This is a genomic window from Arthrobacter sp. PL16, assembly GCF_035985055.1.
GTDB classification, from domain to species: domain Bacteria; phylum Actinomycetota; class Actinomycetes; order Actinomycetales; family Micrococcaceae; genus Arthrobacter_D; species Arthrobacter_D cheniae.
Genome location: NZ_JAXCIC010000001.1, coordinates 689,111 through 746,781, shown reverse-complemented (window position 1 = coordinate 746,781; position 57,671 = coordinate 689,111). Strand labels below are relative to the sequence as shown.

The window sequence follows — 57,671 nt, the reverse complement described above, 5'->3', positions numbered from 1 at the left end:
TTCTTTTCCACTTCTCCGTATTCCGCCCTGCGCGGCGCCGGACCGCTGTAAGGAATTCCCCTTGAATGAATCCGTAATTCCCCCTGCCCGGAATTCCAGGCAATTCCGGTATTTCCGGAATCTCACCGCGGTATCCGCGGTTGCCCTGGCCGCGCTCCTCAGTTCATGTGCGGGGCCGGCGAGCTCCACCTCCGAAGCAACCGGTGAACCCGTGAGCGGCGGCATCCTGGACGTATCGATCTCGGCGGAACCGGGCTGCCTCGACGGCCACGGCATCTCGGCTACCCAGCAGCAGTTCCTGGGGCGCCTGGTCTACGACAACGTGGTGACGCTGGACGAGAACGGGGACATCGCGCCGTACCTCGCGGAATCCTGGGACATCTCGGAAGACGGCAAGACCTACACCTTCCACCTCAAGCAGGGCGTGACCTTCAGCGACGGATCTCCCTGGAATGCCGAGGTCCTGGGTCAGAACCTCGAGCACATGCGGGATCCGGCGACGAAATCGCCGCTCGCCGCCGCATACATAGCCCCCTACGTGGACGGCAAGGTCATCGACGAATTCACCTTCGAGGCCTACCTCGACTACCCGTACACCCCCTTCCTCTACGCCCTCGCGCAGTCGTGGCTCGGCATGAACTCGGGCAAGGCCATCGCGGAGTCTCCCGAGACGCTGTGCCAGAAGCCGATCGGGACGGGCCCGTTCACCGTCGCGGACTACCAGCCGGGCCAGAGCATCAGCTACTCGAAGCGTGAAGGGTACGACTGGGCGCCGGAGTGGCTCGAGGGCGACGGCGAGGCGTACCTCGACGGCGTCGAGGTCACACTCGTCAGCGAGCCGGTCATCCGGCACCAGTCCCTGGTGTCAGGGCAGTACGACCTCACGGAGAACCTCGCGCCGCAGAACGCCGCAGCGGTGCAGGCCGACCCGGACTTCACCTATGAGAACCTCCCACGGACCGGCAGCCCCTACGTCCTGAGCTTCAACCTCAACCGCGCCCCCTTCGACGACCTGGCGGTCCGGCAGGCGTTCGCAGCCGCCGTCGACACCGAGGCCGTCACCGAAAGCCTCGGCTTCGGAACCTATACGCCGATCGACAGTTTCCTCTCCAGGGAGAGCAAATACTACGACCCGACCGTCGAGGGCGTGCTGACCCACGATCCGGAGCGGGCGAACAAGCTCCTCGACGACGCCGGCTGGTCGGCCAGGGACGACGAGGGCTTCCGCACCAAGGACGGCAAGCGACTCACCATCGAAGTGCCGACGGTCGAGAGTTCGACGCCGAGTCCCCTGCTGGTCCAACTCCAGGGCGAGGCCCGGAAGGTCGGCTTCGATCTCCAGATCATCCAACTCCCCCAGGCGCAACTCACCGAGCTGCGGTATGCCGGTGACTTCGACGCGCTCGCCGGCGTCTGGCACACCAACACCACCGACGTCCTGTTCATCAGGTACCACTCCTCGGAGATCACCGGTGAGCGGATCGGCCAGAACTCGTCCTACGTCAACGACCCGGCCCTGGACGACCTGCTGCTGACAGCCCGCGAGTCCGACGACGGGCCCGAGGCGGAAGAGGCGTACTCGAAGGCCCAGCACCGGCTGCTCGAGATCGTGCCCGGCCTGCCGCTCTACGAAAACCCGAGCCAGTTCGCCTACGCGAACACCGTGCAGGACGTCGACGTCGACACGTCCCACCCGGTGCCCGTCCTGACCTACGCGTGGAAGGCGGAGTAGGTGGCCGTCCTCCGACGCATCCTCACGCGCCTGCTGGTCGGTCTCGGCGTCCTCTGGGGCGCGGCCTCGCTGACCTTCCTCGCGGTCTACCTGATCCCAGGGGACACGGCCCTCCTGATCCTCGGCGGACCCGACGCGAGGCCTACCGCCGAGACCCTGGCGCAGGTCCGAGCCGACTACCTCCTCGACCAGCCGTTCATCGTGCAGTACGGCAGCTATCTCGGGAACCTGCTGCAAGGGGACCTCGGACAGTCGTACCGCCTACGCCTGCCCGTGACGGAAGCCATCGGTCAGCAGATCGGCGCCACGGCGGCGCTCTCGGCCGCCGCCGTCGCACTCGCCCTGCCCCTGACCTTCGCGGTGGCGATCCTCTCAGCACAGCGGGCCTCCTGGATCAGGTCCATCGTCTCCGGGATCGAGGTGGTCTTCGCCGCTACGCCGACCTTCATCATCGGCTTCGCACTGCTGATCGTGTTCTCCTTCACGCTGCACTGGTTCCCCATCGGCGGCAACCAGGGGCCGGTGGCACTCGTCCTGCCTGCTCTCACCCTTGCCCTGGCCATCTTCGGAACGCTTTCCCAGGTCCTGCGGAACGAGCTCGAGGACGTCCTCGAGCAGCCTTTCATCCTGACGGCGCGCTCCCGAGGCATGCGGAACCTCCCGGTCCGGATTCGGCACGCCCTCCGGCACGCCGCGATCCCTGTGATGACCATGTCCGGCTTCGTCGTCGCCGCGCTGCTGGGGGGCTCCGTCATCGTGGAGACCCTCTTCAGCAGGCAGGGCATCGGAGCCCTCACGCTCGCGTCGGTCTACAACAAGGACCTGCCCGTCATCATCGGGATCGTGCTCCTCTCGGCGGCCGTCTACGTCGTCGTCAACCTCGTGATCGACCTCCTCTACACGCTCATCGACCCGAAAGTGGTGACAGCATGAGCCTCACCGCGCGTACCCTGCCGCCCGCGGCAGCACCCCCTGCTCCGACCGCGCCTCCGGCTCCGGCCACACCTGACCCGAACCCGGCGCACCGCGGCCGCACACGACGATGGCGTGTCCGCCCCGGCATCCTCCTGGCCTCCGCCTTCCTCCTCTGGCTCGCAACCGCGGTCCTCGCCCCGGGTCTCCTCGCCTCCGGTGATCCCTACGCCGTCGACCCGGCGGGAAGCTTCCAGGCACCGGGCTCGGGGGCGTGGTTCGGTACTGACGATTCCGGCGCCGACAACTACACGCGCATCGTCCATGGCGCCGCGACCTCGCTGTACATCGGCATCGGGGCGACGGCGATCGGCGTCGTCGGGGGAACCGCCATCGGGCTCCTGGCCGGGCTGAACGGCCGCCTCGTGGAGGCCTCGGTGATGCGCTTCCTCGACGTCACCCTCGCCATCCCGGAGATCCTCCTGGCGCTCGTGGTCATCGGCATCATCGGCGGAGGCACAGAGAACGCGATCCTCGCGATCGGTGCCGGCAGCATCGCCTACTACGCCCGGATCACGCGAGCGCAGACACATCTGGTGCGCAGGTCCGGTTATGTCGAGGCAGCGCGGACGCTGGGGCTGCCCGCGTGGCGTGTGCTCCTGACCCATACCGTGCCGAACGTGATCAAGCCCGTCCTGGTGCTGGCCACCATCGGCGTCGGCTCGGCCATCGGAGCAGGCGCATCTCTCAGCTTCCTCGGACTCGGCACTCCTCCCCCGGCCCCCGAATGGGGCGCGATGCTCTCATCAGGTCGCAACTTCATCTCGAACGCACCCTGGATGATTACCTTCCCCGCGGCGTTCCTCGTCGCCACAGTCCTGTCCATCACCGTCATCGGCCGCGAACTCCGTCGCCGCGCCGAAGGAAGGCTCCCATGAGCTCCACCCTCAGCCCCGTCGCACCGCCGCCCCTCGTCGAGCTACGGAACCTCACCGTCGAGTTCGGACGTGGCATCAACCGCCGGGAGGTCGTCCGGGGTGTCAGCCTGACCGTCCGGCAGGGCGAGTGCCTCGCGCTCGTCGGCGAATCAGGTTCCGGCAAGTCGGTGACTGCCCGGACCCTGGTCGGGTTGACGGGGTCCGGCGCCACGGTCCATGCCGACACCCAGCGCTTCAACGGCGTGAATGCCCTCAACTGGACGGAACGCCAGTGGTCACGCGTTCGGGGCAGGGATGCAGGCTTCATCCTGCAGGATGCCCTTTCGTCCCTCGATTCACTGCGGACCGTCGGAAACGAGGTCGGCGAAGTGCTTCGCCTCCACGGGGACCTCGACCGCGCCGGCCGCCACGCGCGCGTCGTCGAACTCCTCGCGTCCGTCGGCGTCCCGGAGCCCGAGGTACGTGCCCGCCAGTATCCGCACCAGCTGTCCGGCGGCCTGCGCCAGCGGGCACTGATCGCCTCGGCCATCGCGGCGGACCCCGGCCTCCTCATCGCCGACGAGCCGACCACGGCGCTGGACGCCACCATTGCGGCACAGGTCCTCCGCCTGCTCGGCGGACTCAAGGGGACGCGCACCGGAATGCTCGTGGTCAGCCATGACCTCGCCGTCGTCGCCGACCTCGCGGACCGTGTCGCCGTGATGCGCGACGGCGAGATCGTCGAGGAGGGCAGCGTCCAGGCCATCCTGCAGGACCCGCGCCACCCCTACACGCAGGGACTGCTGGCGGCCATCCCCTCGAGGTCCTCGCGAGGGCACCGCCTGACGGACCGCTCGCGCCCTGTGGCGCCCGGCGGTCCCTCCCTCCCCCGGCTTACTCCAGCCCCGTCGCCGTCGGAGGGCATCCGCAGCCCGGCCCCGGTCAGTCTCCCCGCGGCCCAGGGAACGCCGATCCTCGCAGTACAGGGGATCAAGCGCAGCTACCCGGGACCGGGCGGCGGAACCCGCACAGCGGTGGACGATGTGTCCTTTACGCTCGGGACCGGCACCACGCTCGGGATCGTGGGCGAATCCGGCTCGGGCAAGACCACCGTGGCGAGGATCGTCCTCGGCGTCGAGCAGGCGGATAACGGATCCGTCCGGCTCCACGGCCGCACCTGGGAGGAACACCGGGCCGCGAGGGACGCCTCCGCGCGCCGCTCGGTGCAGATGATCTACCAGGACCCCCTCCACTCCTTCGACCCCCGCAGGACCGTTCGCCAGGTCATCGGTCAGGCGGTCGCCGCGGCCGGAACGCCCCGCCGAGCGAGGGCCGATCGCGTCCTCGAGCTGCTCGACCTCGTTGGACTCGCATCGGACAAGGCACGCAGCCGGCCGCTCGACCTCTCGGGCGGGCAGCGACAGCGGGTGGCCATCGCCCGCGCGTTGGCGGCCGAGCCGGAGGTCATCATCTGCGATGAGCCGGTTTCCGCCCTCGACGTCACCGTCCAGGCACGCATCCTCGACCTCCTCACCGAACTGCAGGAGCGCTTCGGCCTCAGCTATCTCTTCATCTCCCATGATCTCGGCGTGATCCAGCATGTGAGCAAGGACGTCCTGGTCCTCAGGGACGGAGTGGTCCTGGAACACGGCCCGGTCGACGACGTCTTCGACAACCCGCGCCACGACTACACGCGCCGGCTCATCAACGCCATTCCCGCGCTTCCCGCCCTCCGAAAGGACACGATCCCCTCATGACACGCCAGGTTGCCTTCAACCTCTTCGAAATGAACTGCGTGGGCCACATCTCCCATGGTCTCTGGGTGCATCCGGAGAACAACCGCCACCGCTTCAACGACCTCGACTTCTGGGTCGAGACCGCGAAGCTGCTCGAGGCCGGACTTTTCGACAGCGTGTTCCTCGCCGACGTGATCGGCACCTATGACGGCTACCGGGGTGGCCCGGACACAGCACTCAGGGAGGCCGTGCAGATCCCGAGCAATGATCCGCTGCTGATCATCCCGGCGATGGCCGCGGTGACCAAGCATCTCGGTTTCGCGGCGACCTTCTCCACCACGTACGAGCCGCCGTTCGCCTTCGCCCGCCGGGCCTCGACCCTCGACCATCTGACCAAGGGCCGCTTCGGCTGGAACATCGTCACGTCCTACCTGCCCAACGCCGCCCGCAACTTCGGCCTGCCCGACGAGGTGGAGCACGATCAGCGCTACGCCATCGCTGACGAGTACCTCGAGGTCCTGTACAAGCTGTGGGAGGGCTCCTGGGACGACGACGCCGTCATCGAGGACCGCGACCGGCGCATCTACACGGACCCGTCCAAGGTCCGCTACATCAATCATCGCGGGCCGCACTTCTCCGTCGCCGGTCCGCACCTCAGCGCGCCCTCCCTCCAGCGCACCCCTGTCCTGTTCCAGGCCGGCAGTTCGACGGCGGGGAAGGCGTTCGCTGCCCGACACGCCGAGGGAGTTTTCGTCGGCGGACGCGATGCCGCCGCCTACCGTGAGAACGTGCAGGACCTCCGTCGGCTCGCCGTCGCCAACGGACGGGGCGCCGACCACATCAAGGCGTTCGCGAGCGCCGTCGTGATCGTCGGCAGGACATACAAGGAGGCGCAGCGGAAGGCGGACGAGTACCGCCGGCTGTCCAGTGCCGAGGGCTACCTGGCCCACGCGGGAGGAGGCGGCATCGACCTCGCGGCCTACCGCCCCGACGAGGTGATCGATGACATCCTCGCCCGCGAGGACCGTCCCGGCCGGGACAGGCAGCCGAGCACCAGGCGCCACCCGGCGGGCACCACCGTGGGTGAGGCCCTCGAGCGGATCACCCGCTTCGACCGCGGGCCCTTCGTGGCCATCGGCACTGCCACCGAGGTAGCGGACGAGATCGAGCGGTGGGTCGAGGGGACGGACCTCGACGGCTTCAACCTGCGGCAGTTCCTCACGCCCGGCACTGCGGAGGACTTCATCGAACTCGTCGTACCCGAGCTGCAGAAACGAGGACTGTACCGAAGGTCCTACGAGGAATCGACCCTTCGGGAGCGCCTCTTCGGCCCGGGGAACACCAGGCTGTTCGACCAGCACCCCGGGGCCCGCTACCGGAACGGTGCCAACCTCGGCAGCGGTGCCGCACTGCTGAGCGAGCCCGCAGGTGACGGCACGCACTCCACCGCAACCGCTGCCCCGTCCTACGCCTAGGAGCCCCCTTGTCCCTCACGACCACCCAGCAGCCACGGAGCGGCGACCCCGAGACCTCGGCGCGCCCCGTCCCGACGGCAACCCTCCTGCAGCGATTCCGCCCGCTCTTCGCCCTGATCGCAGAAGGGGCAGCACGGCGGGAGCAAGACCGCACGCTACCGTTCGACGAGGTCGCCGCACTCAAGGAGGCGGGCTTCGGAGCGCTGCGCGTCCCGGTCGAGTACGGCGGAGCGGGTGCAACGCTCCGTCAGCTCTTCACGGTCCTCACCGAGCTCGGAGCTGCCGACTCGAATCTCACGCAACTCTGGCGCGGCCACTTCGCCTACGTCGAGGGAACGCTGCTCCAGCCACAGTCGGCGCACCGGGACCGGTGGCTCTTCGACATCGCGGCGGGTGCCATGATCGGCAACGCCTCCAGCGAGCTCGCGGGCGCCTCCCTGCACGATATCCGCACCGTCCTGACAGCCTCCGATCGTCCGGACGGACCGTTGACGCTCTCGGGAACGAAGTACTACAGCACCGGCAGTCTCTACGCGGACTGGATAGCCGGCAGCGCCCTGTACGACGGCGAGCGCGTCGGGTACGCGGTGCGCGCGACAGCCCCCGGGGTCGAGCGGATCGATGACTGGGACGGCTTCGGGCAACGTCTCACGGGCAGCGGCACCACCCATTTCGAGGGCGTTCGGGTGGACCCACGCAATGTGCGGCCCTACTCCCCTGATGCACCGAGCCATGTGCACGCCTTCTTCCAGCTGGTGCTCGTCGCAGCGCTCGCAGGGATAACGCGGGCCGCCGCGGAGGACGCAGCGGCGTTCGTCCGGCCGCGCACCCGGTCCTACGTCAACGCGACGACGCCCCTCCCGCGTGAGGACCCGCAGGTGCTCGAGGTCCTGGGTGAGCTGACGGGACGGGCGTTCGCGGTAGGAGCAGCCGTGCTCGCCGCGGCAGATGCCCTCGACCATGCCTTCACCCGGCTGCGGCCGGAGGTACTCGCCCACGGGGAGCACCAAGGCCAGGAAGCCGTCCTCGGAGCGGACGGTGGACCCGAGGACCGTGAAGATGCTGGTGAGGATGGTGGCCGTGCCGCGGTGGATGCCGCCGACATCGCCGTGAGCCAGGCGCAGCTGGTCGCCGTCGAGCAGTCCCTGCGTGCCACCGCGGACCTGTTCGAGGTGGGCGGCGCGTCGGCGACGTCTACCGGCAGGGCCCTGGACCGGCACTGGCGTAACGCGCGGACCATCTCCTCGCACAATCCCGCCATGTACAAGGCACGCTCGCTCGGTTACTGGGCGGTGCATGGTGTGCGGGAGCCCCTACCCTGAGTTCGGCGGGCCCGTCCTCCGCTGATCCCGGTAGCGTGAGGGAATGGTCCGTGAATACCGGTACGACGTCGAGATCCTCCACCTGCTCGTCTCGGGTGGCCATGCCTACTTCGGGCGGGCGCGTGACGGCGCAGCAGACGTGCCGACCTCAGATGCCGACAGCGCCGAGATCGTTGCCGGGAAGGGAATCGTCGGCGACCGCTTCTTCGGCAAGGCAGCGCACATGGACGCGGCCGTGACCCTCATGACCGTCGAGTCCCTCGAGGCCATCGCCGTCGAACTGGACGTGGCTCCCTTCGATCCGCTCCTGCCCCGCCGCAACATCATCCTGCGGGGCGCCGAGCTCACGCCTCTCATCGGGGAGGATTTCGTCCTCGAGACCGCGGGCGGAAGCGTCACGTTCCATGGAGGCCGGCACGCCCACCCCTGCGCGTGGATGGACCGCGTCCTGGCATCCGGTGCGCACAGGGCGATGCGGGGCCGGGGCGGGCTACGGTGCCGCCCGCTCACAACGGGAACCGTGCATCGTGGGCCGGCAGTCCTCGTCAGTCCAGTAGAGCTTGATCCGGGCAGGGCGCACCTCGCCTCGGTGCTACGCCCCTCCCGGCTCCCCTGAGGTAACGCGTGGTGCGGACGCGGACGGTCAGCCGATGAAGGTGACGTCCGTCGTGGCGCAGACGGCAGCAGTCCGCCCTGGCGCCGACTGGTACTGCCAGTACATGTTGGTGTGCCCGATGACCTTGTCCGGGGTCGGTGCGCCCCATGCGCTCAGGTCCTCGGTGGTGTGGGCGTCGCCGACCAGGGTGACGTCATAACCCCTGACGAAGGCTCCGTGGATGGTGGATCGGATGCAGGCGTCCGACTGCGCTCCGGACACCACGAGCCTGCCGACGCCCGCCGCGGCCAGCACGTCCTCGAGATCCGTCTCCTCGAACGAGTCGCCATAGCTCTTGTGCACGAGCGCTTCGTCGTCGAGCCGCTGCAGTTCGGGCACGACCTGCCACGGCTCCGTTCCCCGTGCCAGCCCAGCATCCGAATGCTGCACCCACACGACGGGCACGTCCTCGGCCCGGGCCTTGTCGAGGAGCGCGTTGATGTTGGTGACCACGGTGTCCCGGTCGTAGGCATCGGCGACGACGCCGTTCTGTACGTCGATGACCATCAGCGCAGTGTTGGGGCGACGGCTGAGCGTTGTCATGGCTGCTCCTCGGAAGGTACGGACAGGCCGCCGTCGTACGTCCGGACTGGGGGCTGAGGATTCGGTGGCGACCGGCACAACAGTACGACGCCGCCCGGCCGGGGACCAGGATCATGCGGACAGGTCGGGTCCGCAACAGCAGGGTGCCGTTGCGGACCCGATCCGCGCTTTCCGGGCTAGCGTGGTCCGCCGCCCCTGAGGATCCCCAGTTCGACCGCCTTGGCGGCACCATCGGCTTCCGCCTGGGTCAGGGAGCTGTCGGAGACTGCAGCGTCGAGGCGTTCCTGCAGGGCGGCCGATCGCTCCTCCTGCTGCTCCGTCCGCAGTTCGTCGAGGGCGGTCCGCACCGTCGCCTCGTCGAGGCCGAGAGCCTGCGCGAGGGACGCAGCAATATCGGACCGCATACCCTCCCGGTCCGGCTTCGTACCCGCATCCGCATTCTCGTCCGCACCGGAACGCGCATCGTCCCGCAGCGACTGCAGGGCGTCCGTCACCTCGGACTCCCCCACACCGAGCTTCTCCGCGAGGCCCGCCGGGTCGAAGCCACCGCCATGCCGGCCGGAGCCTCCGCCGCGCCCTTCCTCGCGCGGCTCGGCAGAGGCGCTGGTCGACGGCTCAGGTGTCACCGTCGTCGCGTTGGCCATACCCGTGACGCCGAGGCTCGCTCCGGCCACGAGGGCAGCCGCGCCGGCACCGAGTGCGATCTTCCTGCGTTGGATCATTGTTTCTCCTCGATTCGCCGCTTCCTGCGGCCTGTGGGTGAAGAACCGCTTCGGCTCCTTCACCCACTGTCACCGCAGCCCTTGTGGAGGAGCTTTCCCGTAGCTGTGCGGCACCTGTGCCATCCGGCGACGGTTCGACCACCATCCCGTCACCTCCTGCCCACGCAGGGTCAGTCTCCGCGGTATGCGGCCTCCAGGGCCGCAATGTCCAGCTTCTGCATACCGAGCATCACCGCGACCGCCCGTTGGGCACCTTCGGCGTCGGGTCCTCCGATGAGGGACGCGAGGACCGCCGGGATGATCTGCCACGACACCCCGTACCTGTCCTTCAGCCACCCGCACCTGCTCTCCTCGCCCCCGTCGGTCAGTGCTGACCAGTACTGGTCCACCTCCGCCTGATCGCTGCAGGAGATCTGGAAGGACACGGCCTCGGTGAAGGAGAACTGGGGACCCCCGTTGAGGCCCACGAAGGGCTGGCCATCCAGTTCGAACGACACGGTGAGGGCGGGGTCGCTGTCCGAGGGACCCGTGCGGGAGACATTGACGATCCGCGAGTTCCTCACCACGGAGGTGTACAGCTCGGCAGCTTCCTCGGCCTTGCCGTCGAACCAGAGGCATGGAGTGATCGATCCCATTGCAGGTGTCCTTCGTTCGAGCCGCGCCTCACTGCGCGGACGGTGGCTCGAACCTAGTTCAAGGACACGGCGGCGACAACACGTAGGCTTGCCGTATGTCCAGGAGTGCCCCTTCCCGCTCTGCGGCGCCGCACCCTGCGCCGCGAGTGCCAGGCCGGGCGGTCGCCTGGTCGGCCGTCGACGTCGTCCTGCTCCTCGCGTTCGCCGCCTCCGGTAGGAGGACGCACGAACACGGCGTCACCGTCGTCGGCGTCCTCGAGACGGCCTGGCCCTTCCTCCTTTCATATGTCCTCGCGGTGATCGCGATACGCGCCTGGCGCTCACCTTCGAGGATCTGGCCGACCGCCGTCGTGCTGTGGCTCGGGACCGTCGCAGGAGGCCTGGCTGTTCGGGCGTTGTCGGGAGCAGGGGTCGCCCTCAGCTTCCAGATCGTCACGCTGCTGGTCCTCGGGATCTTCCTCCTGGTGCCGCGGGCCGTCCTCGGCGCCCTGAGGGGTCGGCGTCGGCCGGTAGCGTAGAGCCAGGTCCAGTCCTATCCGAAAGGCACACCATGATCACAGCTTTCGTCCTCATCCAGACCGACGCCGCGCGCATCCCCGAGAGCGCACAGGCCATCTCCGAGATCGAGGGCATCAGCGAGGTCTATTCGGTGACGGGTGAATGGGATCTCATCGCCATCGCCCGCGTCAGCCGGCACGAGGACCTCGCGGATGTCATCGCCGATCGCCTGTCGAAGATCGAGGGCATCCGCTCCACGACGACGCAGATCGCCTTCCGCTCCTACTCCCAGCACGACCTCGATGCCGCGTTCTCGCTGGGCTTCGACAGCTGAGCACCGGGTCGCAGGAGCCCTCGGCGACTGACCGGTCAGCGTGACCGGCTGACGTCGATCCAACGGGCGAGTACGTCCGCCCCGGCCCCTGAATCGATCGACGTCCGTGCCCGCTCCATCGCTGTGCGGATACGATCCACCAACGAACCGTCCGACGCCTCGTCGAGCGCCACCAGCCCTGCAGCCGCGTTCAGGACGACGGCGTCCCGCACCGGCCCGGCATGGCCTCCGAGCACGGCCCGCACCACCTTCGCGTTCCCCGCAGCGTCGGTGCCGCGCAACGCGTCGACCGGCACGACGTCGAGCCCGAAGTCGCCAGGATGCACCTCACAGGACTGCACCTCGCCGTCCCGCACCTCCCATACCGTCGACGAGCCACTGGTCGTGAGTTTGTCCCGGCCGTCATCGCCCCTGAAAACGAGGGCGCGGATACCCCGGGCGGCGAGGACTCCCGCCATCAGGGGCGCCATCCTGGCATCAGCGCAACCGAGGGCCTGCGCGCTGACGCCGGCCGGGTTGCTGAGCGGTCCGAGGAAGTTGAAGGTGGTGGGAATACCCAGCTCGCGACGGGGCACTGCCACATGTTTCATGGACGGGTGGAAGACCTGGGCGAAGCAGAACGTGATGCCGACCTGTTCGGCGGTAGCTGCGACGTCGGCCGGCGGGAGGTCGAGGCGGACACCGAGTTCCTCGATGACATCCGCGGCTCCGGACGCCGACGACGCCCCCCGATTCCCATGCTTGACAACCTTTGCACCGGCCCCTACTGCAACGAGGGAGGACATCGTCGAGATGTTCAGGGTATTGAGGCCATCACCACCTGTTCCGACGATGTCCAGTGTCGTGCCGGAGACCTCGATGCGATGGGCCCTGCCCAGCATCGCCTGCACCAGTCCGACGAGCTCGGCGACCGATTCGCCCTTCGCCCGGAGAGCGACGAGGAACCCTGCGATCTGGGCGTGGCTGGCCTCGCCGGCCATGATCGTATCCATGGCCCAACGGCTCTGCGCAGTGCTCAGATCGGTCCGTGCCAGGAGGGACGAGAAGATCGACGGCCAGGTCGGTTGCGCGGCTTCAGGGCTGGTTGTCAGGCTCACCGTCCCAGATTATCTACGAATTGTAGAAAGTCATCATGGGGAAGTTCCGCGTATTGACGGGCGTCCTGCCTCGCTTCGGCTCAATACAGGGCTCCGGGGCACTGTTTCGCGTTGGTGATCACGCTGATCTTGGGGACATAATGAGTCTGTGACATCTGCGACCCAAGCCCCCAGCGCCGCCCCGCATCCCGCGCTCAACCGTCCCAACATGGTCTCCGTAGGAACTGTGGTGTGGCTGTCCAGCGAGCTGATGTTCTTCGCCGGCCTCTTTGCCATGTACTTCACCCTGCGGTCCACCTCCAGCGAGCTCTGGGCCATGGAGACGGAGAAGCTCAACGTCCCGTTCGCGCTGGTGAACACCGTGATCCTGGTGTCCAGCTCCTTCAGCTGCCAGTTCGGCGTGTTCGCCGCCGAGCGCCTGCAGCCCCGCAGGACGGGCGGAGTCTTCGCGCTGGCCCGCTGGGGAATGGTCGAGTGGTTCCTGCTGACGTTCTTCATGGGAGCGATCTTCGTTTCGGTGCAGGCCTACGAGTACGCAGAGTTGGTGTCCGAGGGCGTGGCGCTCTCCTCCAACCCCTTCGGGTCGGCCTTCTACATCACCACCGGCTTCCATGGCATCCACGTGATCGGCGGGCTGATCGCCTTCCTGTTCATCATCGGCCGCGCCTTCATCGCGCGGCAGTTCGGCCACTTCGAAGCCACGTCGGCGATCGTGACTTCCTACTACTGGCACTTCGTCGACGTCGTCTGGATCGGCCTCTTCCTCATCATCTACTTCCTTCAGTAATTCCCTCCTGTAAACTCTTCTACTAGAGGTAGAATTCAATGAAGAACTCCAGCAGCTCTGGCACCACAACAGGTAGGAACCACTCAGTGAAGGCACTTTCCCAGAGGCGGCGTCATCCACTAGCAGCACTCGCGCTGCTCCTGATGGCACTCCTCGTCACCGGCGGGATCTACGCCGCAGCCAGCACCGCGAACGAGGCGCAGGCACAGACCACCACATTCACCGCGAACGACGTCGAAGAGGGCAGCAAGCTGTTCTCCGCGAACTGCGCGTCCTGCCATGGAATGGGTGCCACCGGCTCCGACGCTGCTCCATCCCTCGTCGGCGTCGGCGCCGCGTCGGTCGACTTCCAGGTAGGCAGCGGACGCATGCCCCTGCAGATGGACGGACCCCAGGCACAGGCCAAGCCGGTCCAGTTCACGGACGAGCAGATCAGGCAGATGGCCGCCTACGTCGCCTCACTCGGAGCCGGCCCTGCCATTCCCGACGAGGAAATCCTCGACGCTTCCGAAGGTGACTCCTCCAACGGCGGCGAGCTGTTCCGGGTGAACTGCGCGATGTGCCACAACGCGGCAGCAGCCGGAGGCGCGCTGACCCGAGGCAAGTTCGCACCGTCGATCGACGGCACCAGCGAAAAGCACATCTACGAGGCCATGGTCACCGGCCCGCAGAACATGCCCGTCTTCAGCGATGCGAACATCTCACCCGAGGACAAGCAGGACATCATCGCTTTCCTCAAGACCATCGAGGAGCAGGGCTCCCCCGGTGGCGCAGACCTCGGATCCCTGGGGCCGGTGTCCGAGGGTCTCTTCATCTGGGTAGCCGGACTGGGCGTCATCATCGCCTTCACCGTGTGGCTCACATCAAGGTCCTCGTGACCATCCAGCGGCACCACGAGAACGAATCACCTATGGACTTGCGCACGCAGCACCTAAAGAAGGATGAGACAGATCATGGCCGACTCTAGTCACGGCGCTCCGGGAACCTCGGTCACCGTCGCTACGCCGGGCAGGGAACTCGATGAGTTCGAGAACCCCGGCCTACCGCCGCACCGTCCGCGCCTCGCGGACCGCGACCGGCGTGCGGAGAAGCGCGCTGAACGCCAGGTGGCCCTGCTGTTCGCGATCTCCGCGATCGGCACCCTGCTCTTCTTCGTGGGGTACTTCTTCATCCCGCTCGATCAGACCATCGAGCGGCTGAGGCTCCAGAACCTGATGCTCGGTCTGGGCACCGCCTTCGCGATGCTCGGCATCGGCGTCGGTATCGTCCACTGGGCGAAGACACTCATGCCGGACCACGAGGTCACGGAGAGCCGCCACGAGATCCGCCCCGAGAACGACCGCCAGGACGCCGAGAAGATCGTCAACGACATCCTCGAGGAGTCCGGGATCAAGCGCCGCCCGCTCATCCGGAACACACTTCTCGGAGCGGCCCTCCTGGCTCCCCTGCCGGCTATCGCCATCTTCCGTGACCTCGGTCCGCTGCCAGGGGATTCGTTGAAGCACACCATGTGGGACGCCGGCGTCCGCCTGACCCGCGATCCCAGTGGCACCCCCATTCGGGCGTCGGACGTGACCGTCGGATCGGCGTTCCACGTCATCCCTGAAGGCCTCAACGAGATCGAGAACAAGCTCGAGGAAAAGGCCAAGGCAGTCGTCCTGCTGATGCGCCTGGACCCCGAGGAGCTCAATCCCTCCCCCGGCCGGGAGAATTGGGGCTACGACGGAATTGTTGCGTATTCCAAGATCTGCACGCACGTCGGCTGCCCGGTAGCGCTGTACGAACAGCAGACACACCACCTGCTGTGCCCTTGCCACCAGTCCACCTTCGACCTCGAGCAAGAGTGCGAAGTGATCTTCGGACCGGCCGCACGGCCGCTGCCACAGCTTCCCATCGAAGTCGACGACGAAGGCTATCTCGTCGCTTCAAGTGATTTCCAAGAACCCGTAGGACCTAGTTTCTGGGAGCGAGGCTGACATGAGCAGCTCAACTGCGACGACCACCTATACGCCGAAGACGCGCGTCGGGAAGGTCACCGATTATGTGGACTCCCGGGTCGGCGGCTCGGGAATTGTCAAGGAGTTCGGCCGGAAGATCTTCCCCGACCACTGGACCTTCATGTTCGGTGAGGTGGCGTTGTACACCTTCGTCATCCTCCTGATCTCCGGTACCTGGCTCACCTTCTTCTACGACCCGTCGATGGCCGAGACGCACTACGAAGGCAGTTACCTTCCGCTGCGCGGTGTCGAGATGTCGGTCGCTTACGCATCCTCCCTCGATATTTCGTTCGACATCCGTGGTGGCCTGTTCATGCGGCAGATCCACCACTGGGCGGCCCTGCTCTTCGCGGCCTCGGTCGCCGTGCATATGCTCCGCGTCTTCTTCACCGGCGCATTCCGTAGGCCCCGTGAGTTCAACTGGGTAGTCGGTTGTGTCCTGCTCATCCTGAGCCTGGCCGCCGGATTCACCGGATACTCGCTCCCTGATGACCTGCTCTCCGGTAATGGCCTGCGCATCATCGACGGCGTCATGAAGGCCATCCCCGTGGTCGGCACCTACCTGAGCTTCTTCCTCTTCGGCGGAGAGTTCCCCGGCACGATGATCATCGGTCGACTGTATGTGCTGCACATCCTGTTGATCCCCGCTGTCATCCTGCTACTCATCGGCATCCACCTGTTCATGGTCGTGCTGCACAAGCACTCGCAATTCGCAGGCCCCGGTCGCACGAATACGAACGTCGTCGGATACCCCGTCGGTCCTGTCTATGCTGCGAAGGCCGGTGGATTCTTCTTCATCGTCTTCGGTGTCCTCGCTGCCATCGCCGCAGCCTTCACCATCAACCCGATCTGGAACTACGGGCCGTACGATCCTTCTCCCGTCTCGGCGGGCACCCAGCCCGACTGGTACATCGGATGGGTCGATGGCGCACTCCGCCTCATGCCGGGAACCCTTGGTAACAACTTCGACTTCGAGTTCATGATCCCGTTCCCCTGGGGCGTGAATGCGCTCTCGCTGAACGTGCTGATTCCCGCCCTGGTACCGGCCGCCATCGTCTTCACCCTGATGTTCGCCTGGCCTTGGATCGAGGCGTGGGTCACGAAGGACAAGCGCGAGCACCACCTCCTCGACCGGCCGCGCAATGCTCCCAGCCGCACGGCCATCGGCGTCGCAGGTATCACGTTCTACTGCGTTCTGTGGGCGGCCGCCAGCTCGGACCTCATTGCGACCCACTTCCTCGTGTCCCTGAACGATGTCACCTACTGGCTGCGCGCACTGGTGTTCCTTGGTCCTGTCCTCGCCTTCATGGTCACCCGTCGAATTGCACTCGCGCTGCAGCGCAAGGACCGCGAGATCGCCCTTCACGGGCGAGAGACCGGCCGTATCGTGCGCCTGCCGCACGGTGAGTTCATCGAGGTCCACGAGCAGGTCGATGATTACAAGCGCTACAAGCTGACCAGCTTCGATTCGCCCGAGGTCATGGTTCCGAAGCCGGACGAGAATGGTCGCATCAGCCGCCTCGACAAGGTCCACGGCCGTGTGTCGCGTTTCTTCTTCGAAGATCGGGTAGCACCGGTCACGCCGAAGGAACTGGCTGCGTCACATGGAGACCACCACGACGAGATCGCCGGGGCGAAGGACCGCGAGTCCATCGCGAGCCACTAGGGATTGCTCCCTGAACGCCTGAACGAAGGGTCCGGACTCCACGAGTCCGGACCCTTCGTCATGTCCGGGACCTGGCCCGGACGGCAGCCTGCAACGACAGGATCTCGAGCGTGACGAACGGTATTCCCGACCGGCGGACAGCAGAGAGTCGGCCCGAGCCACAGCCGTCGCCTACACGAGCGTTCGCTGCCGCGGTGAGTGAAGTGTGCGCCCCCGCTGTGCTGGTGTCGCTGTTCCTGGTCCTTGCCGCTTCGAGGTCCGCCGAGTGGCCCGAGGGCATCGTCTATTCCTTGGTATCGGTAGGTTTCACCACTGCCCTCCCCCTCGCCGGGGTACTGCTGCTGGTCCGTCGCGGCCATGTGTCCGACCATCACATCAGCGATCGCAGGCAGAGAGCCCCCATCCTTGCCGGGAGCCTCGTCTCGATTGCCGCCGGGCTTGCGCTCCTGGTGCTTCTGGATGCGCCCGGAATAGTGATCGCAGCAGTCCTGTGCACGGTCGGCGGTGTCGTGGCTGTCCTTGTCGCCAATCTCTGGTGGAAGCTGTCGGCGCACTCCGCAGTGGCCGTGTTCGTCGTCTTCGGGGCCGTTTCGCTCCTCGGACCCTGGGGCCTCGTGCTGATCGTGGTGCCTGCCGCCGTCGGATGGGCACGGGTGGCACTCCACGCCCACACGGCTGCGCAGGTGATCGCCGGCTACGCCGTCGGAGCCGTCATCGGTGCCGCGTTCGTCCTCTCCGTCGCGCGCCCGTAGGGGCTACGAGGGCCTCCGGAAGCTATCCCAGTCGCTTCGAGCTGTAGGCACGCGGAGTGCGGACGCCGGGGCGCTGCAGGGGCACCCAGAGCTTGTACCGATCGGCGCGGTAGTACGAGACGGAGTAGTCCACCATCGCGCGAGCCACATAGGCGTGCCGCTGGATCTTGAGCAGCGGAGCGTTCATCTCGACATTGAGCAGGCGGGCAATGGACGGTGACGCTGCCGTTGCCTCGATAGTGTCCTCACCCCATTCCATGACCAGCCCGTACTTCTCGCTGAGCACGTTGTAGAGCGATGTCGGCGGTGGATCATCCAGAATCCCGGCCACGCGATGAGCGGGGATGAAATTCTCGTCGACGCTCATCGGTTCCCCGTCGGCCAGCAGCTGGCGACGGAACCGCACAACGGGCTGACCGATCTCGATCTGCAGTTCCCGTGCCACCAGCGGAGTGGCTCCCTGCTGTTCGAAGCTCAGCACACGTGCGTCGGGCACCATCCCACGCCGGATCATCTCCTCCGTGTACGAGGTCATCTTCATATGGAGGTCGACCTTGCTGCGCGCCACGAACGTTCCGAGCCCCACGATGCGCTCGAGGACTTCCTCCGCGACGAGGGCGTCGATAGCCTGTCGCACGGTCATCCGCGCGACTCCGAAGTAGTCGCTCAGTTGTCTTTCGGACGGGATACCTGTTCCGGGTCCGCAGTAGGTGCCGATGTAGCGCCGGAGGCTCTCGCGGAGTTGCACGTGTTTCGCCTCGGGCGAGGTCCGATCGAGCGGTTCGGCGTCGAAGGGTCTCGGCAACACGGCCATGGTGTCACTCCTCCCCTTGGTTGACGCCCATCTCGGGCCGACACTACCGACTGTACTAAAAAAGAGGGAGTCCGCACGTGGCGAACTCCCTCTTTGTCGTCCTCTTGGGGCTAGTGGGCGTGATACCCACGGCTGTACTCGAAAACCCAACCGACCAGGGCGACCGCGGCCAGCCCGAGCCCGATATACGTGATCCAGAATCCGATGGCGATCCCCAGGAAACCTGTGGCCGCTGCGAGGCCGAGGACCAGGGGCCACCAGCTCCAGGGGCTGAAGTGTCCCTGCTCTCCGGAACCCTCGTGGATCTCGGCGTCGAGACGGTCTTCAGGCCGGTCGCCTACACGCTTGCCCGTGAAGGCCAGGTAGAAGCCGATCATGCCGGCCAGGCCGCCCGTGAGGTACAGCGCAAGGAACCCTACCGGCTCGGACCATTCGACGAGGAATCCGTAGACCGTTCCGACGAGGAGGAAGAAGGGCATCAGGTACGTGAAGAGCTTGGTCTCGATCTTCATGCGTTGGCGTCCTTCCGGTCGGCCGAGCCCATGAAGCCGGCAGGGCTTTCGTCGGGAGTGTGGGTCTGCTGCAGCTCGGGGTGGTGCAGGTCGAGTGCAGGACGCTCCGAGCGGATACGGGGCAGCGAGGTGAAGTTGTGGCGGGGAGGAGGGCAGGATGTTGCCCACTCCAGCGACGCGCCGAAGCCCCACGGGTCGTCGACCTCGACCTTCTTGCCGGTCCGCCAGGTGATGTAGACGTTCCAGAAGAACGGGATCATCGAAGCACCGAGGACGAAGGATCCGACCGTCGAGAACTGGTTCATCGCAGTGAAACCGTCCTCGGGAAGGTAATCCGCGTACCGCCGGGGCATACCCTCGACGCCGAGCCAGTGCTGGATGAGGAAGGTCGCGTGGAAGCCGAGGAAGAGCATCCAGAAGTGGATCTTGCCCAGACGCTCGTTCAGCATCTTGCCGGTGAACTTGGGCCACCAGAAGTAGAAACCGGCAAACATCGCGAAGACCACGGTCCCGAAGACCACGTAGTGGAAGTGCGCCACGACGAAGTAGGTGTCCGATACATGGAAGTCGAGCGGAGGCGAAGCCAGGATGATGCCGGTCAAGCCACCGAAGAGGAAGGTCACCAGGAAGCCGAGGCTCCACAGCATCGGGGTCTCGAAGGTGAGCGAACCCCTCCAGAGAGTGCCGATCCAGTTGAAGAACTTCACGCCCGTCGGAACCGCGATGAGCATCGTCATGAAGGCGAAGAACGGCAGGAGCACGGCACCGGTGACATACATGTGGTGGGCCCACACCGTGACCGACAACGCTGCGATGGCGATCGTCGCGTAGACCAGGCCCTTGTAGCCGAAGATCGGCTTGCGGCTGAAGACCGGGAAGATCTCCGAGACGATGCCGAAGAACGGTAGCGCGATGATGTATACCTCGGGGTGCCCGAAGAACCAGAAGAGGTGCTGCCAGAGAATGGCGCCGCCTGCTTCGGGGTCGAAGATATGGGCTCCGAAGCGTCGATCGGCGCCCAGGGCGAAGAGTGCCGCAGCGAACGGCGGGAAGGCCATCAGGACCAGGATCGCGGTGATCAGCGTGTTCCAGGTGAAGATCGGCATGCGCCACATCGTCATGCCGGGCGCACGCATGCAGATGATCGTCGTGATGAAGTTGACCGCGCCCAGGATCGTTCCGAAGCCGGACAGCGCAAGACCGAACACCCAGAGGTCTCCACCCACGCCCGGTGAGAACGTCGTACTAGACAGCGGTGCATAGGCGAACCAGCCGAACGAGGCGGCGCCCTGCGGTGTGATGAACCCCGAGACCGCGATGGAGCTGCCGAAGAGGAAGAACCAGAAAGCGAGTGCGTTCAACCGAGGGAAGGCGACGTCGGGTGCACCGATCTGCAGCGGCATGATGACGTTCGCGAAGCCCGCGAACAGCGGTGTCGCGAACATCAGGAGCATGATGGTGCCGTGCATCGTGAAGAGCTGGTTGTACTGCTCCTTGGTCTGCAGGACCTGCATCCCGGGTTCGAAGAGCTCCGCCCGGATGACCAGGGCCATCACGCCTGCGAAGCAGAAGAAGACGAAGGAGGAAATCAGGTACATGTACCCGATCGTCTTGTGGTCCGTCGAGGTGAGCCAGTTGACGACGATGCGCCCCTTGGAGCGTGGAACGACGCGTGGAGCGGCAACGGTGCCGGCTTCCTCAAGGGTGTATTCGAAGGTGGACATCAGCTGCTGCTCCTAGCTGGGTCGGTATCAGGATCGTCCTCGGGGTAGGAGTCGCGGTCGTACTCGTCACCGAGTTGTCCGTCTTCCAATTGCGCCATCTGAGCGTCGAATTCCTCTTGCGAGACGACCTCCACGTTGAACAGCATCTCCGAGTGGTATTGACCGCACAGCTCGGCGCACTTGCCCGCGAAGGTACCTTCCTTCGTGGGCGTCAGGTTGATGTAGTTCGTGCGTCCCGGGTAGAGGTCGCGCTTCTGCAGGAACGCCGGCACGAAGAACGAGTGCTGGACGTCGCGGGCGTTGAGCTGGAGCTCGACCGACCTGTTCACGGGAAGGTACAGGGTCGGCAGGTTCTCTGGTACGCCCTCTTCACCGTTCAAGCTGCCCTGCACGCCGGTGGAGTACTTGTCCTCGTTGACATAGTTGAAGTCCCATGACCACTGCTTGCCTCGAACGTCCACGATGACGTCGGGGTCCTCGACACGGGCGTCGATGGTGGCGATGTCCCGCTCCGTGAAATAGAAGAACACGAGAACCATGAACAGTGGGATCGTCAAGTAGAAGATCTCGAGTGGCAGGTTGTAGCTGATCTGGCGCGGGTAACCGGTGTCGTTCTTCCGCCGGCGGTAGGCCACCATGCACCAGATGATGAGGCCCCACGTGATGAGGCCGACCACCATTGCCGCAATCCACGAGTTGACCCATAGATCGGTGATGATCCCGGTGTGATTGGTGTTGTCCCGGTCTGCCGGAAGCCAACCCTTCTGGGCTTCTGCCGAACAGCCGGTCAGTAGGAGGGCGCCGACCAGCGAGATGCTGGAGATCTTTGCGATCCTGACGCGCTTGCTACCGGTTCGGTCCTGCGAACTCACAGACGGACCTTCCTTTTCTACGTGCGTTGCCACCCGCCCATGAAGCTGCACGGGGTGCACATCCAGTTTTACTACTCACTGTAGAGCTTACCCGTAACCCCGTCGATCCTGTGACAAGCAAAAGGCCCGGAACACACGTCATCCGTGATGTTCCGGGCCTCTGCAGCGTGTTAGTGGAAGGAATCTCCACAGGCGCAGGAGCCGCCTGCGTTCGGGTTGTCGATGGTGAATCCCTGCTTCGAGATGGTGTCCTCGAAATCGATGGACGCCCCGGAGAGGTATGGAACGCTCATCTTGTCCACGATGACCTCGACACCCTCGAAGTCCCGGACGGCGTCGCCGTCGAGAACCCTCTCGTCGAAGTAGAGCTGGTAGATCAGGCCCGAGCAGCCACCCGGCTGAACGGCGACGCGCAGTCGCAGGTCGGTCCGTCCTTCCTGTTCGAGGAGGCTGCGAACCTTGCCGGCAGCGACGTCGGACAGGTCGACCTCGTGCACGGGGAGCTCGGTGGACTCCTGGAGGGACCCGGTCTCGGTGGTCGATGTGCTCATAGTGTTTCTCCTAGCTCGGGCCACACCGTGGTGTGTCCGCTCTCAGTGCTGTCCGCGGTGTCGCGCGCACGGCTTCGTTCCATGGTACGCCGGACGTGCTTCTGTCATAACGGGCGGAGGGCCGGAAACATTTCCACCCGCCGGGCCCCGTGCATCTCAGGTGCGCGACAGCCCGCCGGCGTTGATCCGCGCCAGGAGGATCGCCTCGGCAAGGACCGCTTTCCGGAACTCATCGAGGTGGAGCGACTCGTTCGCGCTGTGCGCCCTGGAATCCGGGTCCTCGACGCCGGTGATGAGGATCTGGGCCGAGGGGAAGAGCTCGGTGAGGTCGGCGATGAAGGGGATGGAACCACCCATCCCCGCCTCGACGGCCTGAACGCCCCATGCCTCCTCGAGCGCCTCGAGCGCGAGGCGCGATGCCGGCTCGGTGGTGTCCGTCCGGAAAGGGCTGCCGGTCTCCCCCGGCGTGAAGGTGACCTTGGCCCCGAACGGGGCGTGGGACTCGACGTGCGCGCGGACGGCATCCATGGCGGCTGCAGGCTCCTGCCCCGGAGCGAGCCGGAGGCTGAACTTGGCGCGGGCGCGTGGAAGGAGAGTGTTCGAGGACAGCGCAACGCTGGGGATGTCCATGCCGATGATGGACAGCGCCGGCTTGTGCCAGAGCCGCGACGCGATGGACCCTGTTCCCGCCAGTTGCACGCCGTCGAGCACGGAGGCATCCGAACGGTAGTCCTGCTCGGCGTAGTCGACCGTCGCGTGGTCACCGCTCGTGAGGCCCGCGATCGCCACGTCCCCGGCGTCGTCATGCAGTGTCGCGATGAGCCGTGCAAGGAGGGTCGGGGCGTCGAGCACTGGACCGCCGAACATGCCGGAGTGCACGGCGTGGTCGAGCACCTGCACCTCGATGGTGCCGTCGACCAGGCCCCGAAGACTCGTGGTGAGGGCAGGCACGCCGACCTTCCAGTTGCTCGAGTCGGCAACAACGATGACGTCGGCCTCGAGATCGTCCCGATACGTCTCGAGGAAGGATCGGAACGTCGGGGATCCGGCTTCCTCCTCACCCTCGATGAAGAGTGTCACGCCGACCCCGAAGGAGTTCCCCAGGACCTCGGTGAGGGCCCCGAACGCTCCGATGTGCGCCATGATGCCGGCCTTGTCATCGGCGGCGCCACGACCGTAGAGCCTGCCGTTTCGTTCGGTCGCCACGAAAGGCTCCGACTCCCAGAGGTCAGGGTCTCCAGGCGGCTGGACGTCATGGTGTGCGTAGAGGAGCACGGTCGGCTTGCCGTCGGCGGCCACACGGCGGGCGACTACGGCAGGTCCTCCGGGGACGCCGTCGTTGTCGACGCGCAGGATGCGCACGTCCTCGATCCCGATGCTGCGGATCAGCTCCGCGACGGCCTCGGCGCTGTGATCGAGTTCATGCGCGTCGAAGGCTTCCCACGCGATGCCCTGGATGGCCACGAGGCCGGACAGCTGCTCGACGATCCGCGGGAAGGCCGCGTCGACGCTGGCTCGCAACTGCTCACCGACGTCGGCCGGATCGGGCTGGTGCTCGGAAGAGGGGTTCTTGGAGGTCATGCCAGAACCCTACACATGGCCAACGGAGGGCTGGGCAGATGGACTCAGCCCGGTGGAGCGGGCCGCGCCGCGTCGCTCCGACGTATCCGACCGCTCGGGATGGCACTGCCACTCGAGCCGGTATCCTGAGGGTGTGTTCGGACGAAAAGAAAAGACCCCCGCTGCCCAGGAAGTCGTCGACAGCGCTTCACACACCCAGGAAGCCCTGCGCGCACAGGGCAAGCGCGCACCAACGCCCAAGCGCAGCGTGCAGGAGGCCGCCCGCAAGCGACCCCTTGTACCCAATGATCGCAAGGCTGCCCGCGAGCAGAGCCGCTCGTCGGTGCGGGACGAGCGGGCGAAGATGCGCCAGGCACTCGATACCGACGACGAGAAGTACCTGCCCCTCAGGGACAAGGGCCCCAGCCGGCGCTACATCCGCCAGTTCGTCGACGCCCGCGTGAACGTGGGTGAGTTCCTGATGATCGCGGCCCTCGTCTTCGTGATCCTGAGCTTCTTCCAGTCGCTCGCCGTGCAGAGCGCGGTGCTGATGGCGTTCTGGGTCCTCATCGTCGCGGTGATCGTAGACTGCATCCTGCTGCGCCGCTCACTGAAGAAGAAGCTCACCGGGAAGTTCGGTGCGCCCAATCAGGGCGATCTCTGGTACGGCGTGACCAGGGCGCTCCAATTGCGACGCCTGCGACTGCCGAAGCCCCAGGTGCGGCGAGGCCAGTACCCCGTCTGACGCTCCTGCGTCGGCAGCTCCACCAGGTCGGCAGCTCTATTAGCTCGGCAGCTCCATCAGGGTGACAGCCGGCGTGAGCGCTCCAGCCCCCGATTGATGCGGCGCGCCCAGAAGGGACCTTCGTAGAGGAAGGCGGTGTAGCCCTGGACGAGCGTGGCCCCCGCATCCAGCCGCTCCGACACGTCCTCGGGCGTCTCGACTCCTCCCACGGCGACGATCGCCAAGCCGTCACCGACTGCGGATCGGAGCCGTTTCAGGACCTCGAGTGAGCGCGCCTTCAGTGGAGCGCCACTGAGCCCGCCGACACCCTTGGCTATTACCGTCTCAGCATCCGTGGTCAGGTTTTCCCGGGTGATGGTGGTATTCGTCGCGACGATGCCGTCGAGACCCAGATCGAGGGCGAGCGCTCCGACGTCGTCGATGTCCTGGTCGGTGATGTCGGGAGCGATCTTGACGAGGAGCGGTACGTGGCGTCCCGCCGCCGTGTCGGCGGTGCTCCGTACGGCCTCGAGCAGTGGCCTCAGCGACTCCACGCTCTGTAGCAGCCGGAGTCCGGGCGTGTTCGGCGAGGAGACATTGACGACGAGGTAATCGGCCACCGGTGCCAGCTGCTCGGTGCTGACGAGGTAGTCGGCGATCGCGTCGACGAGCTCCACCTTCTTCGTCTTCCCGATGTTCACTCCCACCACTGGGCGCATCCGCACTCCGTAGCGTCGAGCCAGCCTCTGCCGGGCGGCACGCAGGCGGGGGGCGACGGCGGCGGCACCGTCGTTGTTGAACCCCATGCGGTTGATGACGGCACGATCCTCGACGAGCCGGAAGAGACGCGGAGCCGGGTTGCCCGGCTGCGCCTGGCCGGTGATCGTCCCGATCTCCACGTGTCCGAAGCCGAGTGCCGTGAGCGAAAGCACTCCCTTTCCTGCTTTGTCGAACCCTGCGGCGAGCCCGAACGGCGACGGGAAGTCCATTCCGAAGGCGGTGGTCGCCAGACTTCGGTGGGGCGCGCAGAAGCGGCGAAGTCCCCAGCCGGCAGGGGTGAGATCCACGGCCCGGATGAGCGCGAACCCGATCCTGTGGGCCCTTTCGGCGTCCATTCCGGAGAAGACGAGCCGGAAGAAGGTCGGGTAGAAGCGCATGCACCCAGAATTCCATGTGGGAGGGGCGGGCACCAAGTCGCAGCCCATGCCCCGCTGGGTCGCGCCTGTGGCCCGAAGGTAGGGTCGCATCATGGACGAGCTCTGGTCGGAGGACATTCTCGGCGCAGACTTTCGCGCCCTGACGCTACCGCTGGAGCCGGACGACGAGGGACAGCGCGTCGCGACGCTCGTGGCGTACGAGCCGGAGGGATCCAGGCTCCCCGGGTCGGAATCCGGCCGGCTCGGGCCCGAACCCCTGCTGCCTGAGCCGGAAGCCCGCCTGCGCGACGACCAGCCTCCCGTCCGCGCCGTCCTGTACCTCCACGGCTTCAGCGATTACTTCTTCCAGGTCGAGTTGGCCGGGACATTGCACGAGCGCGGGTGGGCGTTCTTCGCGCTCGATCTGCACAAGTACGGCCGGAGCCTGAGGCCGGGCCAGACACCGGGCTTTGCTACGTCCCTCGACGACTACGACGCCGACCTGGAGGCAGCCATCGCAGCCCTCCGACGGCGCCTGGCGAAACGGGCTGCGGAACGCTCGGTCCAGCTCCAGGATCCGCATTTGGATCTGCACCAGGAGTGGAAGCGGTCGCCGGATCCTGCCCCGTCGCCGGTCGTCGAACTGGTGCTCATGGCCCACTCCACAGGCGGTTTGACCGCTGCCCTCTGGGCTTCGAGGAACCCCGGTAGGATCGCGGGCCTGGTGCTCAACAGTCCCTGGCTCGACACGCAGGGCAGCGCCCTGCTGCGCAGCGCCGCCCAGGGAATCCTCGACACGGTCTCACGCCTCCGGCCGAAAGCCCGACTACGGCTTCCCGAACTGGGTCTCTACTTCAGGAGCATCAGTGACACGCGGGACGGCGAGTGGACCATAGATCCCGCGTGGCGCCCCGAAACGGGTTTCCCCATCCGGGCAGGCTGGCTCGCTGCCGTCCTCGCCGGGCAGGCGACCCTCGCCCGCGGTATCTCCATCGAGGCGCCGGTGCTCGTCCTCTGCTCGACAGCATCGACCATCAGCGCCACCTGGAACGATGCGATGCTCGAGACCGACACCGTTCTCGATGTGACCCCGATGGTGCGCCGGGCCGCGGAGCTCGGCCGGTGCGTGACGATCCGTCGGCTACCGGGCGCCATGCACGACGTCTTCCTCTCGCGGCGCGACGTGCGCAGGGCCGCCATCGACGCTGCTGCCTGGTGGCTGGACGCCTACGTTCCCACCCAAAGCTCACACTCTCCGATGGCGGTGACCGCTTCAGATGACGACCGCGGCTGACCACAGCACGTGATCGCCACGATCGGCGCTAGGACCTCGAGGGCTGCAGGCGAATCAGCAGAAGGATGGCCTCGTGCCGAATTACCACGGGGCTCCCATTCGCGTTCTGCGCGACGGCGTCCTACAGGACCTCAAGGTCGCTCCGGCACACTGTGGAGTCAATCAACTGAGCCTCACCGACCACACCTCGGACGTAGGCACAGGGTAAGCGCGCGTGTGTGCTTCGTAGCGGTGAGTCGAACCCAGCGGATGGTGCCACCTGCATCCTCAGTGGCTTGCGAGCGTTGCTCGGCATGGAGAGGTGCTGTCGCTCACTATGGCCGGGATGGGCTGACGGTTTCCAGGGCGAGCCGGGTAGGGATTTGATCTGCAGGTATTACATCGTCGGGGAGTGGCTTGATTCTTGGCCGTGCAAGGTAGACCACCTTGGTGTGGAACAGATATCTCAGCCCGAAGGCAGCTGCGAGGGTTCCTGCCTGCGCTAGCACGCTGTTGATGAGGAGCATTTCTACGAGAAGCACCAGGACGGGTAAGCGGAGTAGTGCTTCGGCGTTGTTGAATCCTACGGATTGCAGGAATCGTTTGTGGGTGCTGGCAGCCCTGTGAAGTGCCCCGTTGAAGACCAGCTTCTCCTGCATGAGGAAGTTCGACAGGATGGTGATTTCGGCTGCTGCGATAGCCGCTACGACGTAGTGGACATCGAGGAACAGCAGCGCGGTCATGATCAACAGATTCAGGAGGGTACCGATGGCTCCGACGACGGCGAAGAGACCGATGCGTCCCATTCGGAGTTCTCCTACTTGTCGGATGAAGTGCAGGCCCTGACCTATGGAGGCTTTCGATGTTCCCGCAGAGCGGCGCCCGAAAATGAAGGGCACCTCAACAATCTTCAAGCGTTGCCTGGAAAGAATTTCCAACAGGACCTTGAAGCCGCTGGGTTGAAGTGCTGCCATGTCGATGCTGCTTTTTCGTATTGCGAAGAACCCGGTCATTGGATCGGAGCAATCTTTGAGCCGGACCGGGAATAGGGAACGGGTTACCAGGGTTGCTGACGCCGACACCATGCGGCGGTAGGTTCCGGAGAGTCCTGCGTTGCTGCCTCCTTCCCCGCAGTATCGGGAGGCAAGTGCGACGTCGCTGGCCGTATTCTCCAGCTGGGACAGCAGTACCGGAATCATTTCAGGTGGGTGTTGAAGATCACCGTCCATAACCAGGCAGTATTCTGCGTCACTGGCGGTGATACCGTCGATAACCGCTCCACTCAGGCCACCGGAGGGATGGTCGCGGTGGATCATACGAACCGGGAGGGTCGAGTTCACTGCCGCGTCCTGGATAGTTGAGGGGGTTGAGTCGGTGGAATCGTCGACGAAAATAAGTTCAGCTTCAATGCCTAGGCAGGCTGTCGTGGTTCGCTGAACAAGTTCATGGATATTCGGGGCTTCATTAAACGTCGGCACGATCACTGATAGCTTCATGGCGTTCCCCTGACGGCCAGTTCTTCAAGCGGCACTGTCATTTTGTTGATGCTCCACTCTCCGAAGGTTTTCACGGGTACTGAGTTCTCCAGCACTTTGCCCGTACGGGTAAGACCCAGGTTTTCGATATTGGCCCGGACCGTGGGGCCCACCACGATGTAATCCACGTCCCGCCAGCTTCCGGGATGTACTTGATCGAATTGAGCATCGAGGTCTGGTTTCTCGACGGCAATCATGCTCCAGGGGTCATCCCAACCGCTTGAGTTCAGGTCATGCCACATCGAGTAAGGAGCGAGCACGACATCCTCGCGGGACACATTGTCCTGAACCCACATCATGGTGTTCTTCCAGTCGGTGTTGGTTTCGGCCGTCAGGAGTTCGCGGTCCTGTTCAAACCACTGCGGCATGGACATCAGTACCAGGGATCCACCGAGCGCTACCACGAACAATCCGCGAAGGGGATTCTTGAGCCCAACATGGTGCCGCCATAGCTTCTCAGTACCGCTCCAGGCGATGTCGACGCCGACGCCGACGGCGAGGGCGAGGAACGGGATGACGGCGATGATGTACATGGCGGGCAGATACCCCTGCCCGAGAACGATCGGTAACGCGAAGAGTGCGACAGCCAGGGTGATGGCTCGAGAGTTGCGACGAAACAGGCAGACAAGTGCTGCGATAAGGCCCGCCGTGATGAGGTACTTGTCGAAGTAGAGCCAACCGGTCAATAGTTCCGCCCGGCTCGAGCCGGTCTCGAAGATGGTCCCCGATCCCGATCGCTCAAGGAATTGGAAGGTCAGCGCTTCCTGAAGAGACACGTGGTCGGGCCCGGCAAGGAGTTCGTTGCGTAGCAGTGCAGCCAGTGGATAGAACGCAAGGACCAGCGCACCGACGGCGAGGAATCCCACGACCGAGAACGCCCTGTTACTCCAACGGGGGCGGTTGATGAGGGTCAGCAACAGGGCGGGCCCGAAGATGGCCAGTGTTTCCTTGGACAGAACGGCGATGGCGAAGCATGTGCCCGCGAAGACGTGGTGTCCCAGCGCGTGGCGTGAACTCAGCGCTAGGTAGAACGCGAGCAGGACCCAAGGGACAGCGACATTATCGAGATAAACCTGCCGGCCCAGAACCAGGGACAGCGGGGAGAGGATGAAAACAACTGTTGTCAGCGCGGCAAAGGGAATACGGACGGTGAGGCGGCGCGCCAGCATGTAGAGGAGGATCGCGCTGGAAACGAAGAACGCGGCGATGACGTACCGGGTGGCGCCGATCGCGGTGCCATCTCCAAGGTCGAACAGCATTGGGATCCAGTTCAGGGCCGCGATCTGAATCCATCCAAGCGGCGGATGGTCGTACCAGTAGGTGTAGGGGGCCAGTGTGCCCTTGTGGACGGAAAATGCCTGCGCCGTGTAGGTTCCCTCGTCGTCCTGGTAGCTGGGGGCGCCGGTGAGATTCCACAGGCTGAAGACCACGGCCATGATGAACAGCGCTGCCATGACAAGGCGGTCCTGGCGGGTCAGGCGTCTGAGCGTGAATGAGTGGCGGGCGTCTAACGGAGCTTTGTGTGCGGGTCTGATTCCCTGATCGGGAGGCCGAACAGGGGGTCGAAGTTCCAGCAGTGCCATGGGTTATCTCCTGTGGGTGCGCCCAACTGACCGTGGTCCGAGAAGGGCGGAAGAGTGCATTGGATGGTGAGGTCAGGACTGCGCGACGGCGGCCTGTTCGATATAGACGAGGTGCGAGCCTGCGTGGCTGGTTTTTTCCCATCTGAAATCTCCGCGCTGAAACTTCACCAATGCGCGCAGTGCAGAGTAGGCCAGGATCACTTGGTAGAACGGCGTGCCGACGATGAGTCGGAAATAGTCATAGGAAGACAACTCGAAGCGGTGGTCCCGGCCGAATTCGCGAAGCATGCACAGGTCGAAGGCGATGGTGGCGAATGTGGGAATGAGGGGCAGGAACGCTATCAAGGTGACAATGAGCGGAAAATTTCCCCAGACGGCGGCGATGATCGCGACAGGGATGCATACACCGGCGAAGGCCATGAAGTGCTGTTGCATCAGAGTCCACCAGGCGATCAGACGCATACGCCGGGTCGGCAAGGCTTTCCAATCGCCTTTGGCGAAGACCTGCATGAATCCCAGGGACCACCGTGTGCGTTGCCGGATGAGGGTGCCCACCGAATCGGGGGTCTCTTCGCGGGTCACCAGTTCTGGTGAGTAGGCGACGACAATGCGTCTACCGAGGGTGGACAGCCTGACCCCTAGGTCGCAGTCCTCAGCCAAGCAGGAACCATCCCACCCACCGACCGCGTTGAGGAGTTCACGTTTGATGAAGACAGTGTTACCGCCCAGCGGGATGAAGCCCTGCCGGGAGTGGGCATGCAGCCTGGACCGGAACCAGGTGAAGTATTCAAGACAGTTGCGCAGCGAGTACCACGTGTCGCGGTAGTTGATTAGTTGCACTGCGCCCTGCACGACGTCGGCATTCCGGGCCATGAAGACACTGTCGATATGGGACAGCAGGGCTTTCGCGGCAATCGACTCGGCGTCGAAGACGCCCACGACGTCATTGCGACAGGTCTCCAGGGCACGGTTGAGCTGGAGCGGCTTGTTCTTGGTCTCGTTGCTATCCACACTGACTCGGACGAGTTCGGGGAACTCGTTGGCCAGACGGTACGCCGTCGCTACTGTTTCGGGATCGTCGTGGCCTACTGAGATAATGACTTCTTTTTTTGAGTGGGTTTGGGTCAGGAGCGCTGCCAAGGTGGCCCTCATGACGTCCTCGCGCTCGTTTCTGCAGGGCATGATGAGTGAAAATGAGACGCTTTCGGTCTCCAGCAGCCCGCTGTAGGAGGTCCGGACCTGAGTTTTCGGATCCCACCACGCGTAGGTGTTGAGGTAGAGCGTGGACGAGGCGATGGCGAACAAAGCAAGGGCTACAACGACGACGACTGTGCTTGCCAGGACGACAGAAACCATTTGTGTACTCCGATGAGAAGATTGGGACGCGCAGTGGGCAGGAGTAGCGGTTAGTCGTTGATGCCGCAGGCTGTTCCGTCGCCGTTGGTATCCAGGCGTTGCGGGTCGACCCCTGCTTGGCGGAGCGGAAGGCCCTCGGCGAAGTAGGTGCGAGCCTCCCTGCAGGACCAGGAGTGCGGCATCGTTGCCGGATCCTGGCCGGCTTCCTTCATGTGCTTGAGGTGTGCGCTCATGCTGGGTGGAACCCCGGGGAGGCATTGGCCATCAGCGCCGTACTCGATCAGGCAGCCACCCAAACCGTCGGACACGTCCGTCAGCACCTGCTGCGGGTCGACCGGCCCGCGCTCGGTGAGCCCTGACGCACGATCGGGCCGGTTCCCTGTTTCCTTACCGTTGCTGGCTCTACCATCAGTCGCCTCTGCTCCTGCGTCAGCGAGGGACTTTTCAGGCTGACCCCCGAGGATGACCGCCGGGTTTCGCTTGTCCTTAGCCAGCGCCTGACCGGAAGGGGTCTTGCCAGGATTTCCTGCCTGCGGTGCCATGGCGGCGCTGCCTGCCGCTGCGGGAGCATCGATGGTCTGTACCGCGGAGATCCCTGCCCCAGGGATCGCTACCGCTGTGGCTGCCCCTGCAAGAGAGAGCAACGGGATCCACCGTTTCTTCTCGCGGTCCCCTGTTAGATCTGGTGATGTCTTAGCGGTGCGTGTTCGTTTCATGAGATCCATACCCACTTTGCGATGCTCGGGACGCCATTGGTGTCAAGGACCGAGAGCATGTACGGCCCCGGTGGAAGAAGGTTCGGGTTGACGGGTATTCGCGCCGTGCGCGCGTTTCCACTTCCCGTCAGAGGAAGATCGACCAGGCGTGCGTTGGTGTCGGTCTGGTGAGTGGCTGACATTGGCGCGATGAGTGAGGCCGAGGTGACAGTGCCGGTGACACCGAGCGCGATGTTTTGCCCGTACGTCCCCTGGGCGGGGGCACTGGTCACAGTGGGCCGTGTCCCCTTGAAGAGGTACGGCGGGCTGTAGACGGAGATTCGCAGGTCAAAAAAGTTATCGGCCGGGTTGGACCCCAGAACCGCGACCTTGCCGTTGGGTAGGAGGATCGACGAGGAGTGATAGTTCCGCCCCACCGGATCGGCAGCGACGGACTGCCAGCTGTTGGTGCCCGGTTTGTAGATGGCCGCTGACTGCACGTTCTCCGCACGGTTTTGTTTCGCACCGTTCGCCGCCAGGACTGTCCGGTCGGGGAGGTTGACTAGATTTACATAGGCTTTGCCGGCGCCGGGTAGGTCAGGTCCTGGGACGTAGGCGGGAACGGGCTGGTTGAGGTCGATGATGTCGACGAGGTTGATCGCCGGCGTATTCCCATCGGTATTGCCGCCGCCGACGATCATCAGTTTCTGGTCCTGGGCGGGGCCGACGAAAACCGAGCCGGCCTGGTCGCGCATGTCCTTCTGCCGCAAGCCCGGTATGTCCCAGATTTTGGCGGTCTCCCAGTCATAAAGGCTTGCACCGGTTCCGGGTAGACCGTTTCCGAAGGTGTGAGCTCCGGTGTAGAACATCTTTCCGTCATCCAGGAGGAACATGTGCGGATAGGTGCCCCAGAAGCTATAGGTTTGCGGCACTTGATTCTGCGGCAACCAGCTCTTGGTCTTGCTCGAGAACATTTCGGTAAGGACGGTTCCCTCGGCGTTCTCGTTAAGTCCGCCGGCTAACCAGATATCACCGTTTCCGAGCTTGGTCAGTGAGGGGTACCAGTGTGCTCCGGTCATGTCTGCCAGTTGGTGGAAGGTGTCATCGGCCGGGTCGAAGTAGTAGCTTCTATCTGAACCTTTGAAAGTATTCGGGCCCTGATCCTCGGCGGGGAATGCTTCGGTACCGCCGGCCAGGAGAACCTTGCCGTCTGGCAAAGTGACATGCCCGGCGCAGAACATGTCGTAGGGAACCGGGATCTTCTTGAATGCGTTGCCTTCCGGCGTCCAGATGACCGCACGGAACTGGCCGGCAGCGAATTTTGCTCCGTCGTTACCCGAACCGGCGATGAGCAGCAGCCGCCCATCGGTCAGCAGCGTTGAGTGGATCGCACGGATCGGCAGCTGCGTTGTGAGGACATCCCAGGAGCCCTCCAGCTCCGCTCCTCCCGCCGGCGGGACGACTTCAGCCCGAGGTTTCTTCATCGAGTAATTCGTGGTGTTCAGGGTTCCGTTGCCGCCGATCGATAGACCGAAGGATATTCGGTCCACACCGGCTGGAATCAGGGGTGTGCGGGCCGTAGCGGTGGTCCAGTTGGCGACAGCGGGCAGCGCCTTGAGGTCGGTCCAGTACTGCCACCCGTTGATGGTGTGGGTGAAGACGCTGAAACCCGTCAGCCCCGTCGCGGTGGTTCTGTAGTCCACTGAAAGGTCGTACTGTTGGCCCGCTGCCACCGTTGGGGCACAACCAGCGCCTTCGGACTGCAGCAATTTCGCGTCTCCCGACACGTGTCCGCTTATCGTGAACTGGAAAGACCTGGCACCAGCCGGAGAATTCGCCGGAACATCGGTAGAAACGAGGGAGCTTGCCTGACGCTGTCCCCATCCAGCTACCTGATGACATGCTGGGATGTTGGCACCTCCGGCCAGACTTCCATTCACGATGAGCTCGTCAGTAACTGGTGGCGGATCGATTACCTGCCGGAAAGAATAATCGTCCGTGGTCAGTGATCCATTGGCGCTTAGTGAAAGCCCGAAGATGACCTGGTCCGTTCCCTCCGGGATAACCGGAGTAGGGGCCTGGGCTAGAGTCCACCCGGTCGCGGCAGGGACTTGCTCAACGTTGCCCCAGTAGCTCCAGCCCTGCGCGGTGTGCCGGAACATCGTGAGCGACACTGGCGCTGACGACTTGTACCAAACCTGCATGTCGTAAGTGAGGCCGGCGGTTACCTTCGGGGCGCATTGGGCGTTCTCGGCCTGGAGGAGCTTCCGGTCCCCTGCCTGATAACCCTGGATGCTCAACGAAACGGAGCGGCCACCGGCGCGTCCGGGCTGGAACGCCCAAGCAGCTTCTGTTCCCCAACCTGATCGTGAGAAGCAGGAAGGATCGTTGGTGCCTTGCTCCAGAGAAGGATTGACGATCAGGTTGTCGCCCGCTGCAGCGCGAGCCGGTGAATCCGCAGCAGGGATGACCACGAAGAAACTGGCGATAAGGGCGCAGATGAGAGCAACGAAAGCGGATGGACGCCGACCTGCCAGCGGCTTCACGTCCAGCCACCGCCCAAGGAAGCTCGTGGCCTACCGTAAGGCGGCCATGACAGCAAGAAGCGCCTTACTGGCATCATCGATAACAGTCTTCGAACCACCAGCATGAGACCTCCGTTAGGGGACGCACTACCCGTGAGAGTGCGGGCGAAAGAAACTTGATCGGTTTGTACGGCTTCCAGGAAAGCCATCCAGGCGCATATAAGCCGCTAGGAAGTTGTAACCTCGAGCACTTAGCGACGAGGGGATTGCGGGAATTCGATCCGGACGTCACCGGGAGATTCACTTCAGAACTCCGGACAAATGAGGATCCCTGTCGGTGCAGCAAACAGAAGCCTCAAGTTCGAGCGGATCGCACCTCGATCGATGTGCAGTTGACAGCATCCGATCGAGATCCCAAATCAGAGAATATGAGCAACGAAAGACACCGGCCCGAGTAACGCTTACCTGAATTCACAGCTGAAATACGCGGCTGCGGTACTTGACCAGGGAAGGCCGAATACTCGTAAACATCACAATGTGGAATTGTGGGTTAACAATGAGTGAACTAATTACTCCTTGGATTAACACCAGTGAAATAGCTACTGTGGAATGCTGGCGTCCGTAAATGAGACGAAGTGGCGTCTCAGGTCTGCGCGCCGGGACATTCTCGTCGTGACGATGCTCGACCGGTTGGGCCGCTCGGCTCGGAACCTCGAGGAATTCGTCGACGGACTTCCGAAGTAGAGAGTCGGCCCGAGGCGCTCACCAGGGCATCGCCACGACAGCCCCGGCGGGCGCTAGTTCTTCCACATGCTCTCCGCGATCGCGGACTCCGACCGCGATCTCATAGTTGACTGCGCAAAGGACGGTCTTTCTGCAGCCAAGGTTCGCGGCGCAAGGGTGAAGGCCGGCTCGGGATGACTCGGACGAGATCATTGCAAACAGGCCGATGTACGACGAAAGGAGGCACCCGGCTGCTGCTCTTCCAGTGATACGGCGTCGACTCATGAAGCGTGATCCGTGAGGCGTGTACTCGAGTCCGCGGTGGGCGTCCTGCGGGCAGTAGTGACGACCGACATTGGCGGTGCGGGCCCGGTACCAACAGCCCTCGGGCAAGGCCTGCCTTCGGCACGTTTCGTGGCGGCCCGGCAGATACAGCACTGCGCCAGGGCCGGATCATCCAAGGTCTTGCCCTGGTTGATCAAAGCGGGTGAGCCCGTCGTACTGAGCGTGCAGGTGAGCGTCGGTGTTGTTCATGAAGGGTCGGACATGACGCTGCCCCGTTGAAGAGGGCAGAGACCGTCTCGTTGCAAGGTAGAACCCCGGGCAAAAATCTTTTCCCACTGAACTATCGAGGGACCATATAATTTTTTTGGTCCTGCAGGGCGGCCGCCAGAAAACTCTAGCCGCGGGGCACGCTTATGAATTACAAACTTCGAGCTCTCATCAAGATCGACCTCGAGGACAGATCTGCTGGCATTCATGTCACGGGATGCTTCACATCAACCAACTACCGGGCTCTTGTACCGGTGATCAGGCGTGCATACGCCCTACCAGGTCACCCCGAGGTAACGGTCGATATCTCTCGGGCCAAGCACGTGGACCCGAGCGCCGCCGCCCTGCTTGAAGCCGCCTGCGCAGCACTATCCTTGCCCAGCCCGACCAGGGTCATACGCATCATCAAGTCCGAGCACATGAATCAAATTGCAAGCGTTGCCGGACTGGTCCCAGGCAATTCGGCCTCGGTCATGTCACAGGTGTCCTAGCCCCACCGCCATTGTTGTTCTTGCCGAGGGACCGCGCACCTGCGAACCAGCGTCACAGTATCAGCTGCAGCCCAACGGGGTAATGATGATTCACGTATGGGCGAACTAACCAGTGGAAACACTCCGTCTTGTTCGTATGCGGATACGGGACACATCAATTTATTCGAAGAACGGATTCCCGCCCGGCACTGTTCACCACTCCCCCGCAGGCCAATAGATGACCACTATTCGGCGACCAGCCGCTGACCGACATAAGCTGCTGCTGCGTATGGGCGTGGCGGCATCGACCCGATAGCAGGCTATTGCACTCAAGGGCCGGCAAGCAGATCCTCCACCGGCACACCGCTTACCGCAGGCGCGTGAGAGTGTCCCTCTCGATGCAATCAGGTGCCCGAGGGCTGACCGAAGGTGGTCGGGTCTACGGGCTGTTGGTTCTTGGGCAATTTTTCGAGGACGAGGAGGTATGACTCGGTCACGAGGTCTTCGACGAGCGTGGCTTCTATCCGGCCGTTGGGATGGAGGGTGATCCAGTGCTTCTTGTTCATGTGGTAGCCGGGTGTGATGTCGTCGTAGGCCTCGCGGAGTAGGTGCGCGTCGCCTGGGGTCGCTTTGAGGATGACGATGGGTTCACCGGTGACCTCGGTGTGGAGCATGAATACTTTTCCACGCACCTTGTAGACGTCCCAGTCGGCACCGAAGGGGTGCGTAAGTTCGGCACCCGGGAGCTCACGCACCCGTTCGGAGGCCCTCTGTTGCAGTTCTTTTCCTTGCATGATGAGCACGGGGTTCCTCTGACTGATCAGGGTGTGACGACCACTTTACCGAGGCTGTGATCCTTTTCGGCGTCGTTGCCCCGCCGTCAACCGTAACGACCCATCGACGACAGCACTGCGGTCCCGCATGGAAGTGCAGGCGACAGGGTCGACAAGCGTAGTTGTGGAGGGTGGCCAAACTCCCTCGGTTACACATACGCGTCCGGGTCGAGCCAGGATGCCCTTTGATCGGTGAGGGTGTATCGCACTGGTGTGCCGCCCCGGCTCAGCACCCCGGCAGTACCGCACTGCGGGAATCATCGGCCATGGCGCGGTGCCGTCCGGGCACGCCTCCGACCCTCATAAACCTCATACCCGAAGAATCTGATGCACCTTTTAGAACATGAATGGGCTGCTCAGGGTTCAGGCAGAGTGGTTGGTCTTCCTACGTGGTTGAACGCCGTTGGCAGTCATCAGCACCTGGGGGCGTCCTTCTCGGCCGACGGCAGAAATTCGTAGGTGTACGTCGAGACGGCCATGGGCGAGTCCGCACGTCCCAGCGCGTCCCGATCGGTGTGCTCGTTCTTGCTGCCACGGAAGGATGCCCACTGTTTCTTTGAACTGGAAGTTTGAGCTTGTCATCGAGCAGAAGGACGTCGAAGTGCACCTGCCGGACAAGCCGCTCAGGAGGACGATTCCCTGCCGGCCGCAGCCTGGTCCACCGCTCCCCCGAATCGGCGATCGCGTGCGGCATACTCCTCGATGGCCCGCCACAGAGTCCGCCGATCGACATCGGGCCACAGCGTGTTCATGAACACCATCTCGGCGTAGGCGGACTGCCACAGCATGAAGTTGGACAGCCGCTGCTCGCCCGATGTCCGGAGGAACAGGTCGACGTCGGGGAGGTCTGGTTCGTCGAGGTATCGCTGGATGGTCTTCTCGCTGACCGAGGAAGCCTTCAGCGTCCCTGCAGCTACATCCTCGGCGATCGCCCTCGCTGCGTCGGCGATCTCCGCGCGTCCACCGTAATTCACGCACATGGTCAGGGTGCACGTCGTGTTGTGCACGGTGTGCCGCTCAGCTTCCTCCAGCTCGCGGATGACCGATTGCCACAGCTTCGGACGGCGCCCGGACCACCGGATACGGACACCCCACTGGTCGAGCTGGTCCCGCTGTCGTCGCAACACGTCCTTGTTGAAGCCCATCAGGAAGCGCACCTCATCGGGTGAGCGCTTCCAGTTCTCGGTGCTGAACGCGTAGACCGATACATGCTTGACGCCGATCTCGATCGCGCCGGCCATGACGTCGAGCAAGGCCGCTTCACCGGCCTTATGGCCTTCGGTGCGGGGCAATCCGCGCTCGTTGGCCCATCGGCCGTTGCCGTCCATGACAATTGCCACGTGCTCCGGCACGAACTGACGCGGGATGGACGGAACCTGCTCCCCGCTGGGGTGCGGCCAGGGCGCCACGGGACGCGAGGAGTTCCTCATACACGCTCCACATATTTGAGGGAGGGGACCCCGCGTTCGAGGTGCCACTGAACGTAGGCGCCGACGAGTCCGGCGGCTTCGCGGCGGGCTCCGGCATCCGAGGCATCGGCGATGGTCCAGTCACCGGTGAGGAGCGCCCCGAGCAATTCCATGGCGGCGGTCGATGGCGAAGCGGATCCCGGCGGCCGGCACGTCGGGCATACTGCTCCTCCGAGCGGCGCCGAGAAGGCTGAGTGGGGGCCGGGTGCTTCGCACCGTGCGCAGTTGGTAAAGCTGGGTGCCCATCCCGCCGTCGCCAGCGCCCTCAGCAGGTAGGAGTCGAGGATCAGTTCGGAGGGATGCAGATTGCGGCTGAGGGCCGAGAAGGCCCCCGCAACGAGGGCGTACTGCGCTCCTCCGGCCTCGCCGATGTCGGTCAGCCGTTCGGCCGTCTCGGCGATCGCCGTGGCGGCCGTGTAGCAGCCGTAATCGGAGGCGATACCGTGCCCGTAGGCGCCCTTGGTCTCGGCCTGCGTGATGACATCGAGGCTGCGGCCGTGGGCGAGTTGCAGGTCCACCGACATGAAGGGCTCGAGCCGTGAGCCGAACTTGCTGCTGGTTCGGCGAACACCCTTGGCCACCGCGCGCACCTGGCCCTGGTCCCGTGTCAGCAGGACGATGATGCGGTCCGCCTCACCGAGCTTGTACGTACGCAGCACCACACCGATGGTGCGGTAGGTACGGGATGCTATCGAGGAGGGCACTCCAATATTCTCCCACCTGCCACCCCCGCGGCAGCCGATCGGCGCGGGGACGGCAGGAGGACGGGTGACGCCCGGGCTACCGCCGAGGACCGCCAGGTGAGAACCGATCCGATCAGGCGGCGTCGCGGATGGCCCGGTTGACAGCCGAGACAACGGCTTTGAGGGCCGCCATGGTCGTATTCGCGTCGATGCCGACACCCCACAGCACGCGCTCCCCCACCGCACATTCCACATATGCCGCGGCGCGCGCGTTGCCACCCGAGGACAGGGCGTGCTCGGTGTAGTCGAGGACACGGACGTCCACGCCGTCCTCGCTGAGGATGGTCAACAGGGCGTCGATGGGACCATTGCCCTGGGAACTTTTCCGCTGCTGCACGCCGTCGACGAGGAGCGTCGCGACGAGCTTGAACGAGCCGTCCTCGGCCGTGTCCGTGTTGACCGAGGTCAGCTCGTAGTGGCCCCAGGCCTCCGATCCGCCGTCGGCGCGCGTCGGCAGGTACTCGTCCTGGAAGACGGACCACAACTGGGCGCCGCTGACCTCGCCGCCCTGCGTCTCGGTGCGGCGCTGTATGACGCCGGAGAATTCGATCTGCGCCCGGCGCGGCAGGTCGAGGCTGTGCTCGTGCTTGAGCAGGTAGGCCACGCCTCCCTTGCCGGACTGGGAGTTCACGCGGATGACGGCCTCGTAGGAACGTCCGATGTCCTTGGGGTCGATCGGCAGGTACGGGACGGCCCAGGGCAGATCGTCGACGCCGACGCCCGCCTCGGCGGCGTCGCGCTCCATGCTCTCGAACCCCTTCTTGATGGCGTCCTGGTGCGACCCGGAGAATGCCGTGAACACGAGGTCCCCGCCGTAGGGCGAACGCTCGGGGACGCTGAGCTGGTTGCAGTACTCCGCCGTGCGCCGGATGGAGTCCATGTCGGAGAAGTCGATCTGCGGATCGATTCCCTGACTGAAGAGGTTCATGCCGAGCGTCACCAGGTCGACGTTTCCGGTCCGCTCGCCGTTGCCGAAGAGGCACCCCTCGATGCGGTCTGCGCCCGCCAGGTACCCCAGCTCCGCTGCGGCCACGCCCGTACCCCGGTCATTGTGCGGGTGCAGCGACAGGATGATGCTGTCCCGATCCGCGAGGTTTCGGCTCATCCACTCGATCGAGTCGGCGTAGATGTTCGGTGTCGCCATCTCGACCGTGGCGGGCAGGTTCAGGATCATCTGCCGGTCCGCGGAAGCCTCGAAGACGGCGGACACCTCGTTGCTGATCCGTGCCGCGAAATCGAGTTCCGTACCCGTGAAGGATTCCGGTGAGTACTCGTAGGTGATCAGCGTGTCGCCCATGTTCTCCTCGAACTTGCGGCACATGCGGGCACCCTGCACGGCGATGTCGATGATGCCGTCGCGGTCCTGGTTGAAGACCACCCGGCGCTGCAGGACGGACGTCGAATTGTAGAGGTGCACGATCGCCCGGTCCGCCCCCTCGAGGGACGCGTAGGTCCGCTCGATGAGGTGCTCCCGTGACTGGGTCAGCACCTGGATGGTGACGTCGTCGGGGATGCGATCACCCTCGATGAGCTGGCGGACGAAATCGAAATCGGTCTGCGAGGCCGACGGGAATCCGACCTCGATCTCCTTGTAGCCCATGCGCACGAGGAGATCGAACATCTTGTGCTTGCGTTCGGGGTTCATCGGGTCGATCAGGGCCTGGTTCCCGTCGCGGAGGTCGACCGCGCACCAGCGCGGTGCCTTCGTGATCACGCGGTCCGGCCAGGTGCGATCAGGGAGCTCGACCGTGATCTGGTCCTGGAAGGGAACGTACTTGCCGAACGGCATACCCGAGGTCTTCTGAGCGTTGTCCATGGAAATCGGCCTTGTCTGTGGGAACTGAGTGTGCTGGCGGCCGGGCATCGCGGACTCCGCGGCGAGGGGTGGCCAGTAGCTCTGAAAGTCCTAGATGGCCTCGCCGCGGCACCGAAGAAGAGTCTTGTGTGCGCGCACCTTTTCACCATAGCACGGCACATAGGATGGGTTTCGGGGCGCCCGGACGGGTGCCGTCCTGCGCCGCACCATGGAGAATCAGGAAGCGATTATGACGATCAGCACTCTCGATCCAGCCAATCTCGACGGAACGGTCCGTCCCCAGGACGATCTTTTCCGGCACGCCAACGGCGTCTGGCTGAAGGACGCCGTCATTCCCGATGACCGCCCGCTGGCAGGTTCCTTCACCGCTCTGCGTGACGCCTCCGAACTCGCTGTCCGCGCCATCATCGAGGACGCTGCATCGCGGTCCGGTGACGATACGGCGGACGCGATCGACGCAAAACTGGGCACGCTCTACGCGGACTTCATGGACACCGACCGCATCGCGTCCGAGGGAATCTCCCCGATCATGCCGCTGCTCGAGCGCATCGCCGCAGTCGCGTCGGTCGGGGACCTGGTGGACCTCAGCGCCGGGCTGTCGCGCTCGGGGATCCAGGGCTTCCTTGCCCCCTACGTCAGCAACGACGCCGGCAACCCGGCACGCTACCTCCTGCACCTCTACCAGTCGGGCCTCGGCCTGCCGGACGAGTCCTACTACCGGGAGGACGGGTTCGCGGAGACCCGCGAGAAGTATCAGGACCTGCTCGAGCAGCTCTTCCAGCTAGCCGGTACCGATGACGCGCCAGGGGCGGCCGCGCGCGTCATGGCCCTCGAGACGCGCCTCGCCGCATCCTCGATGGGCTCGGTGGAGCGCAGGGATCCCCAGAAGACCTACAACCTGGTGAGGCACGACGACGTGGCCGGGCTCTCGACCCACCTCGTTCCGTGGCTCGCGATCGTGACCGACGCTCCGGACCAGGCCGGAGAACTCGTGGTCAACCAGCCGGACTTCGTCCGCGGACTCGATGCCGCGCTTCGCGAAGAGGAACTGGGCAGCTGGCGGGAGTGGCTCGTCAGCCGCGTACTGCTTCATGCCTCGGATTACCTCGACGACCGCTTCGTCCAGGCCACCTTCGCGTTCTACGGCACCCATCTCGCCGGAACTCCCCAGCTGAAGGACCGCTGGAAGCGCGGGGTGGCGCTGGTCGAGGGAGCGATGGGCGAGGCGATCGGCCAGCGGTACGTCGAACGGCACTTTCCGGCGACGCACAAGGCCGCGATGCTGACCCTCGTCGGAAACCTCATCTCGGCCTACGAGGCGAGCATCAGGGCTCTCACCTGGATGACCGACGAGACCCGGGTCAGGGCACTGCAGAAGTTGTCGCAGTTCACCACGAAGATCGGGTACCCGGAGGAGTGGATCGACTACGGTCTGCTCGACGTGCAGCCCTCGGATCTGTACGGCAACGTCCTCCGCGCTTCCGAGTTCGAACACAGCCGGCAGCTCGGCAAGCTGGGAGGCCCCGTCGATCGTGGTGCCTGGCTGATGACTCCGCAGACCGTCAACGCCTACTACATGCCGACGATGAACGAGATCGTGTTCCCCGCCGCGATCCTGCAACCGCCCTTCTTCGATATCGACGCCGATGACGCCGTCAATTACGGCGCCATCGGAGCCGTCATCGGCCATGAGATAGGCCACGGCTTCGATGACAAGGGCTCGCAGTTCGATGGCACCGGGATGCTTGCGAACTGGTGGAGCGAGGCCGACAGGGAGGAGTTCGACGAGCTCACGGGCCGCCTCGTCGCCCAGTACGCCGCTCTCGAACCGTCGGAAGTGCCGGGGCAGCCGGTGAACGGCGAACTGACCCTCGGCGAGAACATCGGCGACCTCGGGGGGCTCGGCATCAGCTACCGGGCGTACCTTCTCAGCCTCGGGGGCGAGGAGGCTCCCGTGATCGGTGGACTGACGGGCACCCAGCGGTTCTTCCTGTCCTGGGCCACGTGCTGGCAGCAGAAGATCCGCCCGGAGGAGGCAAAGCGACGCCTGACCGTCGATCCGCACTCCCCCAACGAGTTCCGGTGCAACCAGGTGATCCGGAACCTCGACGAGTTCCACGAGGCCTTCGGCGTCAGCGACCAGGATCGTCTGTGGCTCGACCCCGAAGAGCGCGTCAGGATCTGGTAGCTCCACCCCCGTCGGCACCCGTGCCGCGCTTCATCAGGCGGCACGGGTGGCAGGGCTTGCGGTCGACCGGCTGGTCGACCGCGATCGGTAGGGTGTCCGCCTAGAGTCCGGACGACGCCTGGCAGGTGATCTGGTCGGCGGTCTGTCCCTCGAGCTCGTCCCCAAGCGGCGGCACGACCACCGCGCTGCCGGTGGCCAGGTCGGCGCCGACCTGCAGCTGCACCCCGACGACCGTCTCGTCGAACACGACCCGGGTGTCGGGGACACCGAAACGTGCCGCGAGATCTGCCGCGGCCCCGTCATAGCCCGCACCGAAGACGACCAGCGTCGCTTCCGCGGGTGCAGACGCGAAGGTGTCCGTCTGGGTGTAGCCGGCGTCGAGCAGGAGCTGCCGCACCTCCGTGGACCGCTCGGTGTTCGTCGTCGCGTTGACGACGAGCACCGGCACCGTTGCGGGATCGACGGCGGGAGCGTCCGTCGTTTCCGGTGCGGACGGTGATACTTCCGGTGCCGGGGTCGCGGCATCGGGAGACTGTTCGGTGATCCCGCGGTCCTCCCGAAGAGCATCGAACAGGGGGGCGGCGGCTTCCTCGTCGAGCACCAGGCGGTTGGGGTCCTCGACCCACGGCTCGGTCGGTACGGTCACGAAGGCCATGTTGCCGAGGTCGACGTTCTTCAGCCGGTCGGCGATCTTGAGGATCTCCGTGGGCTGCGACAGGGCATCATCGACCGTCAGGTTGCGCGTGATCACGTCGGCGATCGAGTAGAGCTTCGGCAGGTTCGTCAGGGTCCCCTCCGCACGCACTTTGCGGGCCAGGGATGCCATGAAGGACTGCTGCGCCGCGATACGCCCGATATCGCCGCCGTCGCCGAAACTGTGGCGGGTCCGCAGGAACGCCAGGGCCTGGTCCCCCTCGACCTCACTGGTTCCGGCCGGCAGCTTGAGACCGGAAAACTCATCATCGACGGGTTCCTCGACGCAGACGTCGACCCCGCCGACAGCCGAGGACAACTCGCTGACGGCATTGAACCCGGCCATCATGAAGTGGTCGATGGACAGGCCCGTGAGGTTGTTGATGGCGGCCACGGTGCAGCCCGGCCCGCCCTCGTTCAGTGCTTCGTTCAACTGTCCGAGGTCCACGGCGGCCGAGACGTTTCCGGACTCGGGGTTCACGCAGCCCGGCACGGGTACGAGCAGGTCGCGCGGGAAGGAGACGACCGTGACGTTCTGCCGGTCGGCCGAGAGCGTTGCGAGCATCATGACGTCCGAGTTGCCCTCACCGGACGAATCCTCCTCACTACCGAAGAACTCGCCGGAATTGCCCGTACGGGTATCGGATCCGAGGATGAGGATCTGGAGCGGATCGGTGCTTGAATCCACCGGAAGTGCTGTGCCCTGGTTCTCGCCGAGGTTGAGCGGCATGGTATCGACATTGGACTGGAGCCGGAGCACCTGCACGCCCACGAAGGCGACGACGGCCACGATCGCCGAAGCCATCAGGATGGCTGTCAGCTTGAGTCCGCGGAAGCGCCGTGCCCGACCCAGGTGCCTGCTGCCCGGCGCGACGCCGATGACCGCCTCGGCAGGTGTCGCCGCGAAGGGGTCGCTGGCGTTGTCGGCGCCCTCGGGTGACGGTCGGCGGCTCATGCCGGTGCTCCTTCGGGTGACTGGACGGGTTGGGTGGTGCTGAAATCTTCCCCTGGGCGGGAACAAGGCCGGATCACCGTCGATCCCCCTCGCGCAGGGGGATCGACGGTGATCGGGAGGTACGCGGGAGGATCAGTCCCGTTGCAGCGACATAACGACCGGGACGTGCCGGCGGTGCCCGTCAGAACCCGAGCTTGACGAGTTGCTTGGGGTCTCGCTGCCAGTCCTTTGCGACCTTGACGTGCAGGTCGAGGTAGATCCGGGTCCCCAGCAGCGCCTCGATACCGCGGCGCGCAGTGGTTCCGATCTCCCGGAGCCGGGCGCCTCCCTTGCCGATGATGATGGCCTTCTGCGACGACCTCTCCACGTAGACATTCACGTGGACATCCAGCATCGGGTTGTCCTCGCTTCGCCCCTCCCGGGGGATCATCTCCTCGACGACGACGGCGATGGAGTGCGGCATCTCGTCGCGGACGCCCTCGAGTGCGGCTTCCCGCACCAGTTCCGCGACCATGACGGCTTCCGGCTCGTCCGTCAGCTCTCCGTCCGGGTACAGGACGGGCGATTCGGGCATGTGTCCGCTGAAGACCTCGGCGACAGTGCCCACCTGGAAGCCGTCCGCGGCCGAGACCGGAACGATGTCCGCCCAGCCATCGGGCCCGGTCACCTCCGCGCCTAGTTTCGAGACGGCGAGCAGCTGCTCAGTCAGCGCCTGGCGGTCCACGAGGTCCGTCTTGGTGACGACGGCGATCAGCGGCTTCCGCTTCAGCCGCGCGAGCTGCTCGGCGATGTAACGGTCACCCGGGCCGATCTTCTCATTGGCCGGAAGGCAGAACCCGACGGCGTCGACCTCGGCGAGGGTGTCAGCCACGAGGTCGTTCAGCCGCTGCCCGAGCAGGGTGCGGGGACGGTGCAGCCCCGGCGTGTCGACGAGGACGATCTGGGAATCCTCACGGTTGACGATTCCACGGATGGTGTGGCGCGTGGTCTGCGGCTTAGCCGACGTGATGGCGACCTTCTGGCCAACGAGGGCGTTCGTGAGGGTCGATTTACCCGCATTCGGCCGCCCGACGAGCGAGACGAATCCCGCCCTGTGCTTAGCGTCGCTCATTGTCAGCCTCTGTCGTCTCTCGTTCGTCCTGCTCGGTGTGCTCTGGTAGTAGCCGGTGCGCGATCACATGCGAGACCCTGTTGCGTCGGCCCTCCACACGCTCGGCCCGCAGCCCTATACCGTCAATTGTGACCTCTGATCCGACGATCGGCACGCGTCCCAGGGTCTTGGCCAGCAGACCGCCGACCGTGTCGACCTCCTCGTCATCGAGATCGAGCCCGAAGAGTTCGCCGAGGTCATCGATTCCCATCCTCGCACTCACACGGAACTCGCCGTCGTCGAGCCGTTCCTGCTCCGGTACTTCGGAGTCGTACTCGTCGACGATTTCACCGACGATCTCCTCGATCAGGTCCTCGAGCGTGACGAGTCCAGCAGTCCCGCCGTACTCGTCGATCACGATCGCCACATGGGTGGACTCACGCTGCAGTTCCCGCAGGAGGTCGCCGACGGGCTTCGACTCCGGCACGTACCGGGCCGGCCTGCACTCCGAGTCGACGGGACGCGAGAGGTTCGACGCCGGCCGGCCATGCAGGTTCGCGACGACGTCCTTCAGGTACAGCAGTCCCTTGATGTCGTCCGAACTCTCCCCGATCACCGGGATCCTCGAGTAACCCGAGCGCAGGAAGAGGGACATCGCCTGGCTGAGCGTCGACCCTGATTCAATGGTCACCATGTCGGTGCGCGGCACCATGACGGAGCGGACCTTGGTGTCGCCGAGCTCGAACACGGAGTGGATGAGCTCCGCCTCGTTGTCCTCGATCATCTCTGCATCGGAAGCACGGGAGAGCAGTTCCCGGAATTCCTCCTGGGTGAAGAAGGCGGCTTCATCGCGCGCCGCTCCAGGTGTCATGGCGCTGCCGATCCGGACCAGCCAGCGCGGGATGGGCCCGAGGATGGCACGAAGGAACGCAACCAGCCCGGCTGTCAGGCGGACGACGGCGGGAGCGTGCACGCGGCCGAGTTGCCGGGGTGACACACCGACGATCACGAAACCGATCGCCGCCATGACAGCGGTGGCCAGAAGACCGGCCAGCCAGATGTTGTCCAGCAGGTCGTGGAAGAGGATCGCGACGGCGACGGCGCCGGCCATTTCGAACCACACCCGCCAGAACCGCAGGGCGTGCATGTGGGCGACGGGCGCGTTCAGGATCCGGCGTAGCGATGCAGAACGTGATGCCTGGACGAGGGCCTCGCCCTCCTGGCGCGGGAGGTAGCTGAAAGCCGCTTCTGCGGCCGTGACCAGGGCAGCCGTCAACGCGAAGAACAAGCCCATGAGCCCGAGAAGCCAGACGGTCAAGCGCGGGTCTCCTGCGGCGCATCTCCACCGAGGAAGTCCGCGAGCAGTTGGCGCTGGAGGCCGAACATCTCCTTCTCGTCCTCGGGTTCCGCGTGATCGAAACCGAGGAGGTGGAGGACGCCGTGCGTCGTCAGCAGCAGGAGCTCGTCACCCGTGCTGTGCCCTGCGGCCGCTCCCTGGGACGCGGCGACCTCCGGGCAGAGGACGATATCGCCGAGGAGCCCGGCGGGCGTCACACGGCCAGGGGTCCCCGGTCGAAGCTCGTCCATGGGGAAGGAGAGCACATCGGTGGGACCGGGCTCGTCCATCCACTCGACATGGAGCTTCTCCATCGCGGCGGTGTCCACCAGGATGATCGACAGCTCTGCCTCGGGGTGGACGAACAGCGACTCGAAGAGGAAGTTGGAGAGACGGACGAGGGCTTCGCCGTCGACGTCGTAGCCCGACTCGTTGTTGACCTCGACGCTCATCGTCCGTTCACCGGTCGGCCGGAGCGCGACTGCCCCGCCCGCTGATCCTCGTCCCATGCGCTGTAGGCGCTCACGATGTCCCCCACGAGCCGGTGGCGCACGACGTCGGAGGCGTCCAGTTCGCTGAAGTAGACGTCGTCGACGTCTACGAGGATCTCACGGACGACGCGCAACCCGGAGCTCGTGCCGTTGGGGAGGTCCACCTGCGTGACGTCACCCGTGACGACCATCTTCGAACCGAAACCGAGGCGCGTGAGGAACATCTTCATCTGCTCGGGCGTCGTGTTCTGGGCCTCGTCGAGGATGATGAAGGCGTCGTTGAGCGTCCGTCCGCGCATGTAGGCCAGGGGCGCCACCTCGATGGTGCCGGCGGCCATGAGGCGCGGGATGGAGTCCGGGTCCATCATGTCGTGCAGCGCGTCGTAGAGCGGGCGGAGGTACGGGTCGATCTTGTCGTTGAGCGTTCCCGGCAGGAATCCGAGCCGCTCCCCCGCCTCGACGGCGGGCCTCGTGAGGATGATCCTGTTGACCTCCTTCTGCTGCAGCGCCTGCACTGCTTTGGCCATGGCGAGGTAGGTCTTGCCGGTACCCGCAGGACCGATGCCGAACACGATCGTGTTGCGGTCGATCGCATCCACGTAGGTGCTCTGGTTGAGGGTCTTCGGGCGGATGGTCTTGCCGCGGGACGACAGGATGTTGACGGACAATACCTCGGATGGTCTTGCCGCGCTCTGCGTCTTGAGCATCATGACCAGCTGCTCGAGCACCTGGGGGGAGACGGTTGCGTTGTTGCTGGCCATGGTGCGGATCTCGCCGACGAGGCGCTCCGTGCGCAGGACGTCCGCGGACGGTCCCGTGATGGTGAGCTCGTTCCCTCTGGCCTGGAGGCCGACGCCGGGAAAGGAATCCTCGATCAGGCGGAGGGCCTCGTCATTGGACCCGAGCGCCTGCACCATCTGCTCGGTCGAGTCGAAGATGAAAATCCTTGAGTCCAGCCCTGCTGCGTTGATGCCTGTTGAAGATTCGCTCATAGCTCGGCCGTCCGGCCTTCGATCGCCCCTCGTTCGAGTAGTCGTCCTGATGTGGTGTCGGGTCCGCCCTCCGGCGTGGCCGTTCTTCTCGAGCAGGCCGCACCAGCAGTGGCAGAAGCCTCAATGTTACGGCATACCGTTTATGTCAACAGGAGCGGACCCGTCTTGATTCCCTGGCCGCGGGCGTCGGACGGGTGTGTCCAGTCGTCCTGAGCTTTCGTCGCAATTCCGCAACGGCTTCGTATCGATCAGGTTTCAGTCAGGCAGAGGACTCTTTTCGGTGCGGACCGACCCCCGGCCCTGTGCCAAGCTGAATCAGGTCCGGCGAAGTCACGCCGTCCATCGACGGTGCCGGTCCCTATGTGGTCGGTGAGGACGCCGACCTCCGATGACCTGAATTCAAGCACCTCACTGGAACCGCGCCCGCATGCGCCTGACGAAAGGGGTCGAGCATGAGCCAGCACGACCCCCTCCGGAAGAACAGGTTGGGACTGCGCGGGATACTCCTGGTGTCCGGCGGCGTCCTCGTCGCAAGCAGCATCTTCTTCCTGCCCGACACCGGCCTGCTCCCGGGCAGCGCTTCGACGACGGACCTCGCGCAACCATCGCTGACGGCCGCGTCCAGCGAGGGGACCGATGGATCCTCCGACGCTGCCGTCCGGAAGCAGGGGGCCGCTGCCGGTCCCGCCGACGCGACCCAGCCGCTGCTGCCCGTCTACTGGCTCGGCGAGGTCGAAGGAACGGACCGTCTCTTCCGCGAGTACCTCGTCTCTCCCGCGGGTGCAACGGGCGATCCCATCTCCGAGGCCGTGCAGGTGATGACGGAGGGGCAGCCCCTGGACCCGGACTACCACTCGCCGTGGCGCCCGGCCTCGAGCGTGAGCTCCTCCATCTCGACCAAGAACGTGATCACCCTGGACATCTCCTCCGACTCGGTATCGAAGCGACTCGACGAGGACGAAGCGCGGCTCGCCCTGCAGCAGCTGGTGCATACCGCTACGGCGGCCGCCGCCCATGGCGGCCTCATCGCGGGAGGCGAAGCGAGCTCGGTCGTCGTCCTCGTCGACGGGGCAGCGAACTACCGGGCTTTCGGTGCCGTCGATCTCGGCGGGGAATGGACACGGGACCCGTCGGCGCTCGCGCCCGTGTGGGTGATAGACCCCCAGGAGGGGGTCGAGCACGACGCCGAGAGCCTGACCATCCACGGCGTCGGCCCCGCTACGGATGATTCGCTCGCCTGGCGCATCGACCGGAGCGTGGACGGCTCGGCCGCCGGAGACACCAACCTCTTCCGGGACGGATCCGTGGACATCTCGCCGCAGGACGGTGTGCCAGGCGCCTACTCCTTCTCGGTGACACTCCCCCCGGGTCAGTACGCAATCACCGTTTCAACGCCGTCCGGCAGCGGCACGGCCGAGGACTCGAAGACCATCACCATCCGCTAGCGGCCGCGGTGCTACCAGCGTCCCAGCAGGTGGTTCAGCAGGACGAGGGCCGCCGGACCGGCCGAGGACGACCGCAGAACGTGCGGCCCCAGGCGGGCCGACTCGGCACCGACCGCGCGCAGCTTCTCCAGCTCCGCGTCGCTGATGCCGCCCTCGGGTCCGACGACGACGGCGGTCGACGACGCGGCGGCAAGGCCACCGGTGGCACGGAGAGCGTCAATCCGGTCTGCGAGCGAGGCATCGGCATCCTCGTGGAGGACGACGACGCGATCGACGGATGCAGCCCATGCAGCCAACCTGGTGGTATCCATCACGGGGTGCACCCCGGGCACGAACGAGCGGCGCGACTGCTTGGACGCGGCAGCCACGAGCGATACCCACTTCTGCCGGCCCTTCTCCGCCTTGTCCCCACGCCACCGAACGATGCACCGCTCGGCGTGCCACGGGACGACGGCGTCGACGCCGAGCTCGGTGGCCGCCTCGACGGCCTGCTCGTCGCGGCCGCCCTTGGCCAGGGCCTGCACGAGCACGAGGCGGTGCAGCGGGGCCGGGTCCTGGCCCGCGGTCTCGATCATCAGCTCGATCGTTCCCGTACCCACGGCGGTGATGATCCCGCCGAGCCTGTAACCGGCGCCGTCGGAGACGTCGACCGGCTCTCCCACGGAGAGCCGGCGCACGGTCGCCGCGTGGCGTCCCTCGTCACCGCCGAGAACGAAGACACCGCCCGGACGCGCCACACGGACGTCCTCGCCCGACCCGAAGAACAGGGGACGCGTCATCGTCAGCGGTTCCCGAGTCGCTCCCGCAGCCGCGCGAAGACGCCGGACCCGCTGCTGGCCAGCTGGCCGTCCGTGTATTCCTCGCCGCGAAGCTCGGCGAGCTTGCGCAGGAGCTCCTCCTGCTGGTGATCGACGTTGCGCGGGGTCTCCACGTTCAGGTGGATGCGGAGGTCTCCCCTGCCCTGGTTGCGGAGGTGCGTGACACCGAGGCCCCGGAGCGTCAGGATCTCGCCGGACTGCGTCCCCGGCCTGATGGTCAGTTCCTGATCGCCGTCGTACGTATCGAGGCGCACGGAGGTGCCGAGTGCAGCGGCAGTCATCGGCACGCTCAGCGTGACGTGCAGGTCGTCGCCATCGCGCAGGAAGGTGGAGTCGGTGTTGACGCGGATCTCGATGTAGAGGTCACCCTGCGGCCCTCCTGCTATGCCGGCTTCGCCCTGGCCGCCCAACTGGATGCGGGTACCGGTACTGACACCGGCGGGGACCTTGATCGTGAGGGTGCGGCGCGCGCGGATTCGGCCCTCGCCACTGCACTCGTGGCAGGGGCTCGGGATCACGGTGCCGTAGCCCTGGCAGGTGCCACAGGGAGCGCTGGTCATGACCTGGCCGAGGATGGAGCGCACGGCACGCTGCACCTGGCCGGAGCCGCCGCAGATGTCACAGGTGCGCGGCGACGTGCCGGGCTGGCAGCAGGACCCGTCACATGTGGGACACACTTCGGCGGTGTCGACCTCGATCTTCTTGTTGGTGCCGAAAACGGCGTCCTTGAGATCGATCCGGACGTTGATGAGCGCGTCCTGGCCGCGGCGCGTCCGGGATGGGGCACCGCCCTGCTGGCCGCTGCCGCCGAAGAACGTCTCGAAGATGTCCTGGAAGGCGAAGCCCGAGCCCGAGTAGCCGGAACCGTATCCCGTGTCCGTCCCGTTCTCGTTGCCCGTGGTGTCGTAGACCCGGCGCTTCTGCGGGTCGGACAACACCTCGTAGGCGCGCGTGACGAGCTTGAACTCCTCGGCTGCGTCGTCTCCGGAGTTCACGTCCGGGTGGAGCTTGCGGGCGAGCTTGCGGTACGCCTTCTTGATTTCCTCCCCGGTCGCGCCCTGCGCCACACCGAGGACCTCATAGTGATTACTCACTCCTGCACATCACTTCCTGTTGGAAACTTCTGTCGTCTGCTCGCCGGCGAAACCGGCGGAGATGCGGGGACGCCGCTACTCCTCGAGGATCCTCGAGAGATAGCGGGCGACGGCGCGCACGGCGGCCATCGTCGTCGGGTAGTCCATCCGGGTGGGACCGAGGATGCCGAGCTTCGCACCGGCGTCCGGTCCGTAACCCGTCGCCACCACGGAAGCCCCGGACAGGCCACCGTAGGGATTCTCGCTTCCGATCCTGACCGAGATACCACGGGCGTCGTACTCCATCTCGGAGAGGAGCCGAAGCATGACGACCTGCTCCTCCAGTGCCTCGAGGATCGGGCCGATACTGAGCGGAAAATCGCCGGTGGACCGCGCGAGGTTGGCTGTTCCCGCCAACAGGATACGGTCCTCGCGGCCCAGGCCGGCAAGCTGCTCCAGCGCCTTGACGATCGTACCCCCGTGGGCCCTGAGGGCGGGGGGAAGCTGGGACAGTGCAACGCCGAGCTCGCCGGGGAGCGCAGAGAGCTTCACCCCGGACACGGCGGAGAGTATCCGCTGCTTGATCTCCGCGAGGTCGCCCTCCTGGATGTCGGGATGCGTGCGCACGATGCGCTGCTGCACGGTGCCGTTCGTGGCGATCAGCACGATCAGGATCTGCTGCGGTGCCAACAGGACGAACTCGATATGCCGGACCGAGGCACCCCCCGAGCGGGGGAACTGGACGACCGCGACCTGATTGGTTAGCTGCGCGAGCAGCCGAACGGTCCTGTCCATGACGTCATCGACGTCCTCCGCCCCCTCGAGCAGGGTCTGGATGGCCTTCTTCTCCGGCGCCGAGAGAGGCTTCACCTCGGAGATGCGGTCAACGAACAACCGGTAGCCCTTGTCCGTGGGGATGCGGCCTGAGCTCGTATGCGGAGCGGCGATCAGGCCCTCCTCCTCGAGGACGGCCATGTCATTGCGGATCGTTGCCGAGGAGACCCCGAGGTGGTGACGGTCGACAAGGGCCTTGGAGCCGACGGGCTCCCGGGAATGGACGTAGTCCTCGACGATGGCCCGGAGTACCTCCAGGCGTCGCGGTTCACTCACTCCTCAAGTCACCTCCGGGTTTGTTCCTACCTCACGATCAGGCTGTCCGGGTGGTTCCGAGCAGTTAGCACTCGACACACCCAAGTGCCAAGTCTAGTACGTCCCCACCGATTGTTAGTATTGGCAACCCGGGCCGCGGCAGACCGTCGGAGCCCCTGTTGGAAGGACGCGCTCGGGATGGACTACGGGTGGGGAGCACAGGACATCTCGGCTCCGAAGCGGGTGGACCTGCCCGATGTGCCTGTCGAGAAGGACATGGTCCTCGAGGATGTCCAGAGTGGCTTCGTCGGCGCGGTCGTTCGGGTCGAGAAGTCCGGGGGCCTGCACGTCATGGTGCTCGAGGACCGGAGGGGCAAGCAACGCAGCTTCCGGCTCGGCTACGGCTTCCTCCTCGACGGCAGGCCCATCCACGTCGTCGCCCCCGTCCTGGTGCCCGTTGCCGTCCCGACGCGAACGGCGTCCGGCAGCGTCCGGGTGGAAGGAGCCCGCGCGAGGACCGCCCGGGCGAGCAGGATCTGGGTCGAGGGCCAGCACGACGCCGAACTCGTGGAGAAGGTGTGGGGTGACGACCTACGGCTCGAGGGGATCGTCGTCGAACCGCTGCACGGCGTCGACGACCTCGAAGGGGCCGTCCGCGCCTTCGCACCCGGCCCCACGAGGAGGCTCGGGATCCTCGTCGACCACCTGCTGCCCGGGACCAAGGAGACGCGCATCGCGCAGAAGGCCATGACCGTGCCGGGTGCGCGGAATCATGTCCTCATCGTCGGACATCCCTACGTGGACGTGTGGCAAGCAGTGAAGCCGGGCGCCCTCGGCCTCGACGCCTGGCCCGTCGTGCCGCGCAACCAGGATTGGAAGACGGGCATCCTGGCCGGGCTCGGCTGGCCCCACCACAACCAGGCCGCCGTCGCGCACGGGTGGAAGCGCATCCTCTCGAGCGTGAGCACCTACTCGGATCTCGAGCCGTCCCTGCTCGGTCGCGTCGAAGAGGTCATCGATTTCCTGACTGCTCCGCCTGGCGCAGCCTGAGGCTTTGCAGTCGAGCCACCACGTATCCTTGAAGCACAGTCACGGCGGAGGAGTTCCGCCAGCCAGCAAAGGAATACCGTTGTCCAATACCGCCGACCACCAGCACCACGGACGGGGCGAGTCCCGACCCGCGTTCGAGGGCACGCCGGCCAACGCCCTCCCCCTCACGGCGTCCGAGGATCGCCAGTTCGCCACCCTGGCGCACTTCGGCGGGATCCTGGGCTTCATCCCGTCCCTGCTGATCTTCCTCATCTTCAAGGACCGCGGCCCGTTCACGGCGCAGGAGTCGAAGGAAGCGCTGAACTTCACGCTCCCGCCGACGATCCTCGCCCTCGTAGCCTGGTTGCTCTCACTCGTACCGGAGATCGGCGGCATCTTCGCCGTTCTCAATGCGCTGATCTGGGTCACGATCACGATCCTCTCGGTGAACGCAGGGATCCAGGTAAACCGCGGGCGGCCCTACCGCTACGCCCTGAACCTGCGCCTGATCCGCTAGGCCGCGTCAGGCCGTCGACCGGCCGGCCTGATATCGGCGGTGGCAAAGCGCTCTCCTATCCCTGCGACAGGTCCTGTCCGTCAGGCACGCGTGCGGGATCCTGTCCGTCAGTCGGGCAGGAGCCGGCGCACGACGGCGTCGGCCAACAGGCGGCCCGTGAAGGTCAGGATCACGCGGCCCGCGAAAGCGGCAGCAGGCTCTACGAGGCCATCGGCGATGAGCCCGGCAACGGCCTTCCTGCCCGACGGCGTCAGCGTGTCGGTGCCCAAACCCTCCCGCAGACGGACTCGAAGCATGACGTCCTCGACGTAGCGATCGCCGGCGGACAGGACCTCCCGCCCCGCGGCAGGTGATCTGCCGTCGCCCAGAGCGTCGGCGTAGGCGCGTGGGTGCTTGACGTTCCACCAGCGGGTACCACCCACATGGGAGTGCGCCCCCGGGCCGGCACCCCACCAGTCACTGCCACGCCAGTAAGCGAGGTTGTGACGGCACTCGTCGTCGGGCGTCCTCGCCCAGTTGCTCACCTCGTACCAGTGCAGGCCTCCGGCCGTGAGCATCTCCTCGGCGAGGGCGTACTTGTCCGCGTGGTCGTCGTCGTCGATGGGCGGGACCTGTCCACGGCGGATGCGCGAGGCAAGCCGCGTCCCCTCCTCGATGATCAGGGCATACGCGGAGATGTGGTCGGGACCGTAGGACAGTGCCGTGGACAGCGACGTCCGCCAGTCCTCGAGCGACTCACCAGGGGTGCCATAGATGAGGTCGAGGCTCACCCTCAGCCCTGCCTCCCGGGCCCATTGCACCGCCTGCGGCACGCGTTCGGGCGCGTGCGTCCGGTCGAGCACGGCCAACACATGCGGCACTGTCGACTGCATACCGAAGGAGACGCGGGTGAAGCCGGCGTCGCGCAGGACCTTGAGCGAGTCCGGTGTGACGGAGTCAGGATTTGCTTCCGTCGTCACCTCTGCGTCCGGCGCGAGCCCCCAGCGGTTCCGGGCGGACCGGAGGATCGCTGCGAGATCCTCGGCCGGAAGGAGGGTCGGCGTGCCACCGCCGAAGAAGACCGTGGACAGCGGCCGGGCGGGGACGCCCGATGCCTCGAGTGCGCGTTCACCGAGCTCCAGCTCGGCAAGCACCGAGCCGGCATAGGCGTCCTGTGATGCGCCGCCACCCAACTCCGTAGCCGTATAGGTGTTGAAATCGCAGTAACCGCAGCGGACTGCGCAGAACGGGATGTGGACGTAGAGACCGAAGTCCCGCGCTGCGGCGCCGCGTGCGGACTCCGGCGGCAGCACCCCGTCCTCGGGTGCTGGCAGGCCGAGCGGGAGGGCGCTAGGCACGACCCGCCTCCTTGGAACTGTTCGGCGTCACTTCTTGGATTTGTCCTTCGACTCGTCCGACGACAGAGCCGCGATGAAGGCTTCCTGGGGCACTTCCACGCGTCCGACCATCTTCATGCGCTTCTTGCCCTCCTTCTGCTTCTCGAGCAGCTTGCGCTTACGCGTGATGTCGCCGCCGTAGCACTTGGCGAGGACGTCCTTGCGGATCGCCCGAATGCTCTCGCGGGCGATGATGCGCGCCCCGATGGCGGCCTGGATCGGCACCTCGAACTGCTGGCGCGGAATCAGCTCACGGAGCTTGCCCGTCATCATGACGCCATAGGCGTAGGCCTTGTCACGGTGGGTGATGGCGCTGAAAGCGTCCACCTGCTCGCCCTGCAGCAGGATGTCCACCTTCACGAGATCGGCGACCTGGTCACCGTCCGCCTTCCAGTCGAGCGACCCGTATCCGCGGGTCTTCGACTTCAACAGATCGAAGAAATCGAAGACGATCTCCGCGAGCGGGAGCCGGTACCTGATTTCGACCCGCTCCTCGGACAGGTAATCCATGCCCCCGAGGACGCCCCGGCGCTGCTGGCACAGCTCCATGATGGCGCCGATGAACTCCGACGGCGCGAGGATCGTCGCGGACACCATGGGTTCGCGTACCTCGGCGATCTTGCCGACGGGGTATTCGCTGGGATTGGTGACCTTCAGGGCGCGCTTGTCCTCGAGGGTCACCTCGTACTCCACGTTCGGTGCCGTTGAGATGAGGTCGAGGTTGTACTCGCGCTCCAGCCGCTCGCGGGTGATCTCGAGGTGCAGCAGGCCGAGGAAGCCGACACGGAAGCCGAATCCCAGCGCCGCCGACGTCTCGGGCTCGTACACGAGGGCGGCGTCGTTCAGGGTGAACTTGTCCAGGGCGTCACGCAGCACCGGGTAGTCGGTGCCGTCGAGCGGATAGAGACCCGAGAAGACCATGGGTTTCGGATCCTGGTACCCGCCCAGGGAGGTGGCAGCCGGCTTGGCCAGGTTCGTGACGGTGTCACCGACCTTGGACTGGCGGACGTCCTTCACACCCGTGATGAGGTAACCGACCTCGCCTACCCCAAGGCCCTTGGACGGCTTCGGCTCGGGCGAACTGACGCCGATCTCGAGCAGTTCGTGGCTCGCCCGGGTGGACATCATCTGGATGCGCTCTCGCGGGCTGAGCTTGCCGTCGACGACCCGCACGTAGGTGACGACGCCGCGGTACGTGTCGTACACGGAGTCGAAGATCATGGCACGGGCAGGAGCATTCGGGTCACCGGTCGGCGCGGGAAGATCGCGCACGATCTTGTCCATGAGGGCCTCGACGCCGACTCCTGTCTTGCCGGACACCATGAGGACGTCC

The 57,671-nt window shown here is 65.2% G+C and carries 50 protein-coding genes (1 of these 50 cut by a window edge); 20 read left to right on the top strand and 30 right to left on the bottom strand.

What is annotated here, in order from left to right:
- Positions 1-61 precede the first annotated feature (61 nt).
- From RCH21_RS03410 to RCH21_RS03380, 7 genes are read left to right on the top strand one after another with little or no spacing between them, the layout of a single operon-like run.
- Complete coding sequence (locus tag RCH21_RS03410; protein ID WP_326963179.1) at positions 62-1,732, top strand: ABC transporter substrate-binding protein; 1,671 nt, start codon at positions 62-64, stop codon at positions 1,730-1,732.
- Positions 1,733-2,665: an ABC transporter permease gene (locus RCH21_RS03405; RefSeq protein ID WP_326963178.1), complete on the top strand. Its 933-nt coding sequence runs from the start codon at positions 1,733-1,735 to the stop codon at positions 2,663-2,665. It begins immediately after the preceding gene.
- Positions 2,662-3,582: an ABC transporter permease gene (locus RCH21_RS03400; protein ID WP_326963177.1), complete on the top strand. Its 921-nt coding sequence runs from the start codon at positions 2,662-2,664 to the stop codon at positions 3,580-3,582. The genes RCH21_RS03405 and RCH21_RS03400 overlap by 4 nt, the downstream gene beginning before the upstream one ends.
- Entirely contained in the window at positions 3,579-5,318 is a 1,740-nt protein-coding gene (locus RCH21_RS03395; protein WP_326963176.1) for an ABC transporter ATP-binding protein, read from the top strand. The genes RCH21_RS03400 and RCH21_RS03395 overlap by 4 nt, the downstream gene beginning before the upstream one ends.
- The gene (locus RCH21_RS03390) at positions 5,315-6,772 is read left to right on the top strand and encodes an LLM class flavin-dependent oxidoreductase (RefSeq protein WP_326963175.1); all 1,458 of its coding nucleotides are present in this window, start codon (positions 5,315-5,317) and stop codon (positions 6,770-6,772) included. Before RCH21_RS03395 ends, RCH21_RS03390 begins: the two co-directional genes overlap by 4 nt.
- Positions 6,773-6,780: 8 nt before the next feature.
- A complete protein-coding gene (locus tag RCH21_RS03385; protein WP_326963174.1) occupies positions 6,781-8,094 on the top strand; it encodes an acyl-CoA dehydrogenase family protein in 1,314 nt (437 codons plus the stop codon).
- A gap of 43 nt (positions 8,095-8,137) precedes the next feature.
- Positions 8,138-8,710, top strand: coding sequence for an MOSC domain-containing protein (locus RCH21_RS03380; RefSeq protein ID WP_326963173.1), 573 nt, complete (start codon positions 8,138-8,140; stop codon positions 8,708-8,710).
- A 27-nt stretch (positions 8,711-8,737) separates the two neighbouring features.
- Here the strand turns inward: RCH21_RS03380 and RCH21_RS03375 are convergent, their stop codons facing one another.
- From RCH21_RS03375 to RCH21_RS03365, 3 genes are all read right to left on the bottom strand, one after another.
- On the bottom strand, positions 8,738-9,292 hold the full coding sequence (locus RCH21_RS03375) for a cysteine hydrolase family protein (RefSeq protein WP_326963172.1): 555 nt from the start codon (positions 9,290-9,292) through the stop codon (positions 8,738-8,740).
- 176 nt (positions 9,293-9,468) lie between these two features.
- Positions 9,469-10,014, bottom strand: a complete 546-nt coding sequence (locus RCH21_RS03370; RefSeq protein WP_326963171.1) for a hypothetical protein — start codon at positions 10,012-10,014, stop codon at positions 9,469-9,471.
- A gap of 170 nt (positions 10,015-10,184) precedes the next feature.
- Positions 10,185-10,649 carry a VOC family protein gene (locus RCH21_RS03365; protein ID WP_326963170.1) on the bottom strand — a complete coding sequence of 155 codons (465 nt, stop codon included), beginning with the start codon at positions 10,647-10,649 and terminating at the stop codon, positions 10,185-10,187.
- Positions 10,650-10,795: 146 nt separating this feature from the next.
- Here RCH21_RS03365 and RCH21_RS03360 point away from each other — a divergent pair, with 146 nt between their 5' ends.
- Together RCH21_RS03360 and RCH21_RS03355 are read left to right on the top strand one after the other, a co-directional pair.
- The gene (locus RCH21_RS03360; RefSeq protein ID WP_326963169.1) at positions 10,796-11,167 is read left to right on the top strand and encodes a DUF3054 domain-containing protein; all 372 of its coding nucleotides are present in this window, start codon (positions 10,796-10,798) and stop codon (positions 11,165-11,167) included.
- A 32-nt stretch (positions 11,168-11,199) separates the two neighbouring features.
- Positions 11,200-11,481, top strand: a complete 282-nt coding sequence (locus RCH21_RS03355) for an Lrp/AsnC family transcriptional regulator (RefSeq protein WP_307082996.1) — start codon at positions 11,200-11,202, stop codon at positions 11,479-11,481.
- A gap of 35 nt (positions 11,482-11,516) precedes the next feature.
- Here RCH21_RS03355 and trpD read toward each other — a convergent pair whose 3' ends face one another.
- Positions 11,517-12,578, bottom strand: a complete 1,062-nt coding sequence (gene trpD / locus RCH21_RS03350) for an anthranilate phosphoribosyltransferase (protein WP_326963168.1) — start codon at positions 12,576-12,578, stop codon at positions 11,517-11,519.
- A 148-nt stretch (positions 12,579-12,726) separates the two neighbouring features.
- Between trpD and ctaE the strand changes: the two genes are divergently transcribed.
- The 5 genes from ctaE (at position 12,727) to RCH21_RS03325 (ending at position 17,780) form a co-directional block, all read left to right on the top strand.
- A complete protein-coding gene (gene ctaE / locus RCH21_RS03345; protein WP_120147663.1) occupies positions 12,727-13,365 on the top strand; it encodes an aa3-type cytochrome oxidase subunit III in 639 nt (212 codons plus the stop codon).
- An 86-nt stretch (positions 13,366-13,451) separates the two neighbouring features.
- Positions 13,452-14,243, top strand: coding sequence for a cytochrome bc1 complex diheme cytochrome c subunit (gene qcrC / locus RCH21_RS03340; RefSeq protein WP_326963167.1), 792 nt, complete (start codon positions 13,452-13,454; stop codon positions 14,241-14,243).
- A gap of 75 nt (positions 14,244-14,318) precedes the next feature.
- Positions 14,319-15,341, top strand: a complete 1,023-nt coding sequence (qcrA, locus tag RCH21_RS03335) for a cytochrome bc1 complex Rieske iron-sulfur subunit (RefSeq protein WP_120147665.1) — start codon at positions 14,319-14,321, stop codon at positions 15,339-15,341.
- Between the two features lies 1 nt (position 15,342).
- On the top strand, positions 15,343-17,028 hold the full coding sequence (gene qcrB / locus RCH21_RS03330) for a cytochrome bc1 complex cytochrome b subunit (RefSeq protein WP_120147666.1): 1,686 nt from the start codon (positions 15,343-15,345) through the stop codon (positions 17,026-17,028).
- Positions 17,029-17,222: 194 nt separating this feature from the next.
- Positions 17,223-17,780: a phosphatidic acid phosphatase gene (locus tag RCH21_RS03325; protein ID WP_147394296.1), complete on the top strand. Its 558-nt coding sequence runs from the start codon at positions 17,223-17,225 to the stop codon at positions 17,778-17,780.
- Between the two features lie 22 nt (positions 17,781-17,802).
- Here RCH21_RS03325 and RCH21_RS03320 read toward each other — a convergent pair whose 3' ends face one another.
- The 6 genes from RCH21_RS03320 to RCH21_RS03295 form a co-directional block, all read right to left on the bottom strand.
- Entirely contained in the window at positions 17,803-18,594 is a 792-nt protein-coding gene (locus RCH21_RS03320) for a GntR family transcriptional regulator (protein WP_120147668.1), read from the bottom strand.
- A 110-nt stretch (positions 18,595-18,704) separates the two neighbouring features.
- A complete protein-coding gene (locus tag RCH21_RS03315; RefSeq protein WP_120147669.1) occupies positions 18,705-19,106 on the bottom strand; it encodes a cytochrome c oxidase subunit 4 in 402 nt (133 codons plus the stop codon).
- Complete coding sequence (ctaD, locus tag RCH21_RS03310) at positions 19,103-20,830, bottom strand: aa3-type cytochrome oxidase subunit I (protein WP_120147670.1); 1,728 nt, start codon at positions 20,828-20,830, stop codon at positions 19,103-19,105. The genes RCH21_RS03315 and ctaD overlap by 4 nt, the downstream gene beginning before the upstream one ends.
- On the bottom strand, positions 20,830-21,702 hold the full coding sequence (ctaC, locus tag RCH21_RS03305; protein WP_120147671.1) for an aa3-type cytochrome oxidase subunit II: 873 nt from the start codon (positions 21,700-21,702) through the stop codon (positions 20,830-20,832). Before ctaC ends, ctaD begins: the two co-directional genes overlap by 1 nt.
- 170 nt (positions 21,703-21,872) lie before the next feature.
- On the bottom strand, positions 21,873-22,253 hold the full coding sequence (locus RCH21_RS03300) for a HesB/IscA family protein (RefSeq protein ID WP_120147672.1): 381 nt from the start codon (positions 22,251-22,253) through the stop codon (positions 21,873-21,875).
- A 156-nt stretch (positions 22,254-22,409) separates the two neighbouring features.
- Positions 22,410-23,834 (bottom strand): dipeptidase, encoded by a 1,425-nt coding sequence (locus RCH21_RS03295; protein WP_326963166.1) that lies wholly within the window; start codon positions 23,832-23,834, stop codon positions 22,410-22,412.
- A gap of 133 nt (positions 23,835-23,967) precedes the next feature.
- On the opposite strand from RCH21_RS03295, the gene RCH21_RS03290 reads away from it, so the two are divergent.
- A complete protein-coding gene (locus RCH21_RS03290; RefSeq protein ID WP_326963165.1) occupies positions 23,968-24,558 on the top strand; it encodes a DUF3043 domain-containing protein in 591 nt (196 codons plus the stop codon).
- Between the two features lie 56 nt (positions 24,559-24,614).
- On the opposite strand, the gene RCH21_RS03285 is transcribed toward RCH21_RS03290, so the two are convergent.
- A complete protein-coding gene (locus RCH21_RS03285) occupies positions 24,615-25,694 on the bottom strand; it encodes a quinone-dependent dihydroorotate dehydrogenase (RefSeq protein ID WP_326963164.1) in 1,080 nt (359 codons plus the stop codon).
- Positions 25,695-25,785: 91 nt separating this feature from the next.
- Between RCH21_RS03285 and RCH21_RS03280 the strand changes: the two genes are divergently transcribed.
- A complete protein-coding gene (locus RCH21_RS03280) occupies positions 25,786-26,967 on the top strand; it encodes an alpha/beta hydrolase (protein ID WP_326963163.1) in 1,182 nt (393 codons plus the stop codon).
- A 314-nt stretch (positions 26,968-27,281) separates the two neighbouring features.
- Here RCH21_RS03280 and RCH21_RS03275 read toward each other — a convergent pair whose 3' ends face one another.
- From RCH21_RS03275 to leuA, 9 genes are all read right to left on the bottom strand, one after another.
- Complete coding sequence (locus RCH21_RS03275) at positions 27,282-28,442, bottom strand: glycosyltransferase (RefSeq protein ID WP_326963162.1); 1,161 nt, start codon at positions 28,440-28,442, stop codon at positions 27,282-27,284.
- Positions 28,439-29,935 carry a glycosyltransferase family 39 protein gene (locus RCH21_RS03270; protein WP_326963161.1) on the bottom strand — a complete coding sequence of 499 codons (1,497 nt, stop codon included), beginning with the start codon at positions 29,933-29,935 and terminating at the stop codon, positions 28,439-28,441. Before RCH21_RS03270 ends, RCH21_RS03275 begins: the two co-directional genes overlap by 4 nt.
- Positions 29,936-30,136: 201 nt before the next feature.
- Positions 30,137-31,420, bottom strand: coding sequence for a glycosyltransferase (locus RCH21_RS03265; RefSeq protein WP_326963160.1), 1,284 nt, complete (start codon positions 31,418-31,420; stop codon positions 30,137-30,139).
- A gap of 50 nt (positions 31,421-31,470) precedes the next feature.
- Complete coding sequence (locus RCH21_RS03260) at positions 31,471-32,136, bottom strand: hypothetical protein (RefSeq protein WP_326963159.1); 666 nt, start codon at positions 32,134-32,136, stop codon at positions 31,471-31,473.
- Positions 32,133-34,661, bottom strand: coding sequence for a galactose oxidase early set domain-containing protein (locus RCH21_RS03255; protein ID WP_326963158.1), 2,529 nt, complete (start codon positions 34,659-34,661; stop codon positions 32,133-32,135). Before RCH21_RS03255 ends, RCH21_RS03260 begins: the two co-directional genes overlap by 4 nt.
- Positions 34,662-36,789: 2,128 nt before the next feature.
- A complete protein-coding gene (locus RCH21_RS03250) occupies positions 36,790-37,179 on the bottom strand; it encodes an MmcQ/YjbR family DNA-binding protein (RefSeq protein ID WP_120148031.1) in 390 nt (129 codons plus the stop codon).
- Positions 37,180-37,841: 662 nt separating this feature from the next.
- Positions 37,842-38,648, bottom strand: a complete 807-nt coding sequence (locus RCH21_RS03245; RefSeq protein WP_326963157.1) for an isoprenyl transferase — start codon at positions 38,646-38,648, stop codon at positions 37,842-37,844.
- Positions 38,645-39,391, bottom strand: coding sequence for a DNA repair protein RecO (gene recO, locus RCH21_RS03240; RefSeq protein WP_182976891.1), 747 nt, complete (start codon positions 39,389-39,391; stop codon positions 38,645-38,647). Before recO ends, RCH21_RS03245 begins: the two co-directional genes overlap by 4 nt.
- A 112-nt stretch (positions 39,392-39,503) precedes the next feature.
- Positions 39,504-41,246 (bottom strand): 2-isopropylmalate synthase, encoded by a 1,743-nt coding sequence (gene leuA / locus RCH21_RS03235; protein ID WP_326963156.1) that lies wholly within the window; start codon positions 41,244-41,246, stop codon positions 39,504-39,506.
- Positions 41,247-41,475: 229 nt separating this feature from the next.
- Here leuA and RCH21_RS03230 point away from each other — a divergent pair, with 229 nt between their 5' ends.
- Positions 41,476-43,434, top strand: a complete 1,959-nt coding sequence (locus RCH21_RS03230) for a M13 family metallopeptidase (RefSeq protein ID WP_326963155.1) — start codon at positions 41,476-41,478, stop codon at positions 43,432-43,434.
- A gap of 100 nt (positions 43,435-43,534) precedes the next feature.
- On the opposite strand, the gene RCH21_RS03225 is transcribed toward RCH21_RS03230, so the two are convergent.
- From RCH21_RS03225 to RCH21_RS03205, 5 genes are all read right to left on the bottom strand, one after another.
- Entirely contained in the window at positions 43,535-45,082 is a 1,548-nt protein-coding gene (locus RCH21_RS03225; RefSeq protein ID WP_326963154.1) for an LCP family protein, read from the bottom strand.
- Between the two features lie 181 nt (positions 45,083-45,263).
- Positions 45,264-46,193, bottom strand: a complete 930-nt coding sequence (gene era / locus RCH21_RS03220; RefSeq protein ID WP_326963153.1) for a GTPase Era — start codon at positions 46,191-46,193, stop codon at positions 45,264-45,266.
- Positions 46,180-47,490, bottom strand: coding sequence for a hemolysin family protein (locus RCH21_RS03215; RefSeq protein WP_442784651.1), 1,311 nt, complete (start codon positions 47,488-47,490; stop codon positions 46,180-46,182). The genes era and RCH21_RS03215 overlap by 14 nt, the downstream gene beginning before the upstream one ends.
- Complete coding sequence (gene ybeY / locus RCH21_RS03210) at positions 47,487-47,960, bottom strand: rRNA maturation RNase YbeY (RefSeq protein ID WP_120147688.1); 474 nt, start codon at positions 47,958-47,960, stop codon at positions 47,487-47,489. The genes RCH21_RS03215 and ybeY overlap by 4 nt, the downstream gene beginning before the upstream one ends.
- Positions 47,957-48,991 (bottom strand): PhoH family protein, encoded by a 1,035-nt coding sequence (locus RCH21_RS03205; RefSeq protein ID WP_326963152.1) that lies wholly within the window; start codon positions 48,989-48,991, stop codon positions 47,957-47,959. Before RCH21_RS03205 ends, ybeY begins: the two co-directional genes overlap by 4 nt.
- Before the next feature lie 452 nt (positions 48,992-49,443).
- Here RCH21_RS03205 and RCH21_RS03200 point away from each other — a divergent pair, with 452 nt between their 5' ends.
- A complete protein-coding gene (locus RCH21_RS03200; RefSeq protein ID WP_326963151.1) occupies positions 49,444-50,436 on the top strand; it encodes a GerMN domain-containing protein in 993 nt (330 codons plus the stop codon).
- Between the two features lie 11 nt (positions 50,437-50,447).
- On the opposite strand, the gene RCH21_RS03195 is transcribed toward RCH21_RS03200, so the two are convergent.
- The 3 genes from RCH21_RS03195 to hrcA all read right to left on the bottom strand — a co-directional run bounded on the left by RCH21_RS03195 (position 50,448) and on the right by hrcA (position 53,437).
- Positions 50,448-51,215 carry a 16S rRNA (uracil(1498)-N(3))-methyltransferase gene (locus RCH21_RS03195; protein WP_326963150.1) on the bottom strand — a complete coding sequence of 256 codons (768 nt, stop codon included), beginning with the start codon at positions 51,213-51,215 and terminating at the stop codon, positions 50,448-50,450.
- Positions 51,216-51,217: 2 nt separating this feature from the next.
- On the bottom strand, positions 51,218-52,348 hold the full coding sequence (dnaJ, locus tag RCH21_RS03190) for a molecular chaperone DnaJ (protein ID WP_326963149.1): 1,131 nt from the start codon (positions 52,346-52,348) through the stop codon (positions 51,218-51,220).
- 75 nt (positions 52,349-52,423) lie between these two features.
- Positions 52,424-53,437 (bottom strand): heat-inducible transcriptional repressor HrcA, encoded by a 1,014-nt coding sequence (gene hrcA / locus RCH21_RS03185; protein ID WP_120147693.1) that lies wholly within the window; start codon positions 53,435-53,437, stop codon positions 52,424-52,426.
- Positions 53,438-53,614: 177 nt separating this feature from the next.
- Between hrcA and RCH21_RS03180 the strand changes: the two genes are divergently transcribed.
- Together RCH21_RS03180 and RCH21_RS03175 are read left to right on the top strand one after the other, a co-directional pair.
- Positions 53,615-54,466: a DUF3097 family protein gene (locus RCH21_RS03180; RefSeq protein ID WP_326963148.1), complete on the top strand. Its 852-nt coding sequence runs from the start codon at positions 53,615-53,617 to the stop codon at positions 54,464-54,466.
- A 79-nt stretch (positions 54,467-54,545) separates the two neighbouring features.
- The gene (locus tag RCH21_RS03175; protein WP_120147695.1) at positions 54,546-54,962 is read left to right on the top strand and encodes a DUF4870 domain-containing protein; all 417 of its coding nucleotides are present in this window, start codon (positions 54,546-54,548) and stop codon (positions 54,960-54,962) included.
- Positions 54,963-55,069: 107 nt separating this feature from the next.
- On the opposite strand, the gene hemW is transcribed toward RCH21_RS03175, so the two are convergent.
- On the bottom strand, positions 55,070-56,299 hold the full coding sequence (gene hemW / locus RCH21_RS03170; protein WP_326963147.1) for a radical SAM family heme chaperone HemW: 1,230 nt from the start codon (positions 56,297-56,299) through the stop codon (positions 55,070-55,072).
- 27 nt (positions 56,300-56,326) lie between these two features.
- A protein-coding gene (gene lepA, locus RCH21_RS03165; protein ID WP_182976864.1) for a translation elongation factor 4 crosses the window boundary here: on the bottom strand, positions 56,327-57,671 show its 3' portion. It continues 509 nt past the right edge of the window; 1,345 of the gene's 1,854 nt are visible here — the last part of the coding sequence; its start codon lies beyond the right edge, outside the window; the stop codon is at positions 56,327-56,329.

Excerpts from the sequence above, each read along its gene's own strand:
- RCH21_RS03225 (WP_326963154.1), bottom strand. The coding sequence starts at position 45,082 with ATGAGCCGCCGACCGTCACCCGAGGGCGCCGACAACGCCAGCGACCCC.
- RCH21_RS03315 (WP_120147669.1), bottom strand. The coding sequence starts at position 19,106 with ATGAAGATCGAGACCAAGCTCTTCACGTACCTGATGCCCTTCTTCCTC.
- RCH21_RS03365 (WP_326963170.1), bottom strand. The coding sequence starts at position 10,649 with ATGGGATCGATCACTCCATGCCTCTGGTTCGACGGCAAGGCCGAGGAA.
- RCH21_RS03400 (WP_326963177.1), top strand. The coding sequence starts at position 2,662 with ATGAGCCTCACCGCGCGTACCCTGCCGCCCGCGGCAGCACCCCCTGCT.
- RCH21_RS03265 (WP_326963160.1), bottom strand. The coding sequence starts at position 31,420 with ATGGTTTCTGTCGTCCTGGCAAGCACAGTCGTCGTCGTTGTAGCCCTT.
- RCH21_RS03295 (WP_326963166.1), bottom strand. The coding sequence starts at position 23,834 with ATGACCTCCAAGAACCCCTCTTCCGAGCACCAGCCCGATCCGGCCGAC.
- RCH21_RS03355 (WP_307082996.1), top strand. The coding sequence starts at position 11,200 with ATGATCACAGCTTTCGTCCTCATCCAGACCGACGCCGCGCGCATCCCC.
- RCH21_RS03270 (WP_326963161.1), bottom strand. The coding sequence starts at position 29,935 with ATGGCAGCGCTGTTCATCATGGCCGTGGTCTTCAGCCTGTGGAATCTC.
- RCH21_RS03380 (WP_326963173.1), top strand. The coding sequence starts at position 8,138 with ATGGTCCGTGAATACCGGTACGACGTCGAGATCCTCCACCTGCTCGTC.
- RCH21_RS03230 (WP_326963155.1), top strand. The coding sequence starts at position 41,476 with ATGACGATCAGCACTCTCGATCCAGCCAATCTCGACGGAACGGTCCGT.
- RCH21_RS03205 (WP_326963152.1), bottom strand. The coding sequence starts at position 48,991 with ATGAGCGAATCTTCAACAGGCATCAACGCAGCAGGGCTGGACTCAAGG.
- era (WP_326963153.1), bottom strand. The coding sequence starts at position 46,193 with ATGAGCGACGCTAAGCACAGGGCGGGATTCGTCTCGCTCGTCGGGCGG.
- RCH21_RS03195 (WP_326963150.1), bottom strand. The coding sequence starts at position 51,215 with ATGACGCGTCCCCTGTTCTTCGGGTCGGGCGAGGACGTCCGTGTGGCG.
- RCH21_RS03370 (WP_326963171.1), bottom strand. The coding sequence starts at position 10,014 with ATGATCCAACGCAGGAAGATCGCACTCGGTGCCGGCGCGGCTGCCCTC.
- RCH21_RS03280 (WP_326963163.1), top strand. The coding sequence starts at position 25,786 with ATGGACGAGCTCTGGTCGGAGGACATTCTCGGCGCAGACTTTCGCGCC.
- RCH21_RS03250 (WP_120148031.1), bottom strand. The coding sequence starts at position 37,179 with ATGCAAGGAAAAGAACTGCAACAGAGGGCCTCCGAACGGGTGCGTGAG.
- RCH21_RS03320 (WP_120147668.1), bottom strand. The coding sequence starts at position 18,594 with ATGGCCGTGTTGCCGAGACCCTTCGACGCCGAACCGCTCGATCGGACC.
- RCH21_RS03300 (WP_120147672.1), bottom strand. The coding sequence starts at position 22,253 with ATGAGCACATCGACCACCGAGACCGGGTCCCTCCAGGAGTCCACCGAG.
- RCH21_RS03375 (WP_326963172.1), bottom strand. The coding sequence starts at position 9,292 with ATGACAACGCTCAGCCGTCGCCCCAACACTGCGCTGATGGTCATCGAC.
- qcrA (WP_120147665.1), top strand. The coding sequence starts at position 14,319 with ATGGCCGACTCTAGTCACGGCGCTCCGGGAACCTCGGTCACCGTCGCT.
- RCH21_RS03200 (WP_326963151.1), top strand. The coding sequence starts at position 49,444 with ATGAGCCAGCACGACCCCCTCCGGAAGAACAGGTTGGGACTGCGCGGG.
- RCH21_RS03180 (WP_326963148.1), top strand. The coding sequence starts at position 53,615 with ATGGACTACGGGTGGGGAGCACAGGACATCTCGGCTCCGAAGCGGGTG.
- qcrB (WP_120147666.1), top strand. The coding sequence starts at position 15,343 with ATGAGCAGCTCAACTGCGACGACCACCTATACGCCGAAGACGCGCGTC.
- ctaD (WP_120147670.1), bottom strand. The coding sequence starts at position 20,830 with ATGTCCACCTTCGAATACACCCTTGAGGAAGCCGGCACCGTTGCCGCT.
- RCH21_RS03245 (WP_326963157.1), bottom strand. The coding sequence starts at position 38,648 with ATGAGGAACTCCTCGCGTCCCGTGGCGCCCTGGCCGCACCCCAGCGGG.
- ybeY (WP_120147688.1), bottom strand. The coding sequence starts at position 47,960 with ATGAGCGTCGAGGTCAACAACGAGTCGGGCTACGACGTCGACGGCGAA.
- RCH21_RS03390 (WP_326963175.1), top strand. The coding sequence starts at position 5,315 with ATGACACGCCAGGTTGCCTTCAACCTCTTCGAAATGAACTGCGTGGGC.
- RCH21_RS03285 (WP_326963164.1), bottom strand. The coding sequence starts at position 25,694 with ATGCGCTTCTACCCGACCTTCTTCCGGCTCGTCTTCTCCGGAATGGAC.
- RCH21_RS03275 (WP_326963162.1), bottom strand. The coding sequence starts at position 28,442 with ATGAAGCTATCAGTGATCGTGCCGACGTTTAATGAAGCCCCGAATATC.
- RCH21_RS03395 (WP_326963176.1), top strand. The coding sequence starts at position 3,579 with ATGAGCTCCACCCTCAGCCCCGTCGCACCGCCGCCCCTCGTCGAGCTA.
- RCH21_RS03260 (WP_326963159.1), bottom strand. The coding sequence starts at position 32,136 with ATGAAACGAACACGCACCGCTAAGACATCACCAGATCTAACAGGGGAC.
- leuA (WP_326963156.1), bottom strand. The coding sequence starts at position 41,246 with ATGGACAACGCTCAGAAGACCTCGGGTATGCCGTTCGGCAAGTACGTT.